Raw genomic sequence first — 56,925 nt, forward strand, 5'->3', positions numbered from 1 at the left:
GCGATGACCACGCTGCAGCACACCCTGCTCGGCCGCCACCACGCGCGTGGCCGCGCGATGGAGGCGTTCGGCGTGCTGCTGGAACTGGCCGAACGGATCCGGCTGGAACTCACCGCACTGGCCGATCTGCGCGCCAGCCCGGCCCTGCATGCGATCTTCCGCCACGACGCGGCGCGGGTGATGGATGCCATCGCCGAGGCGCTGGATGAGGGCGAAGCTCCCGCCGGCGCCGAACGCGCGCTGCGCACACTGCAGGCCAGCGAACGCACCCTGCTCGACCAGCCGCAGGCCGGCGGCGGCCTGGCCGTGCATATCCACGCGCTGACCGGCCAGCTCGCCGCCGCCGTGCGCAACGCGCAGTGGGCCGGCAGCCGCGGCGAATGGCGCGCGGTGGCCGCGGAAACCCCGCTGCCGGCGGCGCTGCGCAGCCATTCGGTGCTGGCCACGCTGCGCGCCAACCTCACCCCGCGCTCGGTGGCGTTCCGTCATGCCGTGCGCAGTGCGGCGTGCCTGTGCGTGGCGCTGGCGCTCGCCCGCTGGCTCCGACTGCCGCACGGCTACTGGGTGCCGATGACCGCCGCCATCGTGCTGCGCCCGGATTTCGCCGCCACCTTCAACTTCGGTCTGCTGCGGGTGGTCGGTACCGTGCTCGGCCTGCTGCTCACCACCGCGCTGCTGCACGTGACGCCGAACGAGCCGTGGGCGCACCTCATCCTGATGGCTGTGCTGTGCATGGGCTTTCGCTATCTCGCCACGGCGCACTACGGCGTGGCGGTGGCCGCGCTCACCGGCACGGTGGTGATCCTGCTCTCGTTCGAGGGCGTCGACCCGGGCGGCGCGGTGATCGACCGCGTGATCAACACCGCGCTGGGCAGCGCGATGGCGCTGGTCGCCTACGTGCTGTGGCCAACCTGGGAGCGTGTGCGCGCCCGCGCCGCGCTGGCCGACATGCTCGACGCCTACGCCCGCTACCTGGCGGCGCTGGCGGCACCCGGGCAGCGCGATGCCCACCGCGAGACGCGCACCGCGGCGCGCATGGCGCGCACCAATGCGCAGGCCTCGCTGGAGCGCATGCGCGGCGAACCCGGCACGCCGCTGGCGCTGCTGGAGCTGGCCCAGGCGCTGTTCGCCAACGGCAACCGGCTGGCGCGCACGGCGATGGCGCTGGAAGCGCTGATCGACGACCGCGAGCGCCTGCCGGAACCGGCCGAGATCGGTGGCTTCGTGCAGCACGCCGCCGACGCCCTGCACCAGGTGGCACAGGCCCTGCGCGAACAGCAGCCGCTGCCGCCATTGCCCGCGCTGCGCGACCTGCAGCGCAGCCTCACCGCCCTGCTCAAGCTGAGCGACGACGCACCCACCGCCGAGCTGGTCGAGCACCTCAGCGACCGCCTGGTCGACAACATCCACACGCTCGCCCACGTGGTCGAGCGCAGCCGCCAGCCGCTGCCCGGCCCGGCCGCCGATCCGCGGCGCCTGCCGCAGAGCTGAATGGTGGCGCAGGCTGTGATGGCAGTCGGTCGCGGGCGGGAAATGAGACGTTATGCTTCCGCGGTCAATCACCTCGTTGGGACGCCACCCATGATCCGCATCCGTATCGCCGCCCTCGCCGCCGCCCTGCTGATAACCGGCCCGGCCTTCGCCGCCGATGTGAGCATGGCCGGCGGTGCCGTCACCTTCACCACGCCGGACAACTGGCTGGGCATCATGGAGACGCAGGGCGATCCCGAGGTGCGGGTGTTTCAGGTGCCCGACCCGTCGCCCACCGCGAGCAACACGCTGGCACGCGTCACGGTGACGGTGAAGCAGGTGGGCGACATCGGCGGCTACCGGCGCTACGTCAGCGAGGCCAACGCCAAGGCGCAGGCCCTGCCCGGCTACCAGCCGATCCGCGGCGTCAGCAATTCCAACGGCCCGAACGATTACCTCTACACCGCCAAGGAAAGCGGCGAGACCATCGCCTACGTCGAGCACTACTGGTTCCGCGACGGTCGTGCGATCCAGCTGCGCTGCCTGCGCCCGGCCTCGACCCAGGCGGGCGCGGCGTGGCAGGCGGCGTTCGACCAGGGCTGCCAGGCGGTAGCCGGGCGGCTGGGGAAATAGGCGTTGACGCGGTACCCTTCGGGGCCGTTTTTGCCGGAACCGCGTCATGTCCCGAACCTTTGAGGCCACCTCCGCCTGGGCGCAGGCACAGGATGCCGCCGACCCGTTGGCCGGCTTCCGCGACGAGTTCCTGATCCCGCCGCACGAGGGCCGTGACGGCCACTATTTCTGCGGCAACTCGCTGGGCCTGCAGCCGCGCGCGGTGCGCCCTGCACTGAGCGCCGAGCTGGACTACTGGGGCGAGCTGGCGGTGGAAGGCCACTTCAAGGGCCGCGCGCCCTGGCTCAACTACGAGGACTACCTGCGCGACGATCTCGCCGCGCTGGTCGGCGCCAGGCCCATCGAAGTGGTCGCGATGAACACGCTGGGCGTGAACCTGCACCTGATGATGGTGAGCTTCTACCGCCCCAGCGCCCAGCGCCCGGCGATCCTGATCGAGGCCGGCGCGTTTCCCACCGACCGCTACGCGGTGGAGTCGCAGATCCGCTTTCATGGTTTCGATCCGGCCGACGCACTGATCGAGCTGGAGGGTGACGGCCCGCACGGCACGCTGACGATGGAGACGATCGAGCGCGCGCTGGCCGAGCACGGCCAGCGCGTGGCGCTGGTGCTGCTGCCGGGCATCCAGTACCGCACCGGCCAGGCGTTCGACCTCAAGGCGATCACCGCGCTGGCGCATGCGCGCGGCTGCACGGTCGGCTTCGACCTGGCCCACGCCGTGGGCAACCTGCCGCTGGCGCTGCACGACACTGGCGCAGACTTCGCCGTGTGGTGCCACTACAAGTACGTCAACGCCGGCCCCGGCGCGGTCGGCGGCGCGTTCGTGCACGAGCGGCACGCGCAGGCCGAGCTGCCGCGCTTCCACGGCTGGTGGGGCAACCGCCGCGACAACCGCTTCCGGATGGCACCGAGCTTCGATCCCACGCCGGGCGCGGAAGGCTGGCAGCTGTCCAATCCGCCGATCCTGGCGATGGTGCCGCTGCGCATCTCGCTGGAGATCTTCCGCCGCGCCGGCATGGAGCGGCTGCGCACCAAGTCGCTGCGGCTCACCGGCTACCTGGAGTGGCTGGTGAACACGCAGCTGGCCGACCTGCTGCAGATCATCACGCCGGCCGATCCCGCGCAGCGCGGCGCGCAACTGTCGATCCGCGTGCTGGGCGGGCGCGAACGCGGCCGCGCGCTGTTCGACTACCTGGTCGAGCGCGGGATCATCGGCGACTGGCGCGAGCCGGACGTGATCCGCATCTCGCCGGCGCCGCTGTACAACCGCTTCGCCGACTGCCTCGCCTTCGCCGAAGCGGCGCGCGCGTGGAGCGCGGGGCACTGATCCATTCCGGCTGCGGGCATTTGGCGGTTCAGCCGTCCATCGCCCACGGGGCACGGAACCACGCAAGAACGTGCATGGACGCGCAGGCAGGCATGCCATGGCGACGCCGGATACCATCGGAACCGGCCAACCCCTCCCCATCCTCTTTTGGAGTCATCGATGCGACATACCCTTCTCCCCGGCCTGGCGGCCCTGCTGCTCACCGCGCCGCTGGCGGCCTGGGGCCAGTCCGCCAGCGTACAGGACAGCATCCCCAGGCAGGCGCTGGACGCCACAGCCACGCCGACCACGCTCGCGGACCTGTCCCATGCCGTGCCCGTCATCGCCAAGCACGCCATGGTGGTCTCGGCCCAGCACCTCGCCACCCGGGTGGGCCTGGACGTCCTCAAGCGTGGCGGCAACGCCGTGGATGCGGCCGTGGCCGTGGGCTATGCACTAGCCGTGGTGCACCCGTGCTGCGGCAACATCGGCGGCGGCGGCTTCATGCTGATCCACCTCGCCAGCGGCAAGGATGTGTTCCTCGATTTCCGCGAGAAGGCGCCGCTCAAGGCCGGCCCCGCGATCTTCCAGGACGAGCACGGCAACGTGGTACCGGGCAGGAGCACCGGCACCTACCTGGGCGTGGGCGTGCCCGGCACCGTGATGGGCATGGACGAGGCGCTGAAGAAGTACGGCCGCCTCTCGCGCCAGCAGGTGATCGCCCCGGCGATCAGGCTGGCGAAAGAGGGCTACGTGCTGCAGCAGGGCGACGTGAACATCCTCGACCAGCGCACCAGGGATTTCGCCAAGTACCCCAATGTGGCGGCGATCTTCCTCAAGGATGGCAAGCCTTACCGGCCCGGCGACCGGCTGGTGCAGCCGCAGCTGGCCAGGACGCTGGAGGAAATCAGCAAGGGTGGCGCCAAGGCGTTCTACCACGGCGACATCGCGCGCAGGGTCGTCGCCGCCAGCGAGGCCAACGGCGGCCTGCTCTCGATGAAGGACTTCGCCGACTACACCGTGCAATGGGACACGCCGATCCGCTGCGGCTACCGCGGCTACACCGTGGTATCCGACCCGCCGCCCAGCTCCGGCGGCATCACCGTGTGCCAGATCCTCAAGCTGCTCGAACCCTACCCGCTGAAGAACTGGGGCTACGGCTCGGCACGAGCCATGCACTTCACCATCGAGGCCGAGCGCCGCGCGTTCGCCGATCGCAACAACTACCTCGGTGACCCGGCATTCGTGAAGAACCCGATCGACGTGCTGCTCTCGGACAAGCACATCGACCAGCTGCGCTCGACCATCGAGCCGGCCAAGGCCACGCCGTCGACGCAGATCAAGGGCAGCCTCGGCGCCACCGAAGGCACCAACACCACCAGCTACTCGGTGGTGGACAAGGACGGCAATGCGGTGGCGGTGACCTACACCATCAACTACCTGTTCGGCGTGGGTCAGATCGCCGGCGACACCGGCTTCTTCCTCAACAACGAGATGGACGACTTCACCTCCAAGCCCGGCGTGCCGAACACCTTCGGCCTGGTACAGGGCAAGGCGAACCAGGTGGAGGGCGGCAAGCGCCCGCTGAGCTCGATGGCGCCGAGCATCGTGCTGAAGGACGGCAGGCTGTTCATGGTCACCGGCAGCCCCGGCGGCTCGACCATCATCACCACGGTGATGCAGAGCATCACCAACGTGATCGACTACGGCATGAACATGCAGCAGGCGGTGAATGCCCCGCGCATGCACCACCAGTGGTATCCCGACGCCGTGATCGTGGAACCCGGCCTGCTCACCGACGCGGTGAAGAAGGAGCTGGAGGGCATGGGCTACAAGTTCAAGCAGGTGCAGTCCTGGGGCGCCGACGAGGCGATCCTGCGCAGCCCGAAGACCGGCCTGCTGGAAGGCGCCAACGACCGGCGCCGGCCGGCGGGACTGGCCGCCGGCTACTGACCAGAGCCTTCTTGTTTTGTTGTAGGAGCGCACCCTGTGCGCGAATGCTCTTGGCTTTGATGTCTGGCTTTGATGTCTGGCTTTGATGTCTGGCTTTGATGTCGATCAGGAGCAAGAGCGTTCGCGCACAGGGTGCGCTCCTACACGGCGACACATCCCATACGAACGCACTCTGTGCGCTCCTACAAAAACACGACGGGCTCAGCGGCTGCGGCTCTCCGCATGCCGCACCTGCCCTTCCCCGCGCACCACGAAGCGCTCGATGGTGAGCGACTCGGCGCCCATCGGCCCGTAGGCGTGCAGGCGGGTGGTGGAGATGCCGATTTCCGCGCCCAGCCCCAGCTCGCCGCCGTCGGAGAAGCGCGAGGAGGCGTTGACCATCACCACCGCCGAGCGCAGCGCATGGACGAATTGGGCCGCTGTCGCTTCATTGCGCGTAGCGATCACCTCGGTGTGGTCCGAGCCGTAGCGGCGGATGTGGGCGATCGCGTCATCGAGGCTGTCGACCACGCGCACGGCGAGGATCAGGTCGAGGAACTCGGCGGCGTAGTCATCCTCGGTGGCGGGCGTCATCTCGCCGGCCAGCGCGCGGCTGGCCTCGTCGCCGCGCAGCTCCACGCCCCTGGCGCGCAGCGCCTCGACGGCGCGCGGCAGGAAATCCGGCGCGATGTCCTGGTGTACCAGCAGCGTCTCCAGCGCATTGCACACGCCGGTGCGGGTGGTCTTGCCGTCGAGCAGCAGGTCCAGCGCCAGGTCGGGATCGGCCTCGCGGTCCACGTACAGGTGGCACACCCCCTTGTAGTGCTTGATCACCGGCACGCGCGCGTGCTCGGTGACGAAGCGGATCAGCCCCTCGCCGCCGCGCGGGATCGCCAGATCCACGATGTCGCTCAGCTGCAGCAGCTCGACCATCGCCTCGCGGCGCAGGTCGTCCATGATGGTGAGCACCTCGCGCGGCACGCCGTGCCTGTCCATCGCCTCGTGCAGCGCGGCGGCGATCGCGAGGTTGGAGTGCAGCGCCTCGGAGCCGCCGCGCAGGATCACCGCATTGCCGGCCTTCATGCACAGCGCGGCGGCGTCGGCGGTGACGTTGGGGCGCGCCTCGTAGATCATCGCCACCACGCCCAGCGGGATGCGCACGCGTTCGATCGCCAGGCCGTTCGGCCGGGTCTCGCGCCGGGTGACCTGCCCCACCACGTCGGGCAGGTCGGCCACCTCGCGCACCGCGTCGGCGATGGCGGCGACGCGGCCGGCATCGAGCTTGAGGCGGTCCAGCATGGCGCCCTGCACGCCCTTGTCGGCGGCACCGGCCATGTCCTTCGCATTGGCGTCGAGGATGGCCGCGGCATGCGCATCGACCGCGGCGGCCATGTCGCGCAGCAGCGCGCGGCGGGCCTCGGCGTCCAGCATGGCGATCGCCGGGGCGGCGTCGCGGCAGGCCAGGGCCCGGGTTCGGATATCGCTCATGCTCAAAGGTCTCCTGTGGTCAGGTCCAGCTCGCGCACCAGCGCGAGATCGTCGCGATGCACGACGTTCTCGCCGAAGCTGTAGCCAAGCCGGGGCTTGATCTCGCGCGTGTGGCAGCGCGCGATGCGGTTGATTTCGGCGGCGCTGTACTGGCTGATGCCGCGGGCGAAGGACTGCAGCGAGCCGTTTTCGCCGGGACCGACGATCTCCACCATGTCGCCGCGCTGGAACTCGCCCTCGGCGGCGAGGATGCCCTTGGGCAGCAGCGAGGCGCCGCCATCGTTCAGCGCACGCATCGCGCCGGCATCCACTTCGATGTGGCCGGGTACCGCCGGCACGTGGCGCAGCCAGTACTTGCGCGCCTGCAGGCGGGTGGCCCGGGTGCGCAGCAAGGTGCCGTGCAGCAGGTCGCGCGAGAGCAGGCTCACCACCTCGCTGTCGCGGCCGTTGAAGAGGATCGTCTCGATGCCCGCGGCGGCGGCCTTCTCGGCCGCCTCCAGCTTGGTGCGCATGCCGCCGGTACCCACGGCGCTGCCGGCCGCGCCGGCCATCGCCATGATCTCGGGGGTGAGCTCGGCCACTTCGTTGACCGGCTCGGCGTCGGGGTGGCTGCGCGGATCGGCGGTGTACAGGCCGTCGATGTCGGTGGCGATCAGCAGCAGGTCGGCATCGACCAGCGCGGCGATGATCGCGGCGAGGTTGTCGTTGTCGCCCAGGGTGAGCTCGTCCACCGCCACGGTGTCGTTCTCGTTCACCACCGGCATCACGCGATGGCGCAGCAGCTCGCCCAGCGTGGCGCGCGCGTTGAGATAGCGGCGGCGGTTGCGCAGGTCGTCGTGGGTCAGCAGCACCTGCGCCAGCGGGATGTCGAGCAGGCGCTGCCACAGGCCCACCGTCTGCGTCTGGCCCAGCGCCGCCATCGCCTGGCGCGCGGCATGGCTGGCGTCTTCCTCGCCGGCGTGGTCCTTCAGCACCACGCGACCCGCGGCCACCGCACCGGAGGACACCAGCACGATCTCGCGCCCGGAGGCGTGGCACGCGGCGATGAACTGCGCCAGCCCCAGCGCATAGCGGGTGCTGAGTCCGCCGCCGTCGGCGGCGATCAGGCTGCTTCCCACCTTCAGCACGGCCCGGCGCCACGGCGGCACCGACTGCTGTCGAAAGGCCCTGAGTTGGGTCATTTCCCCGACGTCCTCGACTTGCTGCAACCGTACAATGGTCTGGGCAGCTTCCGGCATTTCAACCCCCGCGCGGGAAATCCGTCGCCGGATGCGCCGGAACGAAAGACGTATGGACGTCCAAACGATTCACGATGCGAGCACCGCCAGGTCGTCGCGATGGATGATCGCCGGACCATAGCTGTAGCCGAGCACGCCTTCGATGTCGCGACTGTGGCGACCGGCCAGCCGCCGCACGTCCACCACGCCGTACTGGCACAGGCCGCGCGCCACCACGCGCCCGGAAGGATCGGCCACCTCCACCAGGTCGCCGCGATGGAAGTCGCCTGCCGCCCCGACCACGCCACCGGGCAGCAGCGAGGCGCGACCGGCGGCGAGCGCGGCCGCCGCGCCGGCGTCCACGCGGATGCGCAGGCCCTCGCACGGCGCATGCAGCAGCCAGTACTTGCGCGCCTGCATGCGGCTCTGCCCCGGCGTGAACAACGTGCCGCGCAGCCGGCCCTCGCCCAGCGCCTGCACCGTGGCCGCGTCGCGCCCGTTGAACAGCGCCGTGGCGATGCCGGCCGCGGCCGCCTTCTGCGCCGCCTGCAGCTTGGTGCGCATGCCGCCGGTGCCGACCGCGCTGCCGCTGCCGCCGGCCATCGCCAGCACCTCCGGGGTGATCTGGGCCACATGCGGGATCGGCGCCGCCGCCGGGTCGCGACGCGGGTCGGCGCGGTACAGCGCGTCGATGTCCGAGGCGATCAGCAGCAGGTCGGCATCGACCAGCGCGGCGACGATGGCGGCGAGGTTGTCGTTGTCGCCCAGCTTGAGTTCGTCCACCGCCACCGTGTCGTTCTCGTTGATCACCGGCAGCACCTCGACCGCCAGCAGCTGGCGCAGCGTGGCGCGGGCGTTGAGGTAGCGACGGCGGTTGCGCAGGTCGTCGTGGGTGAGCAGCACCTGCGCCACGGCCCGGCTCGACAGCGACTGCCACAACGCGACCATCGGCGCCTGGCCCAGCGCGGCCAGCGCCTGGCGTTCGGCCAGGTTGCCCACCGCCGACGGGCGCGCGCGCAGCAGGGCGCGCCCGGCCGCCACCGCGCCGGATGACACCAGCACCACCTCCCGACCCTGCGCCTGGCTGTCGGCGATGAAGGCCGCCAGCGCCTGCGCGTAGTCCGCAGTGAGGCCGCCGCCATCGGCCGCCAGCAGGTTGCTGCCGACCTTGAGCACTGCACGCCGCCACGCGGGCAGCGGCTGGAACGCGAGCTCAGCCATCGACCGCCTCGCGATCGCCGTGGCTGTGCGGCGAGGACGCCGCGAGGAAGCGCAGCTCCGCGCCGGCATCGTTGCGCATCGGGTGCGCGGCACCGGGCGGCATGCGCTCCTCGATCACGCCGGGGTCGTCGCCTTCCGGCAAATGCCAGCCGTCGCACGGCCGGCCCCGGACGACATGCGCTGCGTTGGCGATGCTGACGGTGGCCATGGCGTCACTTCACCGGCCGAGTGCGGCGAGCCGCGCATGCAGCTCGTCCAGCCGCAGGGCGTTGCCCGCGCCGGGCGAGGTGCGCGCGGCGAGGCTGGCCTCGGGCGTGCGGCCCGTGCCGGCGGATGCGGCGGTTTCGGCGGCGGCGCGGTAGGCGTCGCGGAACGGCACGCCGGCGGCGGCCTGTTCGATCGCCACGTCGGTGGCGTACATCGCCGGCTCGATCGCCGCGCGCATCGTCGCCTCGTTCCACTGCATCTGCGCCAGCAGGCCCGGCAGCAGCTCCAGCGCCATCAGGCCGTGGCGCACGCCGTGGAAGATCGAGCCCTTGGAGAACTGCAGGTCGCGCTGGTAACCCGACGGCAGCGACAGCAACTGCTCGATCTCGCAGCGCGCGGCCGCCACGCTGGCGTAGCTGGCGCGCAGCAGTTCCACCACGTCGGGATTGCGCTTGTTCGGCATGATCGAACTGCCGGTGGTGTACTGCGCCGGCAGCGCCACGAAGCCGAATTCGGCGGTGGTGAACAGCGACAGGTCCCAGGCCAGCCGGCGCAGGTCGAGCATGGCGCTGGCGATCGCCTCCAGCACCGCCATCTCGAACTTGCCGCGCGAGAGCTGGGCGTAGATCGGCGACACCTGCATGCGCGCAAAGCCCAGCGCGCGCGTGGTGTGCTCGCGGTCCAGCGGCAGGTTGACGCCGTAGCCGGCGGCGGTGCCGAGCGGGTTGGCGTCGATCCAGTCGCGCGTCTGCCGCACGCGCAGCGCGTTGTCGATGAAGCCCTCGGCGAAACCGGCGAACCACATCGCGGTGGACGACACCACCGCCCGCTGCAGGTGGGTGTAGCCGGGCAGCGGCAGCGCCGGCTGTGCGGCGCGTTCCAGGCAGATCTCGGCCACCGCGCGGCAGTGCGCCTCCAGCTCGACCAGCTTGTCCTTCAGCCACAGCCGTGTGGCGACGAGGATCTGGTCGTTGCGGCTGCGCCCGGTGTGCACGCGGCGACCGGCGTCACCCAGGCGCTCGGTGAGGCGCGCCTCGATGGCGGAATGGCCGTCTTCGTAGCGCTCGTCCAGCACGAACGCACCGCAGCGGAAATCCTCGGCCAGCACGTCCAGCTCGCGCTTGAGCGCGGCGGCCTCGTCGACGCTGACCACGCCGATGTTCGCCAGCCCTTCCACGTGCGCCTTGCTGGCGGTGATGTCGTGCAGGAAGAACTCGCGGTCGAGGATCACGTCGTCACCGGCCAGGAACTGCATGATGCGCTGGTCGATCTGGATGCCGGATTTTTGCCAGAGGGGTTGGGTCATGAGGGTCTACCTATGGTCTGGGTAGGAGCGCACCCTGTGCGCGAATGCTCTTGCTCCTGATCGACATCAAAGCCAAGAGCGTTCGCGCACAGGGTGCGCTCCTACCGGTCAGTGCGGGATGGCGGTGAGCTCATCCATCCCGATTGCCCGGTTGATGTTCTGCAGCGCCTGGGTCGCCGCACCCTTGAGCAGGTTGTCCAGCGTGGTCACCACCACCACGCGCTTGCCGTCGGCGGAGACGGCGAAGCCGCCGATGTCGACATGGTGCCTGCCGGCGACCGCACTCACCCACGGCGCGTCATCCACCACCTGCACCAGCGGCTCGGCGTCGTAGGCGTGGTGGAAGCGCTGCATCACCTCCTCGCGGCTCATCCTGCGGGCGAGGTAGAGGTTGCTGGTGACAGTGAGGCCGCGGAAATGCGGCGCCACGTGCGGCAGGAACTCCACCGGCACGCCGAGGTGGCGGCTGGCCTCCTTTTCGTGGGTGTGGCCGGTGAGCGAGTACGGCATCAGGTTGTCGCGCAGCTTGTCGGGATTGTTCTTGTCCGACGGCGTGGTGCCGGCGCCGGAGTAGCCGGACACGCCGAAGCACACCGGCGGCGCGGCCAGCATGTCCTTGAGCGGCGCGAGGGCGAGCTGAATCGCGGTGGCGTAGCAGCCCGGATTGCTGATCTTCTTCTCGCCGCGCCATTTCCCGCGCGTGAGCTCGGGCAGGCCGTAGTACCAGTTGCTGTCGAAACGGTAGTCGGCGGACAGGTCGACGATCAGCGTGTCGGGCCTGGCCTGGTCGATCGCCTCGACATAGGGTGCCGCCTTGCCGTTGGGCAAGGCCAGCACCACCACGTCGGCGCCCTGCGCGGCCACCGCGTCGGCGTCGAGGCTGGCATAACGCAGCTCGCCGGCGTAGCCGTCCACATGGTCGGCCACGCGCTGGCCGTCGAGTTCGCGCGAGGAGACGAAGGCCAGTTCCAGCGCGGGATGGGCGGCGACCAGGCGGATCAGCTCCGCGCCGGTGTGGCCGCGGGCGCCGACGATGCCAAGGGTTTTGCGTGCTGATGTCATGTCATGGCTCATGGGATCAGTCGACCAGCGTGGGCTGGCGGGTGGCGCAGTGGGCGACGCAGCGCTCGATGGTGGCGAAGCCGTCCAGCCCGTACCAGAACACCTTCCAGCGCTCCTGCTTGAAGCAGCCGTCGGACTCGGCGTAGTAGAACGGATTGACCGGATTGCCGTGGCGCGAGCGCCAGAACAGCCGCGGATGCTGTTCGCGCATCACCTGCCACACGGCGCGGCCGAGGCCCTCGCCCTGCGCCTCGTCGAGCACGGCGAACTTGTCGAGGTAGGGCAGGCCCTGCTTTCCATCGACCTGTTCGAGGGTGAGGATCATCGCCGCGCGGTAGTTCTCGCTCACGTAGACGCGATACGGCGTGGTGCGCTCGAAATAATCCGGCACCACCCTGCGGCCGAAGCTGGACTCGATCAGCTCGCGCAGTCGCGGCTGGTCCACGCCCTGCCAGCTGTCGAAGTCGAGCACCTTCTCGCCGCGGCGCACCAGCGTGCCCGAGCCCTTGTGGGTGAACAGCTCCTTGGCCAGCTCGGACGGCCGGGTGATCGACACCGAGGACGATAGCGGCAGCTTGTCCAGGAGGTCGGCGATCTGCTCGATCTTCACCCGCATGCCGCCGTTGATCCACGGTTGCGCCATCAGGTGGTCGAACTCGGTGGACAGGTTGATCGAGTCGATCAGCTTGCCCTGGTCGTCGAGCAGACCCCCAGTGCCGGTGAGGAAGACGATCTTGTATGGCTGCAGCACGCGCACCAGCTCGTTGGCGGCGAAATCGGCGTTGATGTTGAGGAACTGGCCCTCGTCGGTCTCGCCCAGGCTGGCGATCACCGGGATGGAACCGGCGCGCAGGCTGGCCTCGATCGGCGCCAGGTTGATGCTGTCGACCTTGCCGACCATGCCGTAGGTATCGCGGTCCAGGAAGCTGGCCATGAACACGCCCGAGGGCACCGAGGTGGCGCGCGTGTCCATCGACTGCAGCGCCTCCACCAGCTTGAGGTTCTGCTGCTGGAACACGCGGCGCACGATGCCCAGCGCCTTCGGGCTGGTCACCCGCAGGCCGCCCACGGTCCGCTTCTCGATGCCGGCGGCGGACAGCTCCTCGTCCAGCTGCGGGCCGGCGCCGTGCAGCACGATGGGGGTGAGGCCGACCTGCTGCAGGAAGGTGAGCGAGGAGGTGAGGTCGTGCAGCTCGTCGCGCAGCACCGCGCCGCCCACCTTCACCACCGCGAAGCGGCTGGCGTCGAGCTGCGAGAAGCGCTTGAGGTATTGCTGGATCTCCTTCGCGCTGCCCATGGCCGAGAGCAGGCGAACGATGGTCTTGCGGGTGTGGGAACCGGTGGTCATGGCGTCAGTCGTTGGGGTGCTGGAAATCGCCGCGCCTCACGCGTTGCCGCGGGCGACGAGGCGATGGATGGTGGTGGCGTAATGCTGCAGCTGGTCGAGCGCCACCCACTCGTCGGCGGTGTGCGCCTGGGCGATGTCGCCGGGGCCATAGACGAACGCGGTATAGCCGGCGGCGGAAAACAGTGCCGCCTCGGTCCAGAAGTCCACCGCGTTGCCGACCGGGATCTCCAGCTCGTCGGCCAGGTCGCGCGCGGCCAGCCGGCGTGCCTCGGCGGTGGCGGTGTCGCCGGCCGGCAGCGAGTCGCCACGGAAGGTCTCGGTGAACTCGGCGGGCGCCGGCTCGACCAGGGTACGCAGGGTCTCCAGCATGCGCTCCGGGTCCATCGTCGGCAGCGGCCGGAAGCCGAAGCGCACCTCGGTGGTCGGCGCGATCATGTTGGCCTTGATGCCACCCTCGATGCGGCCGATGTTGAAGCGCAGCCCGGTCAGGCCGCCGAAGCGCTCGTGCGACTGCGCCGCGGCGAAATCCAGCGCCGCATCACCCCAGCGCACCGCCTGGTGCAGCGCGCTGTCGCTGGGCTTCTGCTCACCCGAGGCATGGCCGGCGTGGCCGGCAAAGCGCATCAGCACCGAATGGATGCCGCGGTGGGCCAGTACAGCTTCGCCCTTGGTCGGCTCAGCCACGATCACCGCGTCGTAGCGATAACCCCTCTCCCCCCGGGAGAGGGGTTGGGGTGAGGGTCCGGTGTCACCGGTGATGCCCGCTCCGACCGGACCCTCACCCCGGCCCTCTCCCAGCGGGAGAGGGGGGAGGGCCTTGAGAAAACCGGCGATGCAGCGCGCATCGTTGGCCTCCTCGTCGGTGGAGAACAGCATCGCCATCGGGCCGTCGGTGACTTGGGCCACCGCGATCAAGGCCGCCGCGGCGCCCTTGATGTCGCAGGCGCCCAGACCGGTGGCGCGATCCGCGGTAACGCGAAGCACGTGCGGATCGGCGCTCCAGTGCGGCGAGTCGGGCACCGTGTCCAGGTGCACGTTGAACAGCCGCTTCGGCGCACCGCGTACCGCATGCAGGGTGACCGCACCGGCACCGTAGTCGGTGACGGTCACCTCGAAACCCGGCAACTGCGCGCGCAGGTAGTCGAAGATGCCGCCGGTGCCGATTTCGCGCGGCGGATTGCGCGTGTCGAAACCGACCAGCGCGTGCAGGTGGCGGAGCGTGTCGTCGAGGAGGCGGTTCATGGAGTGGCCTTTGGAGGTACCGAGGCAAGGTTTGGAATGATCAAGAGCAGAAGACGCTGGATCCCGGCTTTCGCCGGGATGACGGTTCTGCAGGTTCGTCATCCCGGCGAAAGCCGGGATCCAGTGCCTTTTATCGCAAGGGCCACATCACTCCCGATTCACCTCGGCCCACAGCGTCGAGCTCATGCCGAACAGCTTGATGAAGCCTTCGGCCTCCTCCACGCCCCAGTCGGCCGACTGTGCGTAGGTGGCGCCCTTGGCGTTGAGGATGTGCGGCGAGCGCACCTCGACCGCGGTGACCTGCGCGCCGGTGGTTTCCAGCACCACCTCGCCGTTGACGCAGGCCTGGCTGGAGGCGAGGAAGGCTTCCAGGTCGGTCTTGATCGGATCATGGAAGAAGCCTTCGTAGACCACCTCGACCCACTTGCGCGCCACCTCCGGCTTGAAGCGGTTCTGCTGCTTGGTCAGCACCGCCTCTTCCAGCGCGCGGTGGGCGGCCAGCAGCGAGACCAGGCCCGGCGCTTCGTACACGATGCGGCCCTTCAGGCCGATGGTGGTGTCGCCGGTGTACATGCCGCGGCCCACGCCGTAGGGTGCGAACAGCGCATTGAGTTTTGCCAGGATCGCCGCGCCGGGCAGCTTCTCGCCGTTGAGCGACACCGCCTCGCCCTGCTCGAAGCCGAGCGTCACGGTCAGCTTTTCGGACGGCCATTCGGCGCGCGGCCTGCACCAGCCGCGGGCGCCCTCGCCCGGCGCCTTCCAGTGGTCGATCTCGCCGCCGGACAGGGTCACGCCGAGCAGGTTCTCGTTGATGGTGTAGCTCTTCTGCTTGGCCTTCACCTCGAAGCCGCGCTCTTCCAGGTAGGCCTGCTCGTAGGCGCGCGTCTGGGTGTGCTCCTTCTGGATCTCGCGGATCGGCGCCACGATCTGGTAGTCGCCCAGCGCCTTCACCGCCAGGTCGAAGCGCACCTGGTCGTTGCCCATGCCGGTGCAGCCGTGGGCGATCGCCCGGGTGCCCAGTTCTTTCGCCCGTGCGATGGCGGCGTCGACGATCAGGTAGCGGTCGGACACCAGCAGCGGATACTGGCCCTGGTAGCCCTCGCCGGCCCACACGAAGGGCTTGACGAAGCCGTTCCAGATGGCCGGGCCACCGTCCACCGTCTGGTGGCTGGCCACGCCGAGCTCTTTCGCGCGCGCCTCGATGTAGGCGCGCTCCTCGGCATCCACGCCGCCGGTGTCGGCGAACACGGTGTGCACGGCCCAGCCGCGCTCTTTCAGGTACGGGACGCAGAAGCTGGTGTCGAGGCCGCCGGAAAAGGCGAGCACTATGGAGCCGGGATTCGGGATTCGGGATTGGGGATTCGGGGAGGTGGGCTGAGGCGACATGGGAGGTTCCTGTGGAAATGAAAGTGTGCGGTATGCGGCTTTTTGCTTTTACGAATCTCGAATCCCGTCTCCCGAATCCCGCGCCACGACAGTGGCAGGCACACAACGCACCGGGAAATTCACGGAATTGGCGATGAAGCAGGCGTGGTGCGCGGCCTCGTGCGCGGCCTCGGCCTTGGCCGGATCGCTGGCGGCGGTGATGGTGACGACGGGACGCAGCACCACTTCGGTGAAGCGGCCGCCGTCGCCCTCGGTCACCATCGTGCCCTCGGCCGCATCGCGGTAGTCGGTCACCACCACGCCGGCGACGGTCGCCATGTGCAGGTACGAGAGCATGTGGCAGGTGGACAGCGCGGCCACCAGCATGTCCTCCGGATTGTGCCGGGTGGCGTCGCCGCGGAAGGCGGGATCGGCCGAACCGGCGAGCTCCGGCTTGCCGGGCACGCGGATCACGTGGTTGCGACTGTAGTTGCGGTAGCCGTCGGTGCCGCTGCCGCGGTTGCCGGTCCAGACCACGTCGACGCGATAGCGGTGCGGGCGGTTCATGCGCGGCCTTCCTCCTGCGCCTGCATCAGCGCGGCCAGCGCCAGGTCGTCGCCCTGCGCGCGGCGGGTCAGGCCGGCGATCACGCCGGTGCGGTTCGCTGCCGGATGGTTCTGGCTGAGCTTGAACTTGCCCTCGATGCGCTCGATCGCGATCTCGAACGGATGCGCATCGATCAGCCCGTGCAGGGCGTCCTCGCGCGTCTCGACGAAATGCCTGGGCTGGTACATGGCGGCGCGACTCAGCCCTGCCCGATCAGCGAGGCCATCACCGCCTTCTGCACGTGCAGGCGGTTCTCGGCCTCGTCGATGGCAATGCAGGCAGGCGAATCCATCACCGCGTCGGTGGCCTTGACGTTGCGGCGCAGCGGCAGGCAGTGGCTGAACAGGCCGTGGTCGGTGAGCGCCATCTTCGCCTCGTCGACGATGAAGTGCCTGTTGGCCTCGCGGATTGGTTTCTCCTGCTCCCAGCGGCCGAAGTACGGCAGCGCGCCCCAGCTCTTGGCGTAGACCACGTGCGCACCCGAGTAGGCTTCCTCGATGTCGTGGCTGACCTTCAGCGAGCCGCCGTTCTGTGCGGCGTTCAGACGGCCAAACGCCATGTAGCGCTCGTCCAGCACGTAGTCGGGCGTGGGGCACAGCAGGGTCACGTCCATGCCCATCCTGGTGGCGATCAGCAGTGCCGAGTTGGCCACCGCGGTGTTGAGCGGCTTGGGATGGTAGGTCCAGGTCAGCACGTACTTCTTCTTCGTCAGGTCGCCCAGGTGCTCGCGCATGGCCAGCGCATGGGCCAGCTCCTGGCAGGGGTGGGTGATCGTCTCCATGTTGATCACCGGCACCGTGGCGTACCGGGCGAACGCCTTGATGACCTTGTCCTCGCGGTCCACCGACCAGTCCTGGAACTTCGGGAAGGCGCGCACCGCGATCAGGTCGACGTAGCGGCTCAGCACGCGCGCCACCTCGGCGATGTGCTCCTCGGCATCGCCGTCCATCACGCTGCCCACCTCGAACTCGATCGGCCACGCGTCCTTGCCCGGCGCCAGCACGATGGCGTGGGCGCCCAGGTGGAACGCGCCCAGCTCGAAGCTGGTGCGGGTGCGCATCGAGGGATTGAAGAACAGCAGCGCCACCGACTTGCCGGCCAGCTGCTGCCCGCGCGGCGAGCGCTTGAACGCGGCGGCCTGCTCCAGCAGCGCGTCGATCTCGGCGCGGCTGCAGTCCTGGGTGGTGATGAAATGCCGAAGGGTCATGGTGGAATCGCTCTTGATGAATGGTCCGGCCATGGATGGCCGGTCTTGCCATGCGCGGACGGATCCGCGTGAGGTAAATCGAAAACGAAAAAACCCGGCGCGAAGGCCGGGTTTTTCAGTCGTTGCACATGGAACAGCAGCGCGCGACAGCCTACCCGGCCGAATGTCGGACCAGCGGTCGGCGCGCACGCGACGTCATCCCGGCGGCCATGCGGGCGCTGGTGAGGACGTTGGCGGTATAGACGGCTGTGGACATGACGGACCCGGGCAGTGGAAGCCGGATGATGGCGGCAATTTCGCTGCCGTGCAACAAATTTTGCCGCAGGGGCCTGAAAACGCGACCGCCGCCCGAAGGCGGCGGTCGTGACGATTGCGGGCGGCACCGGTCAGTCGGCCGGTTCCACGCTCACCCGCACGCGCAGGCGCTCGCCGGGGTCGTAGTTGAGGCGCGAGGTATACACCTCGCCGCGGTAGCGGTACTCCACGTCGTAACTGGTGATGCGGCGCTGCTCGCTGACCCGGCTCACCTCGCGGCAGCGGGTCACGGTGTCCTCGTACTCGCGGCCGCTGCCGGCCGCCCGATGGCCGATCGCGCCGCCGGCCACGGCACCGACCACGGTGGCCGCCTTGCGGCCGTCACCCTTGCCGACCGTGTTGCCCAGCACGCCGCCCACGATGGCACCGAGCACCGTGCCGGCCGTGGTGTTGCCGCCCTCGCGGCGCACCACCGGCTGGTCGTAGCACTCCTGCTGGGGCGCCTCGGTGCGCACCACCGCGTAATTCGGATCGACCCGCAGCACGTCCGCCCAGCCGTAATGGCTGCCGTCGTAGCCACCGCGGCCAGGCGGCGGTCCGTAGCGGTCCTGCGCGTGGACGGTACCGGCAAGCAGGGTCAGTGCCAGCACGGGAAACAACATCTTGCTCATTGCGGACTCCAGCTCGGGAGAAGTAGCCGGCCCCCTGTCGGGCCATGTCGCATTCGAGCAAATTCACTCTGAATCCACGCTTAGAACGACCTTGGCCGACGGCGCAGCCTGGGCCTTGTTAAGATGCCCGGCCCTGTTTTGCCCGCCGCCGGAACCCCCGCCGATGCCGATTTCGCTCTACAACAGCCTCAGTCGCCGCGTCGAACCGTTTGCGCCGCTGAATCCCGAGCGCGTCACCGTGTACCTGTGCGGTCCCACCGTGTACAGCTACGTGCACATCGGCAACGCGCGCGGCCCGGTGGTGTTCGACGTGCTGGTGCGGTTGCTGCGGCGGCACTACCCGCGCGTGGTCTACGCCCGCAACATCACCGACGTGGACGACAAGATCAACACCGCCGCGCTCGAACAGGGCGTGCCGATCGGCGCGATCACCGACCGCTTCGCCGCCGCCTACCGCGAGGACATGGCCAGCCTCGGCATCGCCCCGCCCGACGTCGAGCCGCACGCCACCGCCCACATCGGCGAGATCATCGCGATGATCCAGACACTGATCGCCGGCGGCCACGCCTACGCTGCCGAAGGCCACGTGCTGTTCGACGTGGCCTCCTACGCCGCCTACGGCGCGCTGTCCGGCCGCGACACGGAAGAAATGATCGCCGGCGCCCGCGTCGAGGTGGCGCCGTACAAGAAGAACCCCGCGGACTTCGTGCTGTGGAAACCGTCCACGCCCGAACTGCCCGGCTGGGACAGCCCCTGGGGCCGCGGCCGCCCCGGCTGGCACATCGAGTGCTCGGCGATGAGCGCGGCGCATCTGGGCGAGACCATCGACATCCACGCCGGCGGCATCGACCTGCAGTTCCCGCACCACGAGAACGAGATCGCCCAATCCACCTGCGCCCACGGCGGGAAGACCTTCGCGCGCTGGTGGATGCACAACGGCATGCTCACCTTCGACGGTCGCAAGATGTCCAAGTCGCTGGGCAACGTGCTGCACGTCCACCAGCTGCTCCAGCAGCACCCGCCCGAGGCGCTGCGTCTGCTGCTGCTGCGCGGCCACTACCGCCAGCCGCTGGACTGGTCGGACAACGCGATCGCGCAGGCGACCAGCACGCTGGACGGCTGGTACCGCGTGCTGCGCGATCTGGAATCGGTGCCGATGATCGAAGGCGCACTGCCGGTGCCGGAAAGCATCGAGGGGGCGCTGTGCGACGACCTCAACACGCCGCAGGCGCTGGCCGAGCTGTCGCTGCTGGCCGATGCGGCGCGGCAGTCGGGCACGGCGACGGCCAAGACCGCCCTGCTCGGCGGCGGCGCGGTGCTCGGCCTGCTGCAGCAGGACCCGCAAGCGTGGTTCCAGCGCGGCGCCGACGGCGTCGACGGCGCACGCGTCGAGGCCCTGCTGGAAGAACGTCGCGCCGCGCGTGCGGCGAAGGACTTCGCCCGCGCCGACGCGATCCGCGCCGAGCTGACGGCGATGGGCGTGGTGATCGAGGACGGCGCGCAGGGCACGCGCTGGAGCGTGATGTAGGAGCGCACCCTGTGCGCTCCTACAACCATGCGACCAGATCGCTTCCAGCGGGCATGAGCGCGATAATGCGCGGATGACAGAAACGACCACCACCGCCCGCGACGCGCAACAACAGATCGCCGAGGAGTTCGCCTTCTTCAGCGACTGGACCGAGCGTTACCAGTACCTGATCGACCTGGGCAAGCAGTTGCCGCCGTTCCCCGAGGATGCGAAGACCGAGGCGAACCGCGTGCACGGCTGCCAGTCGATGGTGTGGCTGGTGCCCAGCGGCGATGCGTCGAAGATGCACTTCGACGCGGCCAGCGACTCGGCGATCGTGTCCGGCCTGATCGCCCTGGTCCTGCGCGTCTATTCCGACCGCCCGGCCGCCGAGATCGTGGCGACCGAGCCGGAGTTCATCCAGGCCATCGGCCTGGCCAAGCACCTCTCGCCCACGCGCTCCAACGGGCTGGCCGCGATGCTGGCCAAGCTCAAGGCCTACGCGGCCGCGGCGCTGGCTTGAGCAGGCGCGAAAGCGTCGCGGCTGAAGCCGCTCCCACAGGTCGAGGTAGTTGACACGTGCTGCGACGGGGCACGGCAGGGAAGTGCATCGCGAGGCAGGCCGCTCTACATGTTGGCGAGGGTTTCGCTGACCGCAGCTCCGAGCACCGGCTGGTTCGCCTCGCGCCGCTCGGCATAGCGATCCACCAGCTGCGCCGCATGCGGCTGCAGCAGCACGGTGAAGCGCACCAGCTCCACCATCACGTCGACGATGCGGGCGTAGTAGGCCGCGGGCTTCATGCGCCGGCCTCCGCCGTCACCGGAAAGCGCGACTGCATCGCCCGCGCCGCATGCACCAGCGCCAGCAGCACCGGCACCTCCACCAGTGGTCCGATCACCGCGGCAAGGGCCACCTTCGACGCCAGCCCGAACGCGGCGATCGCCACCGCGATCGCCAGCTCGAAGTTGTTGCCGGCGGCGGTGAACGCCACCGCCGTGGTGCGCGGGTAGTTGGCGCCGACGAAGCGCGCCATCGCGAAGCTCACCGCGAACATCACCACGAAGTACACCACCAGCGGCAGCGCCACGCGCAGCACGTCGCCCGGCAGCGCGAGCAGCTCGCCGCCCTTGAGGCTGAACATCGCCACGATGGTGAACAGCAGCGCCACCAGGGTGATCGGCCCGATCCGCGGCAGGAAGCGCTCGGCGTACCAGCGCTCGCCCTTCGTGCGGATCAGCACGCGCCGGCTCAGCCAGCCGGCGGCGAACGGGATGCCGAGGTAGATCAGCACCGCCCCGGCAATCGTGGAAAACGCCACCGGCACCACCTGCCCGGCCAGCCCGAACATGGGCGGCAGCACGCCGAGGAAGAACCATGCGTACGCGCCGAAGGTGAGCAGCTGGAAGATCGCATTGAACGCCACCAGGCCCGCCACGTACTGATTGTCGCCACCGGCCAGCTGGTTCCACACCAGCACCATCGCGATGCAGCGCGCCAGACCGATCAGGATCAGGCCGGTCATGTATCCGGGCTGGTCGCGCAGGAAGATCACCGCCAGCGCGAACATCAGCAGCGGCCCGATCACCCAGTTCTGCAGCAGCGACAGCCACAGCAGCCGGCGGTCGGCGAACACCTGGTGCAGCTCCTCGTAGCGCACCCTGGCCAGCGGCGGATACATCATCAGCACCAGGCCGATCGCGATCGGGATATTGGTGCTGCCGATGCTCAGGCGGTCGAGTGCCGCGGGCAGCGCGGTGAACAGCGAGCCGAGCAGCACGCCCAGCGCCATGGCGGCGAAGATCCACACGGTGAGGTAGCGGTCGAGAAACGAAAGGCGAAGGCGCGGGGCGGCGGCGGTCATCGGTGAACCCGGAAAGTGTGAAAGGAAATCAGCCGACGCGACGGCCCTGGGTATCCAGCACCGCCTCGCCATCCTCCTTGACGAAGGCGCCGCGCGGACGCAGCGGCAGCAGCTCGAGCACGCGCTCGGACGGCCGGCACAGCGCCACGCCCAGCGGCGAGACGACGAGCGGCCGGTTGATCAGGATCGGATGGGCGAGCATGGCGTCGAGCAGCGCGTCATCCGACAGCGTGGTGTCGTCCAGGCCCAGCTCGGCATACGGCGCGGCCTTCTCGCGGATCAGCGCGCGCAGCGGCTCGCCGGTGCGGGCGGCGAGCTGGGCGAGCAGCGCGCGGCTCGGCGGCGTCTTCAGGTACTCGATCACGTGCGGCTCGAAGCCGCAGTGGCGGATCAGCGCCAGCGTGTTGCGCGAGGTGCCGCAGTCGGGGTTGTGGTAGATCACCACGTCCACCGGCACGGTCGCGGCGCTGGCGCCCTCGCTGCGGCCGATCTGCTGCAACTGCGCGCGCAGCGACTCGCGCTCCAGTCCTGCCAGCGGCAAGGCGGTGAAGGCGCGGATGCGGTTGGCCAGCAGTCGGAACGCGGTGTGGAAGGCCTGCTCGCGTTGTTCGGGGGTGCCGGTGGCGGCGGCCGGATCCCCGATACCCCAGTGCGCGGTCAGCGGATGCCCTGGCCAGATCGGGCAGATCTCGCCAGCGGCGTTGTCGCAGACGGTGAAGACGAAGTCCATCACTGGCGCGTCAGCGGCGGCGAACTCGTCGACGTTCTTCGAACGCAGACCATCGATCGGATGCCCCACGTCCCGCAGCAGCCTGAGCGCCAGCGGGTGCACCTCACCCCTGGGCCGGCTGCCGGCCGAGAACGCGCGAAAGCGCCCCTCGCCCAACTGGTTGAGCAGACTCTCGGCAAGGATCGAGCGCGCCGAATTGCCGGTGCACAGGAACAGCACGTTGAAGATGTGATCGGTCATGGAATGGCCTTGGCAGGTGGGCAGCAGGCCAGTTCGGCCAGCAGCGACGTGCACAGTCCGGGATGGGCGTTGCAGCAGTCGCGGGCGAGAAACAGCATCAGGGCACGCAGCGTGTCGAGCCGGGCGCGGTAGATCATCGAGCGGCTGCGCCGTTCGGCATGCACCAGGCCGGCGCGGGCCAGTACACCCAGGTGCGTGGACATGGTGTTCTGTGGCACGTCGAGTGTCGTGGCCACGTCGCCCGCCGGCATGCCGTGCGGCTCGTTCGCCACCAGCAGGCGGAACACCGCCAGCCGGGTGGGCTGGGCGAGCGCGGCAAGGGTAGCGAGTGCATCGTTGTTATCCATATATCTAGAATTATGGATATATTTGCGCAAGGCAAGACCCTCGGGGGGGGAGCCGAAATTCTCTGGTTCCCTCACACACCACCGTACGTGCGGTTCCGCATACTGCGTTAACGCGTGACACTGAGATACCGGCTGGTATGGTCATGGTGACCCACCGCAGCCGGTCGAAGAAGGTTTCAGGAACGCGTGATTCATGTGGCTGGCACCACTGTTCACCACGGGCCTTGCCCATGGTGGCCCGAGCGCCAGGCCAGCGCCTCCGACAGCCCTCGTTGGTGCAGCATGGCGCTACGCCGCGGCCGCGTCCTGGCCTGTCGCCATACCAGACGGCGCAGCCGACACCGCAGCCATTCGTCGAGGTCCTTCCACAGCGCCTTGCTCTGGCTGAGCTGTGAATACCCACCCATCCTCGCAGCACCGGGTTCAGTGCCTTGATGGGGAAAATAGTTCATTTATTTCGCAAGCGCTACAGCTAGCGGTCATGTCATCAAGCCAGCGTTTTGCCTCAGGTTTCCTCCAGACGGCCAGTCACCCGGATCGCCCTTGCCTCTGGTCAACTCTTTCCCTTTTCCCTTGCCGAGTGAGTAGAGGAAGTTCACTTCGAAGGCAAGTGCGTCCTGCCTGCGCACCCGAAAAGAAGAAGCCCGGCGGATGCCGGGCTTCTTCATAGGTACCGCGGCAGTGCTTACTGCTGCACCTGCAGCTCCGTGCGGCGGTTGCGGGCGCGACCGGCCTCCGTGTCGTTCGTGTCCACCGGATCGTTCTCGCCGTGGCCGATCGGGCCTTCCAGGCGGCTCGCATCGATCCCGTGCGCCGTCAGGTAGTCGTACACGATCTGCGCGCGACGCTCCGACAGCCCCTGGTTGTACGCGTCGGTACCCACCGAGTCGGTATAACCGGCCACCGTCACCTTCACCTGCGGGTAGCGCTGCAGCGTGTCCACCGCCTGGTCCAGGATCGACAGCGAGTCCGCCGTCGGCTCGGCCAGCGCCTTGCCGATCTCGCCCGCCTTCACGTGACCCTTCTTCGGGTAGTCGAACTTGAAGTTCACCCCGCGCAGGTCGATCACCACCTTCTGCGGGCAACCGTCCGGACCCACGATCGTGCCGGCCGGCGTCGCCGGGCACTTGTCGTCGCAGTCGTTCACCTGGTCGCCGTCGCTGTCCAGCGTCGAGCAGTCCGGCGCCGCCGGGGCCGGCGCAGCGACCGGAGCCGGCGCCGCCGGCGGCGCGCCGAAGCGCGACACGATGCTGAAGCCCAGGAACCAGTCGCCGTAGCCGTCCTGCGCCGGCTGGCTCTTGTCGTCAAAGTCGTAGCGGTAACCAGTCTCCATGCGCACGTCCGAGCTGTCCGTGATCGTCTTGGACACGCCCACGCCCAGCTCCGCCGCCGGCGACCAACCGCTGTCTCCACGGTTGTGATGGTTGCTGCCCATCACGCCAACCAGCAGGTACGGACGCCACGCGGTCCACTCGCCCCGATAGAAACGGGCCGCCACGCCGAAGCTGTTGTTCGACCAGTTGCCGCCGCCCACCGCCGAGTCCACGTCACGCTTGGTGCGGTCGGCGAACAGGTCGATCGAGGCATTCGGCGAAATGAACCGGCCCACGCCCAGACCGTAGTAAATCTGGCGGCTGTTCGTGTTGCGATCCGTGTCGTTGTAGTAACCGCCGATCGTCGGCGCGATATACCAGCGGTCGTCATAGCTCGACGAGCTCATGCTCGGCGCGCTGTCCGCCGGCGCCGGGGCCGCGTCCTGCGCATGAACGGCACCCACGCCGCCCAGGGCCAAAGCAATCAGAAAATACAAGCCCTTACGTTTCATCAGGTGTCTCCTTTGATTATTGGTTTTCGCGTCCATTCCACATCAGACGGAAATCGCGCATCAGAACTGAACACAAACAAATGGAGCGTTGCCGCTCCTCACCTGGCGTTCCTGCCGCAAGCCGGACGAAGTGTATCAAAACCGTTAAATCATGGGATGCAAATCACATTGCACCGCCGCAACCCGGTGAGGCGTTGTTCAGGAAACACAAGCTCCTTTTCCACCTGCTCCCGAAAAGAAGAAGCCCGGCGGATGCCGGGCTTCTTCATAGGTACCGCGGCAGTGCTTACTGCTGCACCTGCAGCTCCGTGCGGCGGTTGCGGGCGCGACCGGCCTCCGTGTCGTTCGTGTCCACCGGATCGTTCTCGCCGTGGCCGATCGGGCCTTCCAGGCGGCTCGCATCGATCCCGTGCGCCGTCAGGTAGTCGTACACGATCTGCGCGCGACGCTCCGACAGCCCCTGGTTGTACGCGTCGGTACCCACCGAGTCGGTATAACCGGCCACCGTCACCTTCACCTGCGGGTAGCGCTGCAGCGTGTCCACCGCCTGGTCCAGGATCGACAGCGAGTCCGCCGTCGGCTCGGCCAGCGCCTTGCCGATCTCCGACGCCTTCACGTGACCCTTCTTCGGGTAGTCGAACTTGAAGTTCACCCCGCGCAGGTCGATCACCACCTTCTGCGGGCAACCGTCCGGACCCACGATCGTGCCGGCCGGCGTCGCCGGGCACTTGTCGTCGCAGTCGTTCACCTGGTCGCCGTCGCTGTCCAGCGTCGAGCAGTCCGGCGCCGCCGGGGCCGGCGCAGCGACCGGAGCCGGCGCCGCCGGCGGCGCGCCGAAGCGCGACACGATGCTGAAGCCCAGGAACCAGTCGCCGTAGCCGTCCTGCGCCGGCTGGCTCTTGTCGTCAAAGTCGTAGCGGTAACCAGTCTCCATGCGCACGTCCGAGCTGTCCGTGATCGTCTTGGACACGCCCACGCCCAGCTCCGCCGCCGGCGACCAACCGCTGTCTCCACGGTTGTGATGGTTGCTGCCCATCACGCCAACCAGCAGGTACGGACGCCATGCGGTCCACTCGCCCCGATAGAAACGGGCCGCCACGCCGAAGCTGTTGTTCGACCAGTTGCCGCCGCCCACCGCCGAATCCACGTCACGCTTGGTGCGGTCGGCGAACAGGTCGATCGAGGCATTCGGCGAAATGAAGCGGCCCACGCCCAGACCGTAGTAAATCTGGCGGCTGTTCGTGTTGCGATCCGTGTCGTTGTAATAACCACCAATCGTCGGCGCGATATACCAGCGGTCGTCGTAGCTCGACGAGCTCATGCTCGACGCGCTGTCCACCGGCGCCGGGGCCGCGTCCTGCGCATGAACGGCACCCACGCCGCCCAGGGCCAAAGCAATCAGAAAATACAAGCCCTTACGTTTCATCAGGTGTCTCCTTGGTGATTTCTTTAGTTTTTCGAATCTTTCAGGGCGCAGCCGCAGCGGCGATCACGAGGGCTTCGCGAATGACGAACACCGCTACCCTTAAGACGAAATCGATTATGGGCTCACGCTGTCTTTACAATGTGAAAAGTTCCATGAAACGCTGAACCGGCATCGAATCGAGCGAAGCGGGATCGGCCGTTGCCCGCATGATCGTCTTGACCTTGTGGGCCGGAAGCTGGCCACGCATCGCAGCCTCGAACTTCCCGAGCAGTACCGGCAGGCCTTCGGCGCGACGCCGGCGATGGCCGATGGGAAAGTCGATCGCCACCCTCCCGGTGCTGGAGCCGTCCTTGAAGAACACCTGCACCGCGTTGCCGATGAAGCGCTTGTCCGGATCGAAGTAATCCCTGGTGAACTGCGGATTCTCGCTGACCACCATCCGGTCGCGCAGGGCATCGATGCGCGGATCGGCAGCCACGTCGTCGCCATAGTCGTCGGCGGTGAGGCGGCCAAAGATCAGCGGCACGGCCACCATGTACTGGATGCAGTGATCGCGGTCGGCGTAATTGGCCAGCGGGCCGGTCTTGTCGATGATGCGACGGCCCGCCTGCTGGGTCTCGATCTCGATCCTCTCGATCTGGTCGAGCCTGCCGGCGACCTGGTCGTGCAGCTGCATCGCGCACTCCACTGCGGTCTGCGCGTGGAACTCGGCGGGGAAGCTGATCTTGAACAGCACGTTCTCCATCACGTAGCTGCCGAACGGCCGCTCGAACTCGAACGCCTTGCCCTGGAAGGCGACGTCGTAATAGCCCCAGGTCCGGGCGGACAGCGCCGACGGATACCCGACCTCGCCGCGGTACACGGCGTTGATCGCATGGATGACGGCGCGGCGGCAGGCGTCACCTGCGGCCCAGCTCTTGCGCGGCCCGGTGTTCGGCGCGTGGCGGTAAGTGCGCAGTGCGCCGTTGTCGATCCAGCTGTGGGATACGGCCGTGGTGATTCGCTCCTTGCTGCCGCCCAGCATCGCGGTGGTCACCGCGGTGGAAGCCAGGCGCACCAGGATCACGTGGTCCTGGCCGACGCGGTTGAAGCTGTTCTTCAGCGCGTAGCAGCCCTGGATCTCGTGCGCCTTGATCGCCCAGGTCAGCACGTCGCGCACGGTCAGCGGCTGGCCGCCTTCGCGCCCGGCCTTGCGGTCGAGGTAATCGGCCACGGCCAGGATCGCGCCGAGGTTGTCCGACGGGTGGCCCCATTCGGCTGCCAGCCAGGTGTCGTTGAAATCGAGCCAGCGGATCTGCGTGCCGATCGCGAACGCGGCCTGCGCGGGATCGAGCTCATGGCTGGTGCCCGGCACGCGTGCGCCGCCCGGCAGCGTCGCTCCGGGCACCAGCGGGCCGAGGTGCTTGACGCACTCGGGAAACTTCATTGCCAGCATCGCCGTGGCCAGCGAGTCGAGCAGCATGATGCGCGCCGTGTCGTACGCCTCGGTCGAGTCGATCGAGTAATCGGTCACGTAGTCGGCGATGTCGACCAGTGGCTGGTCGGGCTCCGGACGCCGGGCGGAACGGATATCGCGCACGCTCATGAGGCGGGTCTCCTGAAGACAGTGAATCGGGCACGGCATCGGGACGGTCGATTCCACCCGGTTTGCGGCCATCCCCGTCGAGAGTAGCCGCGCGAATGTCGCCGGAACGGGAAAATGTCGACGCCTGCCCGTGCGGGCTCACTGCGCGGGCACGCGCACCCGGCCTTCCATCAGCACGCGTGCGCTACGGCTCATGATCGCCTTGGTCACCGTCCACATGCCGTCGACCCGCACCGCCTCGGCGCCCACCCGCAAAGTCCCCGACGGGTGGCCGAAGCGCACCGACTGCCGCTCGCCGCCGCCGGCGGCCAGATTCACCAGCGTGCCGGGAATGGCCGCCGCGGTGCCGATCGCCACCGCGGCGGTGCCCATCATCGCGTGATGCAGCCTGCCCATCGACATCGCGCGCACCAGCAGATCGATGTCACCCGCCTTCACCGGCTTGCCGCTCGAGGCGACGTAATCGGCCGGCGGAGCGACGAAGGCCACCTTGGGCGTGTGCTGGCGCGTGGCGATCGCGTCCAGCGACTGGATCAGTCCCATGCGCAGCGCGCCGTGCGCGCGCACGGTCTCGAACATCGCCAGCGCTCTTTCATCGCCGTTGATGGCGTCCTGCAGCTCCGTGCCGGTGTAGCCGATCGCGGCGGCCTCGACGAAGATCGTGGGAATGCCGGCGTTGATCAGGGTTGCCCTGAGCGTGCCGACGCCCGGCACCTCCATGTCGTCGACCAGGTTGCCGGTGGGGAACATGGCCCCGCCCGCGCCGTCTTCCTCGGCCGCCGGATCGATGAACTCCAGCTGCACTTCGGCGGCCGGGAAGGTCACCCCGTCCAGTTCGAAATCGCCGGTCTCCTGCACCGCGCCGTCGGTCATCGGCACGTGGGCGATGATCGTCTTGCCGATATTGGCCTGCCAGATGCGCACGACCGCCATGCCGTCACGCGGCACGCGCGCCGGATCGACCAGGCCCGCCGCGATGGCGAACGGGCCGACCGCCGCCGACAGGTTGCCGCAGTTGCCGCTCCAGTCGACGAAGGCCTTGTCGATCGCCACCTGGCCGAACAGGTAGTCCACGTCGTGATCCGGTCGCGGGCTCTTGCCGACGATCACCGTCTTGCTGGTGCTGGAGGTGGCGCCGCCCATGCCGTCGATCTGCTTGCCGTAGGGATCGGGGCTGCCGATCACCCGCATCAGCAGGGCATCGCGCGCGGTGCCCGGCACCTGCGCCGCTCCGGGCAGGTCGTCGAGGCGGAAGAACACGCCTTTGCTGGTGCCGCCGCGCATGTAGGTGGCGGGGATGCGGGTCTGGGGCTTGTGGCTCATGGGAATACCTGTGCGATCAAGTTCGTTCACCTCCCCTCTCCCCTTGCGGGAGAGGGGCCGGGGGAGAGGGGGCGCCCTTGGCAAGTTCTTTCAGTACCACCTCAAGCACCGCTTCGATGTTCAGCAATATGTCGTCGTTCCAGAAGCGAAGAACGCTGAAACCCTGGCTCCGCAACCATGCGTCACGCTCTGCATCGCTGCTGCTGCCATTGTGCTGTCCGCCATCTGCCTCGACGATCAAACGTGCACCGAAGTGCACGAAATCCACGATATACGGCCCGATGGGTTGCTGCCGGCGGAATTTCTGATCGCACATGCGATGTACGCGGAGATGGCGCCAAAGCAGTCGCTCTGCCTCGGTCATCTCCTTGCGCAAAACCTTGGCGAACTGGCGCTGCTCCATGCCCCCTCTCCCCAACCCCTCTCCCGCGAGGGGAGAGGGGCGTCAGGTCACGCTGCCTGCGACGCTTCGAGGAAGTCCTGCGCGAAGCGCTGCAGCACGCCGCCCGCCTCGTAGATCGACACTTCCTCGGCGGTGTCCAGGCGGCAGGTCACCGGCACCTCGACGCGCTCGCCGTTCCTGCGATGGATCACCAGCGTGAGTTCCGCGCGCGGCATCCGCTGGCCCACCACGTCGAAGGTCTCGCTGCCGTCGATGCCCAGCGTCTTGCGGTCGGTGCCGGGCATGAACTGAAGCGGCAGCACGCCCATGCCGATCAGGTTGGTGCGGTGGATGCGCTCGAAGCCCTCGGCCGCGATCGCCTCCACGCCGGCCAGCCGCACGCCCTTGGCCGCCCAGTCGCGCGAGGAGCCCTGGCCGTAGTCGGCGCCGGCGATCACGATCAGCGGCTGCTTGCGCGCCATGTAGGTCTCGATCGCTTCCCACATGCGCATCACCTTGCCTTCCGGCTCCACGCGGGCCAGCGAGCCCTTCTTCACCGCGCCGTCGACCACCGCCATCTCGTTGACCAGGGTGGGGTTGGCGAAGGTGGCGCGCTGCGCGGTGAGATGGTCGCCGCGGTGGGTCGCGTACGAATTGAAGTCCTCTTCCGGCAGGCCCATCTTCGCCAGGTACTCGCCCGCCGCGCTGGTCGGCAGGATCGCGTTGGACGGCGACAGGTGATCGGTGGTGATGTTGTCGCCGAGCACCGCCAGCGGACGCATGCCGGTGAGGCTGCGCTCGCCGGCGAGGGCGCCCTCCCAGTAGGGCGGACGGCGGATGTAGGTGCTCTGCGCGCGCCAGTCGTACAGCGGCGCGGCGCGGGTACCGCCGCGGCCGGTGCGCGCGAACATCGGCTCGTAGACGGCGCGGAACTGCTCCGGCTTTACGCTGGAGGACACGATGGCGTCGATCTCCTCGTCGCTGGGCCAGATGTCCTTGAGCGTCACCGGCCGGCCGTCGGCGTCATGGCCCAGCGCATCGCGTTCGATGTCGAAGCGGATGGTGCCGGCGATGGCGTAGGCGACCACCAGCGGCGGCGACGCCAGGAACGCCTGCCTGGCGTACGGGTGGATACGGCCGTCGAAGTTGCGGTTGCCCGACAGCACGGCGGTGGCATACAGGTCGCGGTCGATGATCTCTTTCTGGATCGCCGGATCGAGTGCGCCGGACATGCCGTTGCAGGTGGTGCAGGCGAACGCGACGATGCCGAAGCCGAGCTTTTCCAGCTCCGGCAGCAGCTTCGCCTCCTTCAGGTACAGCTCCACCGCCCTGGAGCCGGGCGCCAGCGAGCTTTTCACCCACGGCTTGCGCACGAGGCCGCGCGCATTGGCGTTGCGCGCCAGCAGCGCCGCGGCGATCACGTTGCGCGGGTTGCTGGTGTTGGTGCAGCTGGTGATGGCGGCGATGATCACGGCGCCGTCGGGCATCTGGCCGGGCTGCTCCGTCCACTGCCCCGCAATGCCGCGCGCGGCGAGGTCGGAGGTCGGCAGGCGCTTGTGCGGGTTGGACGGGCCGGCCATGTTGCGCACCACCGAGGAGAGGTCGAACTTCAGCGTGCGCTCGTACTGCGCCCTGGCCAGCGCGTCGGCCCACAGGCCGGTGGCCCTGGCGTAGGTTTCCACCAGCTTCACCTGCTCGTCGCTGCGGCCGGTGAGGCGAAGATAGTCCAGGGTCTGCCTGTCGATGAAGAACATCGCGGCGGTGGCACCATATTCCGGCGCCATGTTGGAGATGGTGGCGCGATCGCCCAGGGTGAGCGCCGCCGCGCCCTCGCCGCGGAATTCGAGCCAGGCGCCCACCACTTTCGCGGCGCGCAGGAATTCGGTCAGCGCCAGCACGATGTCGGTGGCGGTGATGCCCGGCTGCGGACGCCCGGTGAGTTCGACGCCGATGATGTCGGGCAGGCGCATCCACGAGGCGCGGCCGAGCATCACGCTCTCCGCCTCCAGGCCACCCACGCCCACGGCGATCACGCCCAGCGCGTTCACGTGCGGCGTGTGGCTGTCGGTGCCCACGCAGGTATCGGGACAGGCCACGTCCTTGCCGTTCCCGTCGCACTGCACGCTGACCACCGGCGACATTTTCTCCAGGTTGATCTGGTGCATGATTCCGTTGCCCGGCGGGATCACGTCGACGTTCTCGAACGCGCGCCTGGTCCACTCGATGAAGTGGAAGCGGTCCTCGTTGCGGCGATCCTCGATCGCGCGGTTCTTGGTGAACGCGTCCGGGTCGAAGCCGCCGCATTCCACCGCCAGCGAGTGGTCGACGATCAGCTGCACCGGCACCACCGGATTCACCTTGGCCGGATCACCGCCGCGCTCGGCGATCGCATCGCGCAGGCCGGCCAGATCCACCAGCGCGGTCTGGCCGAGGATGTCGTGGCACACCACGCGCGCCGGGAACCACGGAAAATCGCGCTCGCGCCTGCGCTCGACGAGCTGCCTGAGCGACTCGGCGAGGATCGCCGGGTCGCAGCGGCGCACCAGGTTCTCGGCCAGCACGCGCGAGACATAGGGCAGCGTGTCGTAGGCACCCGGCCGGATCGCCTCCACCGCGGCACACGCGTCGAAATAGTCCAGCGACGTGCCAGTGAGGGATCGGCGATAGGCGGTATTCATGGACATCGGGAATCCTCGGGGTGAACGCTCGGCCGGCCGCGAGCCGACCACCAGCCCACGTGCGCCTCGCGAAGGTCGATCCTGCCCAGCGGACCTGGACGTTGCAGGCAAGCGGCAGCGCAAAACAGCTCCCCATTGTAGTGGCACCAGCCCCGCTCCTTGAGGGCCTGCGCTTGACGGGTACGCGTGACGGCCCCGAGAATGCCGGGCTACTGATCCCAAAGGGGAGTAGTTCCGGACGCCGGCCCATCGGGCGTCCGTGCGGTGGTCGTCATCACGAGCGGAACACCGCTCCGGTCACTGCAGCGGTCCTCCGCGAACGAGACTTTTGCGGTAATCACGGGGCTGCGTGCGGCCGTGGTTATTGCAATCGTCCCGCGCGCTGGAATCGAACCGCATGGATTTCCTCACCTCCGAATTCTTCTCCGGCCTGTTCGCCATCGTCCTGCTCGACCTCGTGCTGGCCGGCGACAACGCGATCGTGATCGCGCTGGCCGCGCGCAACCTGCCCGCGCGCCTGCAGAAGAAGGCCGTGTTCTGGGGCACCTTCGGCGCGGTCGCCGTGCGCGTGCTGCTGACCGGCGTGGTGGTCTATCTGCTCAAGCTGCCCGGCCTGATGCTGGCCGGAGGCCTGCTGCTGCTGCCAATCGCCTGGAAGCTGCTCAAGCACGAGGAGGAGAATCCCGACGTCAGCCCCGGCGACACCTTCTGGTCGGCGCTCAAGACCATCGTCGTTGCCGATGCCCTGATGGGCCTGGACAACGTGCTGGCCATCGCCGGCGCCTCGAAGGGACACATGGGGCTGGTGGTGCTGGGGCTTTTGATCAGCGTGCCGCTGGTGGTGTGGGGCAGCACGCTGATCCTGAGGCTGATCGGCCGCTTCCCGGTGATCATCTACGTCGGCGCCGGCGCGATCGCGTGGACGGCGGCGCGGATGATTGCGCACGACCACCTCATCGACGCCTGGTTCGATCCGCGACCCTGGGCGCGCTACGCACTGGACCTGCTGCTGGTGGTCGCCGTCTGCGGCGGCGGCTGGCTGGCCGAACGCCAGCGCCGCCGCCACGCGTGAGCCTCCGTCAGAAGCGGAAGTTCACGTACATCGAGGGGCCGTTCAACTTCATATCCAATCGGGCGGTGTAGTCGGTACGCCGCCAGTCGAGCTTGATCCGGCTGAAGTTGTATTCGGCCCCGAAGCCGACGTGCTCCCACGGCAGCCACTCCACGCCGAGTGCCGCGTTGTAGATGTGCCCGCTCAGCCGGCCGCCGTTCTTCTTCACGCCCGAGGCATCGATGTACATGCGCCACTGGTCGTTGAAGGAGTGGCGCCAGCCGAGCTGGAGCATCGGAGCCCAGGCACTGTCCTTGCTGCCGGTATCGACCGAGGCGGTCATTGTACCGTCCGGCAGGCCGGTGATCGCGCCCGGCCCGCTCAGGCGGGTATCGATCTGGTACCAGGCGCCACCCAGACCCACGCCGAAGGCATCGTTGCCCTGGCCAAACCACCATCGCCAGGCGACGCTGCCGAAATCAAAATCGAGCTTGGCACGCACGTTCGCGTTGGCCGCATAATCGACGCCGCCATAGCTGATATCCCGCACCAGCGAGGCAGTGCGGCTGCGATCGATGCTGTAGTAGTCCAGCGCCAGGCCCTGGTGGTCGCCGATGAGGAAGTCGGCGCGGGCACGCGGCACGGTCTCGTGATCCTTGAAGCCGAGATCGTCCTCGAGGTTGAAGGTGCCGGTGGCAAGTCCGCCGTTGTCGCTCGCACCGATGTCGGTATCGACGTTGGCGTAATAGCCGCCGATGCGGAACGAGGCGCGATCGAGCGCCGGCGAGGGAGAGTCGCTTTGCGCAAACGACGCCGAGCTCCATGCGGCGAGGGGAAGCAGCGAAAGCAGCGCGATACGCAGCGACGGGGAACGGGAGAAGCGAAGGGACATGACAACGGCTCCATGCACAGGCTGGCGAGTGGGAGCCGCGAGGTTGAGGAAACGTGCGTGCAGTCTGCGTCGATGAGCTGCGATGAGCCGCTCACGCATGGGCTGCGGAGCGCCCGCATGCATGCATGCGGGCGCTCCGCAGCCGCATGGTCAGCGCTTGTCGATCGGCACGTAGGTCTGGTCTTCCGGACCGGTGTAGTTCGCGCTGGGGCGGATGATCTTGCCGTCCTGGCGCTGCTCGATCACGTGTGCGCACCAGCCGGAAGTGCGGGCGATCACGAACAGCGGCGTGAACATGGCGGTCGGCACGCCCATCATGTGGTACGCACTGGCCGAGTACCAGTCGAGGTTGGGGAACATCTTCTTGATCTCGGCCATCACGTTCTCGATCCGCTCGGAGACGTCGAACAGGGTCGGATTGCCGCCCTCGGTGCAGAGCTTGCGCGAGATCTCCTTGATGATCTCGTTGCGCGGATCGGACACCGTGTACACCGGATGGCCGAAGCCGATGATGATCTCCTTGCGCTCGACACGGGCACGGATGTCCGCCTCGGCCTCGGCCGCGCTGCGGTAGCGCGCGATGATCTCCATCGCCACCTCGTTGGCGCCGCCGTGCTTGGGACCGCGCAGCGCGCCGATCGCGCCGGTGATCGCCGAGTACATGTCCGAACCAGTGCCGGCGATCACGCGGGCGGCGAAGGTGGAGGCGTTGAACTCGTGCTCGGCATACAGCACCAGCGACCTGTCCAGCGAGTGCGCGTGCAGGTCGCTGGGCTTCCTGCCGTGCAGCAGATGCAGGAAGTGCGCGGCAATCGAGTCGTCGTCGGTCTGCGTCTCGATGCGCTTGCCGTTGTGGCTGAAGTGGTACCAGTACAGCAGCATCGAGCCGAAGCTGGCCATCAGGCGATCGGCGATGTCGCGCGCGCCGGCCAGGTTGTGGTCCTCCTTCTCCGGCAGCACCGTGCCGAGCATTGAGCAGCCGGTGCGCAGCACATCCATCGGATGGGTGGACGCTGGCAGCAGTTCCAGCGCGCCCTTCACCGGCGCCGGCAGGCCGCGCAGGCGCTTCAGGCGGGCCTTGTAGTTCTGCAGTTCGGTCCAGTTCGGCAGCACGCCGTACACCAGCAGGTGCGCCACTTCTTCGAAGCAGCCCTTGGCTGCCAGGTCGTGGATGTCGTAGCCGCGGTAGTGCAGGTCGTTGCCGCTGCGGCCGACCGTGCACAGCGCGGTGTTGCCCGCGGCGACGCCGGACAGTGCCACGGATTTCTTGGCCTTGGGAAGGGCTTGCTCACTCATGGATGTCTCCTGTGATGCAGGGAATTCGAACGGTGGAACGGCGTATTGATCTGTAGGAGCGCACCCTGTGCGCGAATGCTCTTGCTCCTGATCGACAGCAAAGCCAAGAGCATTCGCGCACAGGGTGCGCTCCTACACGTGGCCGGGGTCAGTCCTTCTTGGCGAACAGCGCGTCGAGCTTGTCTTCGTAGGCGTGGTAGCCGAGGAAGTCGTACAGCTCGGCGCGCGTCTGCAACGCATCGATGAGGTTCTTCTGGGTGCCCTCGCGGCGCACCGTCTCATAGAAATTCAGCGCCGCCTTGTTCATGGCGCGGTAGGCGCCGCAGCAGTACAGCGCAATGTCCACGTTGGCCGAGCGCAGTTCGCCGGTGGTGAAGAACGGGGTGGAGCCGAACTCGGTGAGATTGGCCAGGATCGGCACCTGCACCGCCGCCTTGAACTTGCGGTAGTCGTCCAGCGTCTGCATCGCCTCGGGGAAGATCATGTCCGCGCCGGCCTCGACGTACGCGCAGGCGCGGTCGATCGCCGCGTCGGTGCCTTCCGTCGCCGCCGCGTCGGTGCGCGCCATGATCACGAAATCGGCATCGGTGCGCGCGTCCACGGCGGCCTTCACGCGGTCGACCATCTCCTCCTTCGACACCACTTCCTTGCCCGGACGATGACCGCAGCGCTTCTGCCCGACCTGGTCCTCGATGTGCACGGCGGCCGCACCCACGTTGATGAACGAGCGGATCGTGCGCGCGATGTTGAAGGCGCCTCCCCAGCCGGTGTCGATGTCCACCAGCAGCGGCATGCCGGTGGCGTCGACGATGCGGCGCGCGTCGGTAAGCACGTCCTCCATCGTGCTGATGCCGAGATCCGGCATGCCCAGCGAGTTGGCCGCCACGCCGCCGCCGGACAGGTACAGCGCCTTGTAGCCCACCCGCCTGGCCATCAGGCCGGCGTAGGCGGTGATGGCGCCCATGACCTGCAGCGGCCGCTCCTCCGTCACTGCGGTGCGGAAACGCGCCCCTGGAGATGTCTGCTGCCGCGTCATACCGCCTCCACGCAAAATGGGCATTTTAGCGCACGTGGCGGCGTCTGCCGGGATGACGCGGAGGCATCCACCCCGTACATTCGTCGCATGAGCGCATCAGGATCTCTCGCCACGCGCATTCTCTGGGGCCTGGCCATCGGCGTACTTGCCGCCATCGCGACCCTGATCGCCGGCCGCTGAATGCCGGGCATCCTGATCCTCATGCGGCAAGTATCCGCGGCCGTGTTCGACCCGCTGGGACAGGTCTTCCTGCGGCTGTCGTTCTTCGTGGTACTCCCGCTGGTGGCTCCTGGCGGTGCCGTGGCCTGGTGGGCATCCCGGGCGGTTCGCTGCCGTTGATCGCCGGGCTGCTCGCCACTTTCAACGTCCCGCCCGAAGGCATCGGCATCGTGCTCGGCGCGGACCGCATCCTGGACATGCTGCGCACCACGGTCAACGTCGGCGGCGACATCGTCACCGCCACGGTCGTGGATGCGCACCTGCGCCCCGGCGAGCCGGCGGCGCATTGATGTCCGGACGGGTTGCCTTCCTCCCGCACCGCCCCGACCTCGGGGCAGTGCGGCGCGGCCATCGATAGCCACCATCAATCAACACGATGAAGACAATCGATTTGCTGTACTGCACATCAAGTCCGTAAGCTGCTTGCATTCGCTCGGGCGGGCCTTTGCCGACGCTCGAACCATCCACCCACCCACCACAGGAAGCTGCAATGTCCCTGATCAACACCGAAATCAAGCCGTTCAAGGCGAACGCATACAAAAACGGCCAGTTCATCGAAGTCACCGACGCCGACCTGAAGGGCAAGTGGTCCGTCGTGATCTTCATGCCCGCCGCCTTCACCTTCAACTGCCCGACCGAAGTCGAGGACGCTGCCGAGCACTACGCCGAATTCCAGAAGGTCGGTGCCGAGGTATACGTCGTCACCACCGACACCCACTTCTCGCACAAGGTGTGGCACGAGACCTCGCCGGCCGTGGGCAAGGCCAAGTTCGCCCTGGTCGGCGATCCGACCCACCAGCTGACCCGCGCGTTCGACGTGCACATCGACGAGGAAGGCCTGGCCCTGCGCGGCACCTTCATCATCAATCCGGAAGGCGTGATCAAGACGCTGGAGATCCACGACAACGCGATCGCCCGCGACGTCACCGAAACCCTGCGCAAGCTCAAGGCCGCCCAGTACGTCGCCGCCCATCCGAACGAGGTATGCCCGGCCAAGTGGAAGGAAGGCGAGAAGACCATCGCGCCATCGCTGGATCTGGTCGGCAAGATCTGAACCCGGCCGTTCGCGCGCGCATCGCTCGCGATGCGCGCGCTGTCCGGACGCCCTTTCCGGGCCTCATGACTCATTGCATACGTGAGTCGTCGCCCCAGCGAAAGCTGGGGTCCAGTGACTGGTCCAGCTCCCCGAGGCACTGGATCCAGCGTTCGCTGGAATGACGGGCTTCGGCTCTTGCGAAGCCACGAATCATCGATCGGACGACGCCCGGAATTTCCCCGTGGCGCTCGCCGGATTCACCCCATCACCCCGGGATACCGCCATGTTGGACGCCAATCTCCCCGCCCAGTTGAAGGCCTATCTCGAGAAGGTCACGCAGCCGATCGAGATCGTCGAGTCGCTCGACGATGGCGCCAAGTCGGCCGAGCTGCACGAGCTGCTCGAGGAAATCACCGCGCTCTCGGACCAGATCACCCTGGTGCGCCGCGACGACGACGCGCGCAAGCCCTCCTTCGCGATCAACCGCGTGGGCACGGACATCGGCGTGCGCTTCGCCGGCATCCCGATGGGCCACGAATTCACCTCGCTCGTGCTCGCCCTGCTGCAGGTCGGCGGTCATCCCTCCAAGGCCACGCAGGACGTGATCGAGCAGGTGCGCAACCTCGATGGTGACTACACCTTCGAAACCTATTTCTCGCAGTCCTGCCAGAACTGCCCGGACGTGGTGCAGGCGCTCAACCTGATGAGCGTACTGAACCCGAAGATCAAGCACGTCGCCATCGATGGCGCGCTGTTCCAGGACGAGGTGGAAGCCCGCCAGGTGATGTCGGTGCCCACCGTCTACCTCAACGGCGAGCTGTTCGACCAAGGCCGCATGAGCCTGGAGCAGATCGTCGCCAGGCTCGACACCGGCGCCGCCAGGCGCGACGCCGAGAAGCTCAGGACCAAGGACGCGTTCGACGTGCTGATCGTCGGCGGCGGCCCGGCCGGCGCGGCGGCGGCGATCTACAGCGCGCGCAAGGGCATCCGCACCGGCGTGGCGGCCGAGCGCTTCGGCGGCCAGGTGCTGGACACCATGGGCATCGAGAACCTGATCTCGGCGCCGCACACCGAGGGTCCGAAGCTCGCCGCCGCGCTGGAGCAGAACGTGCGCGAGCACGAGGTCGACATCATGAATCTGCAGCGCGCCGAGAAGCTGATCCCGGCCAGCAACGCCAGCGGCGCCCTGGTGCAGGTGCAGCTGGCCAACGGCGCGACGCTGAAGTCCAGGACCGTGATCCTCTCCACCGGCGCGCGCTGGCGGCAGATGAACGTGCCTGGCGAGGACAAATACCGCAACAAGGGCGTGGCCTATTGCCCGCACTGCGACGGCCCGCTGTTCAAGGGCAAGCGCGTGGCGGTGATTGGCGGCGGCAACTCCGGGGTGGAGGCGGCGATCGACCTGGCCGGCATCGTCAGCCACGTCACGCTGATCGAGTTCGACAGCCAGCTGCGTGCCGACGAGGTCCTGCAGCGCAAGCTGCGCAGCCTGCCGAACGTGGCGATCGAGCTGAACGCACAGACCACCGAGGTGCTCGGCGACGGACAGAAGGTCAACGGCCTGGTCTACAGGGACCGCGTCAGCGGCAACACGCATACGGTCGAGCTGGAAGGCATCTTCGTGCAGATCGGCCTGCTGCCGAACACCGAGTGGCTGAAGGGCACAGTGGAACTGTCGGCGCGCGGCGAGATCGTGATCAACGATCGCGGCGAGACCTCGCTGCCGGGCGTATTCGCCGCCGGCGACGCCACCACGGTGCCGTACAAGCAGATCGTCATCGCGATGGGTGCCGGCTCCACCGCCGCGCTGAGCGCATTCGATCACCTGATGCGGCTGCCGGTAGCAGCGAAGCCAGAAGCGGTGGCGGCCTGAGCGCGGCCGCCGGCATCCACACCCTGCTGTAGGAGCGCACCCTGTGCGCGAACGCTCTTGGTTTTGATGTCGATCACGGGCAAAAGCATTCGCGCACAGGGTGCGCTCCTACGACAAATCGTCAGCCCAGATCCGGCCCACGCTCCAGCGCCTTGCGCACCTCGTCGAGCGACGACGGATCGTCCAGCGTGGACAGGTCGCCCGGATCGGTCTCCTGCACCAGCGCCTGCAACGAGCGGCGCAACAGCTTGCCCGAGCGCGTCTTGGGCAGCGCGTTCACCACGTAGATCCGGGCCGGCCTGGCCACCGCGCCGAGCTGGTCGGTCACCGCCTGTCGCATGCCGCGCGCCACGTCCTGCGTGGACGCGGTCACGCCCTGCTTGAGCGTGGCGAACACCACCGGCACCTGGCCCTTGAGCTCGTCCTTCATGCCGATTACCGCGGCCTCGGCCACCGAGGCGTGGGTGGCGACGGATTCCTCGATCTCGCGCGTGCCCAGGCGATGCCCGGCCACGTTGATCACGTCGTCGGTGCGTCCGAGGATGTTGGTGTAGCCGTCGGCGTCGCGGATCGCCCAGTCCAGCGAGCTGTACAGCAGTTCCTTGAAGTGGCTGAAGTAGCTGTTGACGTAGCGGTCGTCGTCGCGCCACACGGTGGTGAGGCAGCCCGGTGGCAGCGGCGGCACGAACACCAGCACGCCCTTCTCGCCGGCCGCGGCTTCCTCGCCGGTGACCTCGTTGATCACCTTCATCCGGTAGCCGGGCGCCGGCAGCCCGGGCGAACCCCACTTCACCGGTTTCAATTCCAGCCCCGGCATCAGGGTGAGCGCCGGCCAACCGGTTTCGGTCTGCCAGTAGTTGTCGATCACCGGCACGCCCAGGCCCTCGGTGATCCATTGCGCGGTGGGCTCGTCCAGCGGCTCGCCGGCGAGGAACAGCCACTTCAGGCTGGAGAGATCGGCGTTCTTCAACCAAGAGGCATCCTGCTTCTTCAGCACACGGATGCCGGTGGGCGAGGAGAACATGGTGCGCACCCGGTACTTCTCGCACAGCCGCCACCAGATGCCCGGATCGGGCCGCGTCGGCAGCCCTTCGTACAGCAGCGAGGTGGCGCCGCCGATCAGCGGCCCGTACACGTTGTACGAATGCCCCACCGCCCAGCCCACGTCGGAGGTGGAAAACATCACCTGCCCCGGCGCGATGTCGAACACCAGGCGCGTGGACATCGCCATCGCCACCGCGTAGCCGCCCACGTCGCGCTGGATGCCCTTGGGCTTGCCGGTGGTGCCGGAGGTGTAGAGCAGGTAGCTGGGCTCGTTCGATTCCAGCCACTGGACCGGCACCTCGTCGTTCATGTGCTCGGCGCGCAGGCGGGCGTAGTCCACGTCGCGACCTTCGACGCGGTGCAGGTCCGGGTCCAGTCCGCGGCTGACGATCAGCACGTGCGGCGGCGGCGCCTTGGCTTCGGCCAGCGCCGTATCCACCAGCGGCTTGTAAGGAATCACCTTGCCGCTGCGCATGCCGGCATCGGCGCAGATCAGCAGCTTCGGCTCAGCGTCGTCGATGCGCAGCGCCAGGTTGTGCGCCGCGAAGCCGCCGAACACCACCGAGTGGATCGCGCCGATGCGCGCGCACGCCAGCATCGCGTACACCGCCTCGGCCATGTTGGGCATGTAGATCACCACGCGATCGCCGCGACCCACGCCCAGCCCCTTGAGGATGCCGGCAAAGCGGTTCACCTCGCGGTACAGGACGCGATAGGTGATCTCCTCGGTGACGCCTGTCTCGGTGGAAATCGCCACCAGCGCCAACTGCTCGCCACGCTCGGCCAGATGCCGGTCCACCGCGTTGTAGCAGAGGTTGGTGGTGCCGCCGACGAACCACTGGCGGAACGGCAGCTTCGAGGCGTCGAGGATCTTCCGCGGCGGCGTCTCCCAGTGGATCAGCCGCGCCTGCTCGCCCCAGAACCGCTCCGGCTCCTCGATCGACTGCCGGTAGAACTCATCGTAGCCCATGGCTCACTCCGCATGCGGAACGTCCGTTCAACCATATACCAGCCGCCATCCACCGCATGACAAGACTTTGGTCGGAAGCGGAGCGACGAGTCATGGCACCACCTGCGGCCCTCTGTCCTGGCTAACCGATACGTCGGCCATGCCGCCGATCCAACTGGCCACACTTGGCCATCGCCATGCGGGCCATCGTCGCCACCCTGTTGACCCTCACGTAACGTAAGCCCTTAACGTGGCTGCCACGCGGGACGAATGGAGGAATGGGCGATGCTGCTGACGGTGGGCGAACTGGCGAAGCGGTGCGGGCTGACCGTGCGTACCCTGCACCACTACGACGCGATCGGCCTGCTCCGCCCGTCCTCGCGCTCCGGTGCCGGCTATCGGCTCTATGGTCAGGCGGACATCGAGCGCCTGCACCGCATCCAGGCCCTGCGTCAGCTGGGCCTGCCGCTGGCCGACATCGGACACGCCCTGTCCGGACCGCAACCGCCGCTGGCCGGGGTGGTGGACCGCCAGATCGCGCAGCTCGACCGCGATCTGGCCGACGCCACCCGCCTGCGCGAACGGCTGGTGCACCTGCACGCGCAGTTGTCGTCCGGACAGCCCCTCGACCTGGCCGACTGGCTGGATACGCTGGAGCTGATGACGATGTACGAGAAGTATTTCACCGCCGAGGAACTGAAGACCCTGCCGCTGCACACCGACCCGGACGTGTTGCCGGCCTGGAGCGCGCTGGTGACCGCCGTACAGTCGACGATGGATCGTGGCGCCACGCCCGATGACGCCGACGCGCAGCAACTCGCCCTGCAGTGGATGGAAATGGTCGGCCGCGGCACCGGCAACAACCCGGCCTTCCTGCTGCGGCTGCACGCAATGAATGAGGCCGAGCCGGAACTGCGCGAACGCAGCGGGATCACGCCCGAACTGCAGCAATTCGTGGAGCAGTCGGTAGTGACCGCACGCCTGGCGATCTTCGCCCGCCACCTGGATGCGCACGAGATGGAACGCATGCGCGCCCACTACGGCAGGCAGATGTACGCCTGGCCCCAGCTCATCGCCGAACTGCGCGCAGCCCGCACCGACGGCGTGCAGGATGCGGAATCGGTGCGCATCGCATGCCGACCCGCAGGTCAGCCCCCGCCGCCCGTCCATCGCTGATCGATCGCCGCCTTCACCGCGACGTCGAGATCGGCGGGAGACGCATCCTGCATCTGCTCGAGCTGACCGTTGCGCATGCCGCAGAAGTCGCCGCCCTTGCGGAACGTCGCCGTCCAGACCACGCGACCGCGCGTCCCCAGCTCGTAGTTCCCTTCATACGACACCGCATTGCTGGTCTTGCCGGATACGGCGGTCATGACGATGCTCATCGGAATAAGGGAATCAGCAGCATAGTCCTGCGGTTGCGGCGATGAGTGTGAAAGGGTGGTGAGTCGGGCGGAACGTCGCGAACATCAGGCAAACGCTGCTCCGACCGAAGCGACCGAGACGACCGAAGAGCGAATCGAGTAGGGCGCAGAACCTGGGTTCTACCGGTGGTGCCAGTCCGACCGCGAGCGGGCCAGGCCATCCAAGACAGCGAGCCGGTGAATGACGCGATGCGAAGCGAGCCGGCACCGGGACCCTTCGGGAGTCGAGCGGGGCGGGACGACAAGGCCCGCAGGGGAACGGGCAGGACGCCCGTTCCTTTTCGCCAGGACAGGAGTCCTGTCGAAAAGCCCGGCCCGCCCCGCGTGCCTGTAGCGCCGCAGGCGCGTAGGGACGACGCACGCAGGGTGCCGTTCTCTTTGGTTACTTTCTCTGACTCCGGGCATCCTGCCCTCCGCCCTTCGGGCCAGCTTCGCTGTTCGCCCGCGCTCCAAGCGCGGTCGTGGGCAAGCAAGAGAAAGTGACTCGGCGGCCGAAGGGCGTCGAAACCGCTTTTCACCGACAACAAATGTGCACACCCATGCTGCCGCCGCTTCGCCGATGCGAGGCGAAGGCACTGGATCCCGGCCTTCGCCGGGATGACGTTGCGGTGGGGCCATGCACCGGGGTACGACCGAGCAAAAGAGAAAGGGCGGCCGAAGCCGCCCCTCCCATCAAGCCGAATCGAACCGGCTTACTTCTTCGCGAACAAATGCTCGACGCCGGTGCGCTCCTCGCGCAACTCCTTGTCGGTCGCGTCCATCCGCGCACGCGAGAAATCATTGATCTCCAGCCCCTGCACGATCGCGTACTTGCCGTTCTTGATGGTCACCGGATAGCCGTAGATCACGCCCGGGGCGATGCCGTAGGAGCCGTCCGACGGGATGCCCATCGAGACCCAGTCGCCTTCGGCGGTGCCCAGCGCCCACGAGCGCATGTGGTCGATCGCGGCCGAGGCGGCCGAGGCGGCCGACGAGGCGCCGCGCGCCTTGATGATCGCGGCGCCGCGCTGCTGCACGGTCGGGATGAACTCGCTCTCGTACCAGCTCTGCTCGACCAGGCTCAGCGCCGGCTTGCCGTCGACGGTGGCGTGGTGGATGTCCGGGTACTGGGTGGAGCTGTGGTTGCCCCAGATGATCATCTGCTTGATGTCGGTGTTGTGCTTGCCGGTCTTCTCAGCCAGCTGGCTCAGCGCGCGGTTGTGGTCCAGGCGCACCATCGCGGTGAAGCAGTTCGGGTCCAGGTCCGGCGCGTTCTGCTGGGCGATCAGGGCGTTGGTGTTGGCCGGGTTGCCGACCACCAGCACCTTCACGTCGCGCCTGGCGTGGTCGTTCAGCGCCTTGCCCTGGGGGGCGAAGATGGCGCCGTTGGCTTCCAGCAGATCCTTGCGCTCCATGCCCGGGCCGCGCGGACGCGCGCCGACCAGCAGCGCGTAGTCGACGTCCCTGAAGGCGACGTTGACGTCGTCGGTGGCCACCGTGCCGGCCAGCAGCGGAAAGGCGCAGTCGTTGAGCTCCATCACCACGCCCTGCAGGGCGGGCAGCGCCGGGGGGATTTCCAGCATGTGCAGGATCACCGGCTGGTCCGGACCGAGCATGTCGCCGGCGGCAATACGAAACAGCAGGGCGTAGCCGATCTGGCCGGCGGCGCCGGTGACGGCAACTCGAACGGGGGCTTTCATGGTGGGACTCCTTCAGTGAGGTGGGTTCGTCGTAGGAGCGCACCCTGTGCGCGAATGCTTTTGCTCCTGATCGGCATCAAAGCCAAAAGCGATCGCGCACAGGGTGCGCTCCTACAGGGGGCTTCAGGTGAGTTCGGCGAAGAATTGGGTAATGCGATCCAGGCCCGGCTGCAATTGGGCCGTCGGGCAGGTGTAGGAGATACGCATGGCGCGCGGCTCGCCGAAGGCCGAGCCCGGCACGCAGGCCACGCCCTTGGCTTCCAGCAGCGCGGCGCAGAAGCTCACGTCGTCGGTGATGGCCAGCTCGCCGTGGCGCTTGCCGAACGCGCAGGAAATGTCCGGGAACGCGTAGAACGCGCCCTGCGGCCGCGGGCAGACCACGCCGGGAATCGCGTTCAGCGCGGCCATCACGGTGTCGCGCTTGGCGGCGAACTCGGCGCACTTGGCCTGCGGCACATCCTGCGGCCCGCTGAGCGCGGCCACCGCGGCGGCGGTGATCACTTCCGGGATACTGGTGATGTGGTTGGAGTTGAGCGTGGTGACGGCTCTCGCCACCGACTCCGGCGCGGCGACGAAACCCACGCGCCAGCCCGGCATGCCGTAGGTCTTGGACAGCGAGTCGACGAACACCAGGCGATCCTTCAGCTCCGGCTTGGCGTGCACGAAGTTGTGGTAGCCGATGCCGTCGAACACCATCGAGTGGTAGATGTCGTCGGTGATGATCCAGGTGTCCGGATACTTCACCAGCACGTCGGCGAGCGCGGCGATTTCCTCGCGCGTGTAGACCATGCCCGTCGGGTTGGACGGGTTGTTGAACAGGAACACCTTCGGCTTGCGCTGGAGCGCTTGTTCCAGCTGCGCGGGCACCAGCTTGTAGTGCTGCTCCGGGCCGCAGGGCAGGATGTTCGCCTTGGCCCCGACGATGTCGGCGATATCGCGGTAGGTGGTCCAGAACGGCGCGGCGAAGCAGATCTCGTCGCCTTCGTCGAGCATCGCCTCGGCCAGGTTGTACAGCACCTGCTTGGCGCCGATGCCGATGGAGAGGTTCGCGCGACCGTAGCCGGTGAGGCCCAACGCCTCGATGTGCTGCAGGAACGCATCCAGCAGCGCCTCGGCGCCGCGGTTGCTGCCGTACTGGCCCGAATCCCGCTCAAGCGACTCGCGAGCCGCGGCGTATACGTGCTCGCCGGGCAGGAAGTTCGGCACGCCGATGGAGAAACTGATCACGTCGCGGCCGGCCGCCTTGAGCTGCCTGGCTTTCTCGGCGATCAGCATGATCGCGCTGGGCTTGGCGCGACCGACGCGCCGGGCGAGCTGGGGCATGGTGTCCTCGAGGGGATTTCCGGTCAGCAAACCGGCGAAGTTTACCACGCGCCTGCCGCTGGCCGATCGGGGCCACCCACGGGGCCCACCCACCCAGGTCGTAATCGGGGCAGGATGCACGGCGTGCCGCCATCGCGACGCGCGATGCCCCGAACGACAACGGCCGCCCGGAAGCTGACGCTCAGCCGCGCGCGTCGAGAATCGCGTTCCACCCTTTCACGCGCTCGGCCTGCGCGGCGAGCAGCGCGTCGACGTCGCCTTCCACGATGACCTTCTCGATGGTATCGCCCTGGCGGATCGCGTCGACCACCTTCTGGTCGTCCGCGCCCAGCACTTCGCCGAACACGCTGTGCTTGCCGTCCAGCCACGGCGTGGCGCCGTGGGTGATGAAGAACTGGCTGCCGTTGGTGCGCGGACCGGCATTGGCCATCGACAGCACGCCCGGCTTGTCGTGGCGCAGCGACGGGTTGAACTCGTCCTCGAACTTGTAGCCCGGGCCGCCGGTGCCGGTGCCCTGGGGGCAGCCGCCCTGGATCATGAAGTCGCTGATCACGCGGTGGAACGACAGGCCGTCATAGTAGCCGCGCCGGGCCAGGTTGACGAAGCTCGCCACCGTCACCGGAGTCTTGTCGTCGTGCAGGCGCAGGTGGATCGGGCCGCGGTTGGTCTGGAAGGTAACGTGGATGGTCATCGCAAAATCCTTGGGGCTCGTGACGCGCTGCCGTGGCGGCCACGGCGGCAAGGGGCCGGCAAGGATAACGCAGCCGGCCGGGTCGACGCGCGATCGGGCCGGCCGGGCGAAGGGGCGTTTCAGGGCAGACCGAGCAGCTGCCGGCTCAGCGCCACCTCGCCGCGCGGCCGCGCCGCCGGGGTCGGCAGTTCGCGTGGCCACGGCGTACCCTCGAACAGGTGCGACCACAGCCGGTCCAGCGCCGCGTAGCCGTAGGGCATCAGCGGCACGTGCGCGGCGCCGAAGCCGGGCACGGCGAGAAAGGCGTCGAAGTGCTGCGCGTACGGCACGCGCCAGTACAGCGGCGCACGTCCCGCGTCGCGTAGCCAGGCCACGTAGGGCTCGGAGGTGAAGGCGGTGGGCAGCAGGCCGTCGCTGGCCCCGTGCAGCACCCACAGCGGCAGGTCGGCCCGCGGCAGCCGGGTCGCGGTGGCGGCAATGCTGGCACGCAGGGCGTGCGCGTCGGCGTCGTCACCGGTCCACAGCCGGCGCAGGCAATCGAGGCCGGCGAAGGTGGGATCGTCGCCGTGGTCCATGCCGCTGCGCAGCGCGATGCCGTTGCCCGGTGGAATGCCCGAGCCGTCCGCCCACCACGCCGCGCGCGTGGCCGGGTCGGCCGGCGCCGGATGGTTGTCCTTGTCGATGGATACGTAATGGAAACCGCACGGCATGTCGGCCGCGCCGCGCCGCAGGTACGAGGAGGCGTAGCCGGCCACGATCACCCGCCACAGGTCGAACGCGGTGGTGCTGGCCGCGGTGGCGATCGCCTCGTCGGTCCAGCCGTGCGCGCGCAGCCGCTCGTAAGCGGCCTCGCCCTGCGCCGCCAGCGTGCCGCCGGCGAGACGTCCCTGCGCGTGCAGGGTCTTGCAGCGCTGCGCGTGCGCCGGGGGCATCGTACCGTCCGGCGCGCGGGCGAACGGCACCCTGGTGAAGCGCGGCGTGGTCAGCGCGCACGGCAGCCAGATCGCCGCCTCGGTGGCGTAGTCGTACATCGGCCGGCCGTGGCCGGGCACGTACACGTTGGGCTCCAGCGCCACCACGCCGGCGAACAGGTGATCGTCGTCCAGGCCGGCGGCCTGCAGCACCGCGCCGCCGCCGTTGGACAGGCCGGTGGCGATGATCTTCGTGTTCTGCGCGGTGAATGGCGCCTGCTCGGGGAACGCGCGATCGAGCATGGCCAGGCCGAACTGCGCCGCCTGGATCACGTCGCGGCCCCAATCGGCCTCCGGGTTGTCGCCCGAGTGCATCTGCTTGACCGCGATGCCGGCATCGGCGGCGGCGGGCCCGGGCTCGAACTCCAGCATCGCCTCGCCGCGCCTGGCGCGCGTACCGTCCAGTTGCACGCCGCTGTCGTCGGCGTAGTCGAAATAACCCGCGCCGGTGCCCTTGTCGGTGTAGGCCACCGCGCAGCCCTTGGGCAGGCCCCATGCGCCGGCCAGCGAGATCGCGCCGTACACGCCGCGCGAACCGGACGACGGCGCCACCACCAGGCAGCGATGCGCGGCGTCGAACGCATCGGGCACCTGCAGCAGCACGCGATGCGGCTGGCTGGCGCCGGGCACCCGCGCGAAGGCCTGGAACTCGCGGCCGGGCACGTCCGGCACGGCGCCGTAGACGGTGCCATAACCGCCCAGCGGACCGAGATCGGCGATGCCCTTCCAGCTGGTCTGGATGGCGCGCCGGCGCAGTTCTGCCGGCGTGGGATGCAGCGGCTCGGCGATCGGCGACGGCGCACCGGCAAGCCCTGCCAGACCGAGGCCGGCGCTGAGCAGATCGTCGTGATCGCGATGTTCGGTGACGCGCACATCGCTGACCAGGAAATCGGGGCGGGACATCACCACCTCCGGTCGGGGTGAGGACATGGCGCAGCCCGTCAGGGTCAACGCCAGCCACGGCAGGCAGATCAGGCGCAGTTTCATCGGCCCACCATAGCCTTCGCGCCGACCGGTGCCATCGTACGAAAGTCCATGCGCGCATGGTTGCACCGCAACATGCGTGCGACGGAAGGGTCAGTCCGGCCGGGTGCCGCCCAGCTTCTGCGGCAGCGCCTCCATCAACGGCTTGATCAGGTCCAGCGGCAGCGGGAACACGATGGTCGACGACTTGCCGCTGGCCGACATGTCCGCCAGCGTCTGCAGGTAGCGCAGTTGCAGCGCCTGCGGCTGCTGCGACAGCATCGCCGCCGCATCGCGCAGCTTCTCCGCCGCCTGCATCTCGCCCTCGGCGTGGATCACCTTGGCACGGCGCTCACGTTCGGCCTCGGCCTGGCGGGCGATCGCGCGCACCATGGTCTCGTTGAGGTCGACGTCCTTGATCTCCACGTTGGCCACCTTGATGCCCCACGGATCGGTCGCCTCGTCGAGGATGCCCTGCAGGGTCTGGTTGATCGACTCGCGCTGCGAGAGGATCTCGTCCAGCTCGTGCTGGCCCAGCACCGAGCGCAGGCGCGTCTGCGCCAGCTGGCTGGTCGCCTGGTAGAAGTCCGCCACCTGCAGCACCGCCTTGTCCGGCTCGACCACGCGGAAATACACCACCGCGTTGACCCGCACCGACACGTTGTCGCGCGAGATCACGTCCTGCGGCGGCACGTCCATCACCGTGATGCGCAGATCCACCCGCAGCATGCGCTGCACCAGCGGCACCAGCAGCACCAGGCCCGGCCCCTTGGTACCGGTGAAGCGGCCCAGCGTCAGCACCACGCCGCGTTCATACTCGGGCAGTACCTTGACCGAGGAAAACAGCACGAACGCGGCCAGCACCACCAGTACACCCATGAATCCGAACATGTTCTTCTCCCTCGGCAACGGAATTTTCGGCGACGCCATCGCACGGGCGCGCGCCGCCGATCAGATCGGCTCCACCCACAGTAGCAGCCCCTGCCGGCGCAGCACCCGCACACGGGCGCCCGTCGGCAACGGTGTCGCCGCGCGCACGCGCCAGCGTTCGCCCAGCACCAGTGCCCAGCCCTCGGCGTCCGCATCCAGCGGCGCCAGCAACTCGCCCTGCGCACCGCGAAACAGCTCGTCGCCGCTGACCAGGTGCGAACGGCGCGATTTGAACACCAGCCACAGCACCAGCGCGATCAGCAGCGCCGCCGCGGTGGCGATGCCGGCGATCACGCCGATGTTGACCGCGTATCCCGGTGTTCCCGAATGCATCAGCATGATCGACCCCAGCACGAATGAAATGATGCCGCCCACGCCGAGCGCGCCGACGGTCGGCGTCAGTGCCTCGGCCACCAGCAGGCCGATGCCCAGCGCCATCAGCGCCAGCCCGGCGTAATTTACCGGCAGCCACTGCAGTGCATAGAACGCGACGAGCAGGCAGATCCCGCCGACCACACCGGGCAGGATCGCGCCCGGATGCGTCGCTTCCAGCAGCAGCCCGAAGATGCCCGCCAGCAGCAGCAGGTAGGCGATGGTGGGGTTGGTCACGACAGCCAGGAAGCGCGAGCGGGCATCGGGCGCGTAGTCGCGCACGGTGGCGCCGCGCAGGTGCAGCGTGAGCTCGCGCTCGCCCACGCGCACCACGCGACCGTCGGCCTTGCCCAGCAGTTCGCGCACATCGCCGGCCACGAAGTCGATCACCCCCTGCTGCGCCGCCTCGTCCGCCGTCAGCGTCGCCGCACCACGCACCGCCTGCTCCGCCCAGCGCGCATTGCGGCCGCGCAACTGGGCCAGCGAGCGGATATAGGCAATCGCATCATTGAGCACCTTGTTCGCTTCGGCATCCGTGCGCCCGCCCGGCGGCGCCGGCGACGCGGCACTGCCGGAAGCCGCCGGCGCGGCCGTCGGCAGCGGCATCGGGGTGCCGCCACCCAGCGCCACCGGCGTGGCCGCGCCCAGATGGGTGCCCGGCGCCATCGCGGCGATCTGCCCCGCATACAGGATGTAGGTTCCCGCCGAGGCCGCCCGCGCGCCGCCCGGCGCCACGTACACCAGCACCGGCAGCGGACTGGCCAGCATGTCGGCGATGATCCGGCGCATCGATCCGGACAGTCCGCCCGGCGTATCCAGCTGCAGCACGATGGCCGCCGACCCGTCAGCCACGGCCCGCGTGGCCGCGTCGTGGAAGTATTCCGCCGCGGCCGGGCCGATCGCGTCATCCAGGGAAATCCGCGCCACCGTGAGCCGGCTTGCCGGCGCCGGCGCGATGGCTTGCGCTGCCGCCACGGCAGCGAGCATCACGGTGCAAACCAGCAGCCACCGGGTCAGTCGTTGCAAGCTGCGTGTCATGGCGCCCCCGTTGGTCGCATGCGATGCACGCAGCGTAACCCCTGCCGTGTTCAGAAGGCGAAAGCGCGGCGGGCGTGACTGGCGGCGCTCGACGGCATCGACCGCCCCCGCTACCGTTCCATGGATGACCCGCCTGCTGATCGCCGACGACCACCCGCTGTTCCGCGCCGCCCTGCGCCAGGCGGCGGCCGCCAGCGTGGAGGACTGCACCGTGCTCGAAGCGGCCGACCTGCACGCGGCGCTGGAGCGCCTGCGCGCGGATGCCGACATCGACCTGGTGCTGCTCGACCTGCACATGCCCGGCAGCCAGGGCCTGTCCGGGCTGGCCGCGCTGCGCGGCCAGCATCCGGGCGTGGCGGTACTGGTGGTGTCCGCGCACGACGAGCCGCGGGTGATCCGCCGCGTGCTCGATCACGGCGCGGCCGGCTTCATTCCCAAGAGTGCCAGCCCGGCCGAGATCGGCGAGGCGATCCGCGCCGTGCTCGACTGCCGCCGCTGGCTGCCGCCGGCACTCGCGGCCGCCGTCGCCGCCCTGCCCGCCGACCCGGCCGACACCGATCTGGCCGGCCGGCTGGCCCGTCTCACCGAACAGCAGTACCGCGTGCTGGCCCTGCTCGCCGAGGGCCTGCTCAACAAGCAGATCGCCGATCGCCTGGCGATCCAGGAACGCACGGTGAAGGCGCACGTCACCGCGATCTTCGAGAAGCTCGGCGTGCGCAACCGCACCCAGGCCAGCGGAGTGCTGAAGTCGCTGGAACTGGGCGAGCCCGCGCGGGTCCTTTGATCCCGTTTGCAAGGAAATAATATCCCGTGGCCGACGCCGCCCGCACCGATACCGCCCTGCTGCTGATGGATCTGCAGCCGGGCATCCTCGCCAGCTACAGCGATGCCGACTACCTGCCGCGCATCGGCCGCGCCCTCGCTGCCGCTCGCGCCGCCCGGCTGCCGGTGATCTGGGTGCGCGTGGCGTTCCGCGACGGCTACCCGGAAGTCGCCGCCGACAACACGATCTTCTCCGGCATCCGCACCAGCGGCCGCCTGCTCGACACCCACCTGGACACGCGCATTCATCCGGAGCTCGATGTGCAGCCGCACGACGTGATCGTCACCAAGCGGCGCATCAGCGCATTCGCCGGCAGCGACCTGGACGTGGTGCTGCGTGCAGCTGGCGTGCGCCATCTGGTGCTGGCCGGCGTGTCGACCAGCGGCGTGGTGCTCTCCACGCTGCGCCTCGCCGCCGACCTCGACTATCGGCTCACCGTACTCTCCGACGGCTGCCTCGACGGCGACCCCGACGTTCATCGCGTGCTGATGGAGAAGGTGTTTCCGCGCCAGGCGACGGTGCAGACGATCAGGCACTGGACGACGCACATCGCTGCCTAGCAGCCCGAGCGAGTCATTGAAATGCCTCTACGAAGCGGCACACAGGGTGCGCTCCTGCAAAGGCCGCAGCCCGCGCTTCTGTAGGAGCCCACCCTGTGGACGAAAAGATGCGGCCGCAACGCGAAGAGCGTTCGCGCACAGGGTGCGCTCCTGCAAAGGCCGCAGCCCCACGCTTCTGTAGGAGCCCACCCTGTGGGCGAAAAGATGCGGCCGCAGCGCGAAGAGCGTTCGCGCACAGGGTGCGCTCCTACAACGCGCTCGCGGCCCGCTGCAGCACCTGGCGCAGCGCCAGCGGCTTGAGCGGCTTGTGCAGCACCGTGGCCCCCAGGTCCAGCAGGCGCTGGCGCAGCTCGCTGTCGCGATCGGCGGTGAGGATCACCGTGGGCACGTCGGCGTGCCGCTCGCGCAGGGCCGACCACACGTCGAGGCCGGTGCGGCCGGCGTCGAGGTGGTAGTCGAGAATCTGGATGTCCGGCCGCCACGGCGCGGCGATCGCCTGCTCGCCGTGGCGCGCGGCGTGCACTTCCCAGCCCCAGCCGGTGAGCAGGTGGGTGAGCGCGGCCAGCGCGGCCGGCTCGTTGTCCAGCACCAGCGCGCGGCCGGTCGCCAGCGGCTGCAGCGGCGCCGCGGCAGTCGTCGGCGCCTGCACCGGTCGCGCCAGCGGCACGTCGAGATGAAACACGCTGCCGCGGCCGGGCGTGGAGTGCAGGCCCAGCGGGTGATCGAGCAGCGCCGCCATGCGCTGGGCGATTGATAATCCGAGCCCCAGGCCTTGCCCGCCCGCCGCACTGCCGCGGCGGAACTCCTGGAAGATCAGCTGCTGCTCGTCCGGCGCGATGCCCGGCCCGGTATCCCACACCTCCACCCGCAGCGCGCCGCCGCGGCGGCGCACGCCCAGCAGCACGCGTCCGCGCTCGGCGTAGCGCAGGGCATTGGAGAGGAAGTTCTGCAGCACCCGGCGCAACAGCTGCGGGTCGGTGCGCACCCACGCGCGCGTGGCGATCGCCTCGAAGCGCACGCCGCGCTCGCGCGCGATGGCGCGGAACTCGGCGGCCAGCGGATCAAGCACCTCGGCCAGCGCCACCTCGCGCGGCTGCGGGTGCAGCCGGCCGCCCTCCAGGCGGGCAATGTCGAGCAGGCCGCCGAGCAGGCCCTCGGTAGCCGACAACGCGCCGTTGAGATGCTGCGCGGTGGCCGCATCGGCGCCGCGCTCGGTAAGCGCGTGGGCGAACAGCTGCGCGGCGTGCAGCGGCTGCATCAGGTCGTGGCTCACCGCGGCGAGGAAGCGGCTCTTCGCCTCGTTGGCGCGCTGCGCCTCGCTGGAAGCGGCGGCGAGTGCGCGGGTGCGCTCCTCCACGCGCAGCTCCAGCGTCTCGTTGATGCGCTTGAGCGCAGCCTCGGCCTGGCGGAATGCGGTGACGTCGGTGAAAGTGGCCACGAAGCCGCCGCCCGGCATCGGGTTGCCGCGGATCTCCACCACCGCGCCGTCCGGAAAGCGCCGCTCGGAAAGATGCCGGGTACCGGCGCGCATGTGCTGCAGGCGACGCTGCACGCGCGCCTCGCGCGTCTCTTCGTCGAGCACCTCGCCGACGATGCCCAACGTCACCGCGTAGCGCGTGAGGTCAGCCACCGGGCGGCCCACCTGCAGCAGCTCCGGCGGGTAGTCGAACAGGCTGGCGTAGCGCGCGTTCCACGCCACCAGCCGCAGCTCGGCGTCGACCACGCAGATGCCCTGGCTCATGTTTTCCAGCGCCGCCTCCAGCACGCGCTGGTTGAAGCGCAGGTCCTGCGCCGCCTCGCCGACGATGGCGGCGACGGTGTCGAGATCGCCCTGCCCCTGCCGATGCACCACTTCCAGCAGCAGCCGGGCGGAGGCCGCGCCGATCACCGCGGCCAGCTCGTGTTCCACCTCGGCCATGCGCGTGGCGCCGGCCAATCCGTGTGCCGGCGCCTGCGCGAACAGGTGCTCCACGCGCTCCGGCGGCAGGAAGCGCACCGCCAGCGCGCGCAGTTCGGCCAGACCCACGTCGCCCACGCCGGCGGCGCCGGTCGACTTGCCGAAGCGCGTACCGGCCACCCAGGCGATCACCGCCACGTTCGCCGCCAGACTCAGCACCACCGCGCGACCCAGCCGGCTCCATTCGGCCAGGCCGAGCAGGCGGTCCGGCGCCAGCCAGTCCTGTCCCAGCGGACCGGCCAGCAGCCACGCCGGTGCCTCGGGCAGCACCACCGGCAGCAGGATGTAGAACCACACCAGCGTGCCGGCGGCGAGCCCGGCCGCCACCGCGCGCGGCCCCAGCTGCGGCTTGTACATCGCCACCAGCAGCGCCGGCGCGAGCCCGGCCAGCGCGGAGAACGAGATCGCGCCGATGTCGGCCAGCGCGTCGTTGCGCGCCAGCACGCGGCTGTAGCCCCAGGCCAGCAGGATCACGAGGAGGATCGCCACGCGCCGCTGGTTGATCACCTCCCCGCGCAGGTCGCCGCGCTCGTCGCGTCCCCAGCCCGCGCGCACGCGCAGCGGCGCGATGAAGTGGTTCACCACCATCAGGCTCAGCGCCAGCGTGGCCACCACCACCATGCTGGTCGCCGCGCTCAGGCCACCGAGGAAGGCGACCAGCGCCAGGCCGTGGCGCCCCTGCGCCATCGGCAGCGCCAGCACGTACAGATCCGATGGCACGCCGCTCGGTCCCAGCCACGCATCGCCCAGCCGCGCCAGCGGCAGGATCGGCAGCGAGATCAGCAGCATGTACAGCGGGAACAGCCAGCGCGCGGTGCGCACGTGGCGCTCGTCGCGGCACTCCACCACGCCGGCGTGGAACTGGTGCGGCAGCGTGAACATGGCCAGCGCACCGAGCAGGATCAGCGCCGGGAATCCGCGACTGTCGTGCGGCACCGGCAGCGGCGGCGGCAGATGCGCCGGCAGTGGCGTCAACAGCAGCGAACCCAGCGCCAGCATCGCGCCCAGCTTGAACAGCGACTCGAACGCCATCGCCAGCACCAGCCCGCGGTTGTGCGCGGTGGACGAGGCGCGCCGCGTGCCGAACAGCATCGCGAACAGCGCCATCAGCAGCGCCACGTAGAGCGCGCTGTCCTGCCACGGCTCGGACTCGGCGAGCTGGCCGCGATTGAGCATGGCGTAGCTCATCGCCACCGCCTTCAGCTGCAACGCGATGTACGGCACGATGCCGATGACGATCACCGCGGTGACCAGCGCCGCCAGCCCCGCGTGACGACCCAGCCGCACCGAGACGAGATCCGCGATCGAACCGGCGTTGTACTCGCGCGCCAATTGCACCAGCCGGCGCAACACGGCGACCGCCAACAGGTACATCGCGATCGCGCCGACGAAGGTCGGCGGCAGCCACCAGCCCGAACGACTGGCCTGGGTCACCGTGCCGTAGAACGTCCACGAGGTGCAGTGGATCGCCAGCGACAGCGCGTAGACGATCGCCCAGCGCTTCTCGAACAGCTGCGGCCGCCGCTCGCCCAGCAGCGCCACGCCGAACAGCAGGCCCAGCCAGAGCAGCGCCGCGGCGGCGATGAGGGGCGTGCTCAGCATGGCGTGTGTGCCTCGGGGGGCGACATCAGTCGCGATGACGCCGGATTCCTCCAAGGCCTCGAAGCACAGAGCTTTCGTCCTCCTGCGGAGGGCGAGTCACTTTCTCTCGTTTGCCCACGCGCCCGCCTGGAGCGGGCGCGAACGGCGGAGCCGGCCCGAAGGGCGGAGGGCAGGACGCACGGAGTAAGAGAAGGTAACCAAAGAAAGGGGCACCCCGATGGCACGCCCTGCAGGCATCCTGCCCTTCGGGTGCGCGGGTGGGTTCCGGGGGTTCGCCGACAGGGCTCCTGCCCTGACGTCGAACTGGCTCGCATCCATGCGAGCCCCCTCTGCGGGGCCTTTCCTACACCCACCCGCCGCGCCATAGGGGCCCCGGATAGAGCAGTGCGCTCCCAGTGCGCACTTCTCAAAAGAGTCAGAGCAACAGCAGAGCATCGCTTTGCGGTTGCTTTGCGGTTGCTCTGGCTTTTCAGCCTTTCGGCTTTCCACCGAGTGCGGGCCAGGATGGCCCGCTGCCCTACCCGGGGCCCCTGTGCGGCGGTGAGGCGGGGGCGACAGGCCGCGTAGCGGTCATCGGCACGGACGCCGATGACTTTTCGCCCGGACAGGAGTCCGGTCGAAAAGCCCGGCCCCGGCTCACGGACTTGCCGCCCATGGATGGGCGGCAAGCGCCAAGCGGGGTGTCGTTTTCTCTTGGTTACTTCTCTTTTGGACAGGCAAAAGAGAAGTGACTCGCCCTCCGAAGGAGGACGAAA

The 56,925-nt window shown here is 68.6% G+C and carries 49 protein-coding genes and 1 pseudogene (1 of these 50 running past the window's edge); 13 read left to right on the plus strand and 37 right to left on the minus strand.

Features of this window, described 5'->3' with window-relative positions; translation table 11 throughout:
* The 4 genes from ACO2Q2_RS10430 to ggt form a co-directional block, all read left to right on the plus strand.
* Positions 1-1,491, plus strand: partial view of an FUSC family protein gene (locus ACO2Q2_RS10430; protein ID WP_423255700.1) — the 3' portion only. It extends 624 nt beyond the left edge of the window; only the last 1,491 of its 2,115 coding nucleotides appear in the window; its start codon lies beyond the left edge, outside the window; its stop codon occupies positions 1,489-1,491.
* 90 nt (positions 1,492-1,581) lie between these two features.
* Positions 1,582-2,103, plus strand: a complete 522-nt coding sequence (locus ACO2Q2_RS10435; protein ID WP_423255701.1) for a hypothetical protein — start codon at positions 1,582-1,584, stop codon at positions 2,101-2,103.
* A 46-nt stretch (positions 2,104-2,149) separates the two neighbouring features.
* Entirely contained in the window at positions 2,150-3,430 is a 1,281-nt protein-coding gene (gene kynU / locus ACO2Q2_RS10440) for a kynureninase (protein WP_423255703.1), read from the plus strand.
* A 159-nt stretch (positions 3,431-3,589) separates the two neighbouring features.
* Positions 3,590-5,362: a gamma-glutamyltransferase gene (ggt, locus tag ACO2Q2_RS10445; RefSeq protein ID WP_423255705.1), complete on the plus strand. Its 1,773-nt coding sequence runs from the start codon at positions 3,590-3,592 to the stop codon at positions 5,360-5,362.
* Positions 5,363-5,563: 201 nt separating this feature from the next.
* On the opposite strand, the gene ACO2Q2_RS10450 is transcribed toward ggt, so the two are convergent.
* The 13 genes from ACO2Q2_RS10450 to ACO2Q2_RS10510 form a co-directional block, all read right to left on the minus strand.
* On the minus strand, positions 5,564-6,829 hold the full coding sequence (locus ACO2Q2_RS10450) for a glutamate-5-semialdehyde dehydrogenase (RefSeq protein ID WP_423255706.1): 1,266 nt from the start codon (positions 6,827-6,829) through the stop codon (positions 5,564-5,566).
* Between the two features lie 2 nt (positions 6,830-6,831).
* Positions 6,832-8,010, minus strand: a complete 1,179-nt coding sequence (proB, locus tag ACO2Q2_RS10455; RefSeq protein WP_423255707.1) for a glutamate 5-kinase — start codon at positions 8,008-8,010, stop codon at positions 6,832-6,834.
* 126 nt (positions 8,011-8,136) lie between these two features.
* Positions 8,137-9,267 (minus strand): glutamate 5-kinase, encoded by a 1,131-nt coding sequence (gene proB, locus ACO2Q2_RS10460; RefSeq protein ID WP_423255709.1) that lies wholly within the window; start codon positions 9,265-9,267, stop codon positions 8,137-8,139.
* Positions 9,260-9,475 (minus strand): hypothetical protein, encoded by a 216-nt coding sequence (locus ACO2Q2_RS10465; RefSeq protein WP_423255710.1) that lies wholly within the window; start codon positions 9,473-9,475, stop codon positions 9,260-9,262. Before ACO2Q2_RS10465 ends, proB (ACO2Q2_RS10460) begins: the two co-directional genes overlap by 8 nt.
* Before the next feature lie 9 nt (positions 9,476-9,484).
* Complete coding sequence (argH, locus tag ACO2Q2_RS10470; protein ID WP_423255712.1) at positions 9,485-10,780, minus strand: argininosuccinate lyase; 1,296 nt, start codon at positions 10,778-10,780, stop codon at positions 9,485-9,487.
* 108 nt (positions 10,781-10,888) lie between these two features.
* The gene (gene argC, locus ACO2Q2_RS10475; protein WP_423255713.1) at positions 10,889-11,842 is read right to left on the minus strand and encodes an N-acetyl-gamma-glutamyl-phosphate reductase; all 954 of its coding nucleotides are present in this window, start codon (positions 11,840-11,842) and stop codon (positions 10,889-10,891) included.
* A 16-nt stretch (positions 11,843-11,858) separates the two neighbouring features.
* A complete protein-coding gene (locus tag ACO2Q2_RS10480) occupies positions 11,859-13,190 on the minus strand; it encodes an acetylglutamate kinase (protein ID WP_423255714.1) in 1,332 nt (443 codons plus the stop codon).
* Positions 13,191-13,226: 36 nt separating this feature from the next.
* The gene (locus ACO2Q2_RS10485) at positions 13,227-14,432 is read right to left on the minus strand and encodes an acetylornithine deacetylase (RefSeq protein WP_423255715.1); all 1,206 of its coding nucleotides are present in this window, start codon (positions 14,430-14,432) and stop codon (positions 13,227-13,229) included.
* Positions 14,433-14,579: 147 nt separating this feature from the next.
* Positions 14,580-15,818 carry an argininosuccinate synthase gene (locus ACO2Q2_RS10490; protein WP_423255717.1) on the minus strand — a complete coding sequence of 413 codons (1,239 nt, stop codon included), beginning with the start codon at positions 15,816-15,818 and terminating at the stop codon, positions 14,580-14,582.
* Positions 15,819-15,866: 48 nt separating this feature from the next.
* Entirely contained in the window at positions 15,867-16,364 is a 498-nt protein-coding gene (locus tag ACO2Q2_RS10495) for an OsmC family protein (RefSeq protein ID WP_423255718.1), read from the minus strand.
* A complete protein-coding gene (locus tag ACO2Q2_RS10500; RefSeq protein WP_423255720.1) occupies positions 16,361-16,591 on the minus strand; it encodes a hypothetical protein in 231 nt (76 codons plus the stop codon). Before ACO2Q2_RS10500 ends, ACO2Q2_RS10495 begins: the two co-directional genes overlap by 4 nt.
* An 11-nt stretch (positions 16,592-16,602) precedes the next feature.
* Entirely contained in the window at positions 16,603-17,610 is a 1,008-nt protein-coding gene (locus ACO2Q2_RS10505; RefSeq protein ID WP_423255721.1) for an N-acetylornithine carbamoyltransferase, read from the minus strand.
* Between the two features lie 386 nt (positions 17,611-17,996).
* Positions 17,997-18,536 (minus strand): glycine zipper 2TM domain-containing protein, encoded by a 540-nt coding sequence (locus tag ACO2Q2_RS10510; RefSeq protein ID WP_423255723.1) that lies wholly within the window; start codon positions 18,534-18,536, stop codon positions 17,997-17,999.
* Positions 18,537-18,699: 163 nt separating this feature from the next.
* On the opposite strand from ACO2Q2_RS10510, the gene cysS reads away from it, so the two are divergent.
* Entirely contained in the window at positions 18,700-20,064 is a 1,365-nt protein-coding gene (gene cysS / locus ACO2Q2_RS10515; protein WP_423255725.1) for a cysteine--tRNA ligase, read from the plus strand.
* A 73-nt stretch (positions 20,065-20,137) separates the two neighbouring features.
* Complete coding sequence (locus tag ACO2Q2_RS10520) at positions 20,138-20,566, plus strand: SufE family protein (protein WP_423255727.1); 429 nt, start codon at positions 20,138-20,140, stop codon at positions 20,564-20,566.
* A 104-nt stretch (positions 20,567-20,670) separates the two neighbouring features.
* On the opposite strand, the gene ACO2Q2_RS10525 is transcribed toward ACO2Q2_RS10520, so the two are convergent.
* The 12 genes and pseudogenes from ACO2Q2_RS10525 to acnD all read right to left on the minus strand — a co-directional run bounded on the left by ACO2Q2_RS10525 (position 20,671) and on the right by acnD (position 32,441).
* Entirely contained in the window at positions 20,671-20,844 is a 174-nt protein-coding gene (locus ACO2Q2_RS10525) for a hypothetical protein (RefSeq protein ID WP_423255728.1), read from the minus strand.
* On the minus strand, positions 20,841-21,905 hold the full coding sequence (arsB, locus tag ACO2Q2_RS10530) for an ACR3 family arsenite efflux transporter (RefSeq protein WP_423255730.1): 1,065 nt from the start codon (positions 21,903-21,905) through the stop codon (positions 20,841-20,843). The genes ACO2Q2_RS10525 and arsB overlap by 4 nt, the downstream gene beginning before the upstream one ends.
* Before the next feature lie 28 nt (positions 21,906-21,933).
* Entirely contained in the window at positions 21,934-22,356 is a 423-nt protein-coding gene (gene arsC / locus ACO2Q2_RS10535; protein ID WP_423255767.1) for an arsenate reductase (glutaredoxin), read from the minus strand.
* A gap of 24 nt (positions 22,357-22,380) precedes the next feature.
* Positions 22,381-22,875 (minus strand): annotated as a pseudogene (locus tag ACO2Q2_RS10540) (arsenate reductase ArsC); the annotation flags it as partial.
* Positions 22,872-23,222: an ArsR/SmtB family transcription factor gene (locus ACO2Q2_RS10545; RefSeq protein WP_423255731.1), complete on the minus strand. Its 351-nt coding sequence runs from the start codon at positions 23,220-23,222 to the stop codon at positions 22,872-22,874. The gene ACO2Q2_RS10545 and the pseudogene ACO2Q2_RS10540, both read right to left, overlap by 4 nt.
* A 479-nt stretch (positions 23,223-23,701) precedes the next feature.
* A complete protein-coding gene (locus tag ACO2Q2_RS10550; protein ID WP_423255732.1) occupies positions 23,702-23,890 on the minus strand; it encodes a hypothetical protein in 189 nt (62 codons plus the stop codon).
* A 17-nt stretch (positions 23,891-23,907) separates the two neighbouring features.
* The gene (locus tag ACO2Q2_RS10555) at positions 23,908-25,047 is read right to left on the minus strand and encodes an OmpA family protein (protein ID WP_423255733.1); all 1,140 of its coding nucleotides are present in this window, start codon (positions 25,045-25,047) and stop codon (positions 23,908-23,910) included.
* A gap of 286 nt (positions 25,048-25,333) precedes the next feature.
* Positions 25,334-26,473 carry an OmpA family protein gene (locus ACO2Q2_RS10560; protein WP_423255734.1) on the minus strand — a complete coding sequence of 380 codons (1,140 nt, stop codon included), beginning with the start codon at positions 26,471-26,473 and terminating at the stop codon, positions 25,334-25,336.
* 133 nt (positions 26,474-26,606) lie between these two features.
* A complete protein-coding gene (locus ACO2Q2_RS10565; protein WP_423255735.1) occupies positions 26,607-28,058 on the minus strand; it encodes a bifunctional 2-methylcitrate dehydratase/aconitate hydratase in 1,452 nt (483 codons plus the stop codon).
* Between the two features lie 138 nt (positions 28,059-28,196).
* A complete protein-coding gene (prpF, locus tag ACO2Q2_RS10570; RefSeq protein WP_423255736.1) occupies positions 28,197-29,381 on the minus strand; it encodes a 2-methylaconitate cis-trans isomerase PrpF in 1,185 nt (394 codons plus the stop codon).
* A gap of 16 nt (positions 29,382-29,397) precedes the next feature.
* Positions 29,398-29,784 carry an endonuclease domain-containing protein gene (locus tag ACO2Q2_RS10575; RefSeq protein ID WP_423255737.1) on the minus strand — a complete coding sequence of 129 codons (387 nt, stop codon included), beginning with the start codon at positions 29,782-29,784 and terminating at the stop codon, positions 29,398-29,400.
* A gap of 47 nt (positions 29,785-29,831) precedes the next feature.
* Positions 29,832-32,441: a Fe/S-dependent 2-methylisocitrate dehydratase AcnD gene (gene acnD / locus ACO2Q2_RS10580; RefSeq protein ID WP_423255768.1), complete on the minus strand. Its 2,610-nt coding sequence runs from the start codon at positions 32,439-32,441 to the stop codon at positions 29,832-29,834.
* Between the two features lie 397 nt (positions 32,442-32,838).
* Here acnD and ACO2Q2_RS10585 point away from each other — a divergent pair, with 397 nt between their 5' ends.
* Entirely contained in the window at positions 32,839-33,513 is a 675-nt protein-coding gene (locus ACO2Q2_RS10585) for a TerC family protein (RefSeq protein WP_423255738.1), read from the plus strand.
* Between the two features lie 7 nt (positions 33,514-33,520).
* On the opposite strand, the gene ACO2Q2_RS10590 is transcribed toward ACO2Q2_RS10585, so the two are convergent.
* The 3 genes from ACO2Q2_RS10590 to prpB form a co-directional block, all read right to left on the minus strand.
* Positions 33,521-34,384: a hypothetical protein gene (locus tag ACO2Q2_RS10590; RefSeq protein WP_423255739.1), complete on the minus strand. Its 864-nt coding sequence runs from the start codon at positions 34,382-34,384 to the stop codon at positions 33,521-33,523.
* A 150-nt stretch (positions 34,385-34,534) separates the two neighbouring features.
* Positions 34,535-35,680, minus strand: a complete 1,146-nt coding sequence (prpC, locus tag ACO2Q2_RS10595; RefSeq protein ID WP_423255740.1) for a bifunctional 2-methylcitrate synthase/citrate synthase — start codon at positions 35,678-35,680, stop codon at positions 34,535-34,537.
* Positions 35,681-35,828: 148 nt separating this feature from the next.
* Positions 35,829-36,716: a methylisocitrate lyase gene (gene prpB / locus ACO2Q2_RS10600; protein WP_423255741.1), complete on the minus strand. Its 888-nt coding sequence runs from the start codon at positions 36,714-36,716 to the stop codon at positions 35,829-35,831.
* A gap of 308 nt (positions 36,717-37,024) precedes the next feature.
* On the opposite strand from prpB, the gene ACO2Q2_RS10605 reads away from it, so the two are divergent.
* From ACO2Q2_RS10605 to ahpF, 3 genes are all read left to right on the plus strand, one after another.
* Positions 37,025-37,225 (plus strand): cation:dicarboxylate symporter family transporter, encoded by a 201-nt coding sequence (locus ACO2Q2_RS10605; RefSeq protein ID WP_423255742.1) that lies wholly within the window; start codon positions 37,025-37,027, stop codon positions 37,223-37,225.
* Between the two features lie 200 nt (positions 37,226-37,425).
* Entirely contained in the window at positions 37,426-37,989 is a 564-nt protein-coding gene (gene ahpC, locus ACO2Q2_RS10610) for an alkyl hydroperoxide reductase subunit C (protein WP_423255743.1), read from the plus strand.
* 265 nt (positions 37,990-38,254) lie between these two features.
* Positions 38,255-39,844 carry an alkyl hydroperoxide reductase subunit F gene (gene ahpF / locus ACO2Q2_RS10615; protein WP_423255744.1) on the plus strand — a complete coding sequence of 530 codons (1,590 nt, stop codon included), beginning with the start codon at positions 38,255-38,257 and terminating at the stop codon, positions 39,842-39,844.
* A 121-nt stretch (positions 39,845-39,965) separates the two neighbouring features.
* Here the strand turns inward: ahpF and prpE are convergent, their stop codons facing one another.
* Entirely contained in the window at positions 39,966-41,858 is a 1,893-nt protein-coding gene (prpE, locus tag ACO2Q2_RS10620; RefSeq protein ID WP_423255745.1) for a propionate--CoA ligase, read from the minus strand.
* Positions 41,859-42,122: 264 nt separating this feature from the next.
* Here prpE and ACO2Q2_RS10625 point away from each other — a divergent pair, with 264 nt between their 5' ends.
* Entirely contained in the window at positions 42,123-43,013 is an 891-nt protein-coding gene (locus ACO2Q2_RS10625; RefSeq protein ID WP_423255746.1) for a MerR family transcriptional regulator, read from the plus strand.
* Here ACO2Q2_RS10625 and ACO2Q2_RS10630 read toward each other — a convergent pair.
* The 7 genes from ACO2Q2_RS10630 to ACO2Q2_RS10660 all read right to left on the minus strand — a co-directional run bounded on the left by ACO2Q2_RS10630 (position 42,986) and on the right by ACO2Q2_RS10660 (position 51,228).
* Positions 42,986-43,210, minus strand: coding sequence for a TonB-dependent receptor (locus tag ACO2Q2_RS10630; RefSeq protein ID WP_423255747.1), 225 nt, complete (start codon positions 43,208-43,210; stop codon positions 42,986-42,988). The two genes, ACO2Q2_RS10625 and ACO2Q2_RS10630, sit on opposite strands and share 28 nt — an antisense overlap.
* Before the next feature lie 743 nt (positions 43,211-43,953).
* Complete coding sequence (locus ACO2Q2_RS10635) at positions 43,954-44,940, minus strand: malate dehydrogenase (protein ID WP_423255748.1); 987 nt, start codon at positions 44,938-44,940, stop codon at positions 43,954-43,956.
* 123 nt (positions 44,941-45,063) lie between these two features.
* Entirely contained in the window at positions 45,064-46,263 is a 1,200-nt protein-coding gene (locus ACO2Q2_RS10640; RefSeq protein ID WP_423255749.1) for a pyridoxal phosphate-dependent aminotransferase, read from the minus strand.
* Positions 46,264-46,444: 181 nt separating this feature from the next.
* Complete coding sequence (locus tag ACO2Q2_RS10645; RefSeq protein WP_423255750.1) at positions 46,445-46,954, minus strand: peptidylprolyl isomerase; 510 nt, start codon at positions 46,952-46,954, stop codon at positions 46,445-46,447.
* A 119-nt stretch (positions 46,955-47,073) separates the two neighbouring features.
* Entirely contained in the window at positions 47,074-48,912 is a 1,839-nt protein-coding gene (locus ACO2Q2_RS10650) for a 3-hydroxybutyrate oligomer hydrolase family protein (protein ID WP_423255751.1), read from the minus strand.
* Positions 48,913-49,002: 90 nt separating this feature from the next.
* Positions 49,003-49,779 carry a slipin family protein gene (locus tag ACO2Q2_RS10655; RefSeq protein WP_423255752.1) on the minus strand — a complete coding sequence of 259 codons (777 nt, stop codon included), beginning with the start codon at positions 49,777-49,779 and terminating at the stop codon, positions 49,003-49,005.
* A 60-nt stretch (positions 49,780-49,839) separates the two neighbouring features.
* Positions 49,840-51,228, minus strand: coding sequence for an NfeD family protein (locus ACO2Q2_RS10660; RefSeq protein ID WP_423255753.1), 1,389 nt, complete (start codon positions 51,226-51,228; stop codon positions 49,840-49,842).
* Positions 51,229-51,352: 124 nt separating this feature from the next.
* On the opposite strand from ACO2Q2_RS10660, the gene ACO2Q2_RS10665 reads away from it, so the two are divergent.
* Both ACO2Q2_RS10665 and ACO2Q2_RS10670 read left to right on the plus strand, forming a co-directional pair.
* Positions 51,353-52,012, plus strand: coding sequence for a response regulator transcription factor (locus ACO2Q2_RS10665; RefSeq protein ID WP_423255754.1), 660 nt, complete (start codon positions 51,353-51,355; stop codon positions 52,010-52,012).
* A gap of 26 nt (positions 52,013-52,038) precedes the next feature.
* Positions 52,039-52,611: a cysteine hydrolase family protein gene (locus ACO2Q2_RS10670; RefSeq protein WP_423255755.1), complete on the plus strand. Its 573-nt coding sequence runs from the start codon at positions 52,039-52,041 to the stop codon at positions 52,609-52,611.
* 247 nt (positions 52,612-52,858) lie between these two features.
* Here the strand turns inward: ACO2Q2_RS10670 and ACO2Q2_RS10675 are convergent, their stop codons facing one another.
* Complete coding sequence (locus tag ACO2Q2_RS10675) at positions 52,859-56,170, minus strand: PAS-domain containing protein (protein WP_423255756.1); 3,312 nt, start codon at positions 56,168-56,170, stop codon at positions 52,859-52,861.
* Positions 56,171-56,925: the final 755 nt, after the last annotated feature.

Source organism: Dyella sp. KRB-257, assembly GCF_049445995.1.
Classification (GTDB): Bacteria; Pseudomonadota; Gammaproteobacteria; order Xanthomonadales; family Rhodanobacteraceae; genus Dyella_A.

Excerpts from the sequence above, each read along its gene's own strand:
- ACO2Q2_RS10435 (WP_423255701.1), top strand. The coding sequence starts at position 1,582 with ATGATCCGCATCCGTATCGCCGCCCTCGCCGCCGCCCTGCTGATAACC.
- kynU (WP_423255703.1), top strand. The coding sequence starts at position 2,150 with ATGTCCCGAACCTTTGAGGCCACCTCCGCCTGGGCGCAGGCACAGGAT.
- ggt (WP_423255705.1), top strand. The coding sequence starts at position 3,590 with ATGCGACATACCCTTCTCCCCGGCCTGGCGGCCCTGCTGCTCACCGCG.
- ACO2Q2_RS10450 (WP_423255706.1), bottom strand. The coding sequence starts at position 6,829 with ATGAGCGATATCCGAACCCGGGCCCTGGCCTGCCGCGACGCCGCCCCG.
- proB (WP_423255707.1), bottom strand. The coding sequence starts at position 8,010 with ATGACCCAACTCAGGGCCTTTCGACAGCAGTCGGTGCCGCCGTGGCGC.
- proB (WP_423255709.1), bottom strand. The coding sequence starts at position 9,267 with ATGGCTGAGCTCGCGTTCCAGCCGCTGCCCGCGTGGCGGCGTGCAGTG.
- ACO2Q2_RS10465 (WP_423255710.1), bottom strand. The coding sequence starts at position 9,475 with ATGGCCACCGTCAGCATCGCCAACGCAGCGCATGTCGTCCGGGGCCGG.
- argH (WP_423255712.1), bottom strand. The coding sequence starts at position 10,780 with ATGACCCAACCCCTCTGGCAAAAATCCGGCATCCAGATCGACCAGCGC.
- argC (WP_423255713.1), bottom strand. The coding sequence starts at position 11,842 with ATGACATCAGCACGCAAAACCCTTGGCATCGTCGGCGCCCGCGGCCAC.
- ACO2Q2_RS10480 (WP_423255714.1), bottom strand. The coding sequence starts at position 13,190 with ATGACCACCGGTTCCCACACCCGCAAGACCATCGTTCGCCTGCTCTCG.
- ACO2Q2_RS10485 (WP_423255715.1), bottom strand. The coding sequence starts at position 14,432 with ATGAACCGCCTCCTCGACGACACGCTCCGCCACCTGCACGCGCTGGTC.
- ACO2Q2_RS10490 (WP_423255717.1), bottom strand. The coding sequence starts at position 15,818 with ATGTCGCCTCAGCCCACCTCCCCGAATCCCCAATCCCGAATCCCGAAT.
- ACO2Q2_RS10495 (WP_423255718.1), bottom strand. The coding sequence starts at position 16,364 with ATGAACCGCCCGCACCGCTATCGCGTCGACGTGGTCTGGACCGGCAAC.
- ACO2Q2_RS10500 (WP_423255720.1), bottom strand. The coding sequence starts at position 16,591 with ATGTACCAGCCCAGGCATTTCGTCGAGACGCGCGAGGACGCCCTGCAC.
- ACO2Q2_RS10505 (WP_423255721.1), bottom strand. The coding sequence starts at position 17,610 with ATGACCCTTCGGCATTTCATCACCACCCAGGACTGCAGCCGCGCCGAG.
- ACO2Q2_RS10510 (WP_423255723.1), bottom strand. The coding sequence starts at position 18,536 with ATGAGCAAGATGTTGTTTCCCGTGCTGGCACTGACCCTGCTTGCCGGT.
- cysS (WP_423255725.1), top strand. The coding sequence starts at position 18,700 with ATGCCGATTTCGCTCTACAACAGCCTCAGTCGCCGCGTCGAACCGTTT.
- ACO2Q2_RS10520 (WP_423255727.1), top strand. The coding sequence starts at position 20,138 with ATGACAGAAACGACCACCACCGCCCGCGACGCGCAACAACAGATCGCC.
- ACO2Q2_RS10525 (WP_423255728.1), bottom strand. The coding sequence starts at position 20,844 with ATGAAGCCCGCGGCCTACTACGCCCGCATCGTCGACGTGATGGTGGAG.
- arsB (WP_423255730.1), bottom strand. The coding sequence starts at position 21,905 with ATGACCGCCGCCGCCCCGCGCCTTCGCCTTTCGTTTCTCGACCGCTAC.
- ACO2Q2_RS10545 (WP_423255731.1), bottom strand. The coding sequence starts at position 23,222 with ATGGATAACAACGATGCACTCGCTACCCTTGCCGCGCTCGCCCAGCCC.
- ACO2Q2_RS10550 (WP_423255732.1), bottom strand. The coding sequence starts at position 23,890 with ATGAAGAAGCCCGGCATCCGCCGGGCTTCTTCTTTTCGGGTGCGCAGG.
- ACO2Q2_RS10555 (WP_423255733.1), bottom strand. The coding sequence starts at position 25,047 with ATGAAACGTAAGGGCTTGTATTTTCTGATTGCTTTGGCCCTGGGCGGC.
- ACO2Q2_RS10560 (WP_423255734.1), bottom strand. The coding sequence starts at position 26,473 with ATGAAACGTAAGGGCTTGTATTTTCTGATTGCTTTGGCCCTGGGCGGC.
- ACO2Q2_RS10565 (WP_423255735.1), bottom strand. The coding sequence starts at position 28,058 with ATGAGCGTGCGCGATATCCGTTCCGCCCGGCGTCCGGAGCCCGACCAG.
- prpF (WP_423255736.1), bottom strand. The coding sequence starts at position 29,381 with ATGAGCCACAAGCCCCAGACCCGCATCCCCGCCACCTACATGCGCGGC.
- ACO2Q2_RS10575 (WP_423255737.1), bottom strand. The coding sequence starts at position 29,784 with ATGGAGCAGCGCCAGTTCGCCAAGGTTTTGCGCAAGGAGATGACCGAG.
- acnD (WP_423255768.1), bottom strand. The coding sequence starts at position 32,441 with ATGAATACCGCCTATCGCCGATCCCTCACTGGCACGTCGCTGGACTAT.
- ACO2Q2_RS10585 (WP_423255738.1), top strand. The coding sequence starts at position 32,839 with ATGGATTTCCTCACCTCCGAATTCTTCTCCGGCCTGTTCGCCATCGTC.
- ACO2Q2_RS10590 (WP_423255739.1), bottom strand. The coding sequence starts at position 34,384 with ATGTCCCTTCGCTTCTCCCGTTCCCCGTCGCTGCGTATCGCGCTGCTT.
- prpC (WP_423255740.1), bottom strand. The coding sequence starts at position 35,680 with ATGAGTGAGCAAGCCCTTCCCAAGGCCAAGAAATCCGTGGCACTGTCC.
- prpB (WP_423255741.1), bottom strand. The coding sequence starts at position 36,716 with ATGACGCGGCAGCAGACATCTCCAGGGGCGCGTTTCCGCACCGCAGTG.
- ahpC (WP_423255743.1), top strand. The coding sequence starts at position 37,426 with ATGTCCCTGATCAACACCGAAATCAAGCCGTTCAAGGCGAACGCATAC.
- ahpF (WP_423255744.1), top strand. The coding sequence starts at position 38,255 with ATGTTGGACGCCAATCTCCCCGCCCAGTTGAAGGCCTATCTCGAGAAG.
- prpE (WP_423255745.1), bottom strand. The coding sequence starts at position 41,858 with ATGGGCTACGATGAGTTCTACCGGCAGTCGATCGAGGAGCCGGAGCGG.
- ACO2Q2_RS10625 (WP_423255746.1), top strand. The coding sequence starts at position 42,123 with ATGCTGCTGACGGTGGGCGAACTGGCGAAGCGGTGCGGGCTGACCGTG.
- ACO2Q2_RS10630 (WP_423255747.1), bottom strand. The coding sequence starts at position 43,210 with ATGACCGCCGTATCCGGCAAGACCAGCAATGCGGTGTCGTATGAAGGG.
- ACO2Q2_RS10635 (WP_423255748.1), bottom strand. The coding sequence starts at position 44,940 with ATGAAAGCCCCCGTTCGAGTTGCCGTCACCGGCGCCGCCGGCCAGATC.
- ACO2Q2_RS10640 (WP_423255749.1), bottom strand. The coding sequence starts at position 46,263 with ATGCCCCAGCTCGCCCGGCGCGTCGGTCGCGCCAAGCCCAGCGCGATC.
- ACO2Q2_RS10645 (WP_423255750.1), bottom strand. The coding sequence starts at position 46,954 with ATGACCATCCACGTTACCTTCCAGACCAACCGCGGCCCGATCCACCTG.
- ACO2Q2_RS10650 (WP_423255751.1), bottom strand. The coding sequence starts at position 48,912 with ATGAAACTGCGCCTGATCTGCCTGCCGTGGCTGGCGTTGACCCTGACG.
- ACO2Q2_RS10655 (WP_423255752.1), bottom strand. The coding sequence starts at position 49,779 with ATGTTCGGATTCATGGGTGTACTGGTGGTGCTGGCCGCGTTCGTGCTG.
- ACO2Q2_RS10660 (WP_423255753.1), bottom strand. The coding sequence starts at position 51,228 with ATGACACGCAGCTTGCAACGACTGACCCGGTGGCTGCTGGTTTGCACC.
- ACO2Q2_RS10665 (WP_423255754.1), top strand. The coding sequence starts at position 51,353 with ATGACCCGCCTGCTGATCGCCGACGACCACCCGCTGTTCCGCGCCGCC.
- ACO2Q2_RS10675 (WP_423255756.1), bottom strand. The coding sequence starts at position 56,170 with ATGCTGAGCACGCCCCTCATCGCCGCCGCGGCGCTGCTCTGGCTGGGC.